Source organism: Curtobacterium sp. ER1/6 (assembly GCF_001742745.1).
GTDB lineage: Bacteria > Actinomycetota > Actinomycetes > Actinomycetales > Microbacteriaceae > Curtobacterium > Curtobacterium citri.
This window is the reverse complement of the sequence record NZ_MJAK01000008.1, coordinates 112,726-159,665: the sequence shown is the minus strand read 5'-3', so window position 1 is coordinate 159,665 and position 46,940 is coordinate 112,726. Positions and strand designations below refer to the sequence as shown.

Below are 46,940 nucleotides of genomic sequence, written 5' to 3'. Positions count from 1 at the left end.
GGACGGCGGGTTCGTCCGCCGCGAGGACGACCGCTCCACGAGCGGGTACCGCGGCCGCGACGACCGCGGCCGCGACGACCGCAGGGGCAGCGGCCGTGACCGCGACGACCGCGGCGGGTACCGCGGGCGTGACGACCGCGCTGCCGGAGCTTCCCGTGGGCGGGACGACCGCCGTGACGACCGCCGTGACGACCGGCGCGACGACCGGCGTGACGACCGCCGCCGCGACCCCGCGCGCGAGGACCGCCGGACCCCGGACGGCCGACCGAGCACCGTCTGGCACAACGGCCGCCGCTACGTCGGTGGCACGACGACCGCGCGCAACGGCGACCGCCCCGGTGGCGCGGGTGCGCGGGGAGCAGCAGGTGCTCGGGCAGCCGGACCCCGCGGCGCCGACGCCCGCACGACGCCGCGCCCTGCGGGCGCGCGCGACGAGCACGGCGCACCGCTGGAGGGCACCCCGGAGCGTCCGATCATCCCGGACTGGGACGCGACGGAGGGGAGCGCGCCCACCGGGGGCGAGCCGAGCCTCCAGGCCGACGGTGAGCGCCTGCAGAAGGTCATCGCCGCTGCGGGCGTGGCGTCCCGGCGGGTGGCGGAGAACCTGATCGTCGAGGGTCGCGTGACCGTCAACGGCGAGGTCGTCGACGCCCTCGGGCGTCGAGTCGACCCGGAGTCCGACGCGATCGCGGTGGACGGCGTGCCGGTGCAGGTCGACACCTCGCGGCGGTACGTGCTCCTCAACAAGCCGACCGGGATCGTGTCGAGCCTGCAGGACGAGCGGGGCCGACGCGACCTGTCCGAGTTCGTCGACCGGTACGAGGAACGGCTGTTCAACGTCGGCCGGCTCGACGCGGAGACGTCGGGGCTCCTGCTCCTGACGAACGACGGCGACCTGGCGCACGTGCTTGCACACCCGTCGTTCGGCGTCGCGAAGACGTACATCGCGAAGGTCGCGGGCAACGTCAACCCGGGCACCGTGCAGCGACTCCTCGACGGGGTCGAGCTCGAGGACGGACCGATCGCCGCGGACAAGGTGCGGTTGCTCGAGTCGGCGCGCGGCGAATCGCTCGTCGAGGTCACCCTGCACTCGGGGCGCAACCGCATCGTGCGCCGCATGCTCGAGGCCGTGGAGCACCCGGTGCTCGAACTCGTACGGCGTTCCTTCGGACCGCTGCAGCTCGGCTCGCTGCCGGTCGGCCGGGTCCGTGAGCTGTCGACGGTCGAGCTCGGTGCGCTCCTGCGCATCGCCCGCGAGGCGCAGGTCGCTTCACAGGGCACCGGGGACGAGGAGACCACCGACTGAGGCGTCGGTAGGCTGACCGCGTGACCGACCCCCCCGCCCCGCTCGCCGAACCGGACATCGACCGGCGGCTCCGCGGACCCGTGCGGGTCGTCGGGGCCGGTCTCCTCGGGGCCTCCATCGGGCTCGCCCTGCGCGAGAAGGGCGTCGACGTGGTCCTCGACGACGTGTCGCCGGCCGCGCTGGCGCTCGCCGTGGACTACGGCGCCGGTCGTCGTCCCGCAGCGGGCGACGAGCCGGAGCTCGTGGTCGTGGCGGTGCCGCCGGACGTCGTGGCGACGGTCGTCGAGCGGGAGCTCGCCGCCTTCCCGCACGCCGTCGTCACCGACGTGGCCAGCGTGAAGACCGGGCCGCTCGAGCGCCTGCGCGCCGCCGGTGCGGACGTCGCGCGCTACATCGGGTCGCACCCGATGGCCGGTCGCGAGCGCAGCGGTCCGACCGCGGCACGGGCCGACCTGTTCGTCGGGCGCCCGTGGGTCATCGCGGGGCACGACGGCATCACCTACCAGCGGGCGGCGGTGGTCGAGGACCTCGCCCTCGACGTCGGGGCGACGGTGGTGCCGATGGAGCCGAGCGCGCACGACCTCGCGGTCGCCTACGTCTCGCACGCGCCCCAGCTCGTCTCCACCCTCATGGCCGCGCGGCTGCAGGAGGCACCGGACGGGTCGCTCGACCTGGCGGGCGGCGGCGTCCGCGACGTCACCCGCATCGCCGCGAGCGACCCGGGGCTCTGGGTGCAGATCATCGGTGCGAACGCCGCGAACATCCGGCCCGTGCTCGCCGACCTGCGCGACGACCTCGACCGGGTGCTCCGAGCACTCGACGACCCGGACGGCCAGGGTTCGCCCCGCACCATCGCGGAGACGATCGCCGCCGGCAACCGCGGTGTCGAGCGCCTGCCCGGCAAGCACGGCACGACCAAGCGCTTCGCCCAGGTCGTCGTCCTCGTCGACGACACCCCGGGCCAGATCGCCGCGCTCCTCGCGTTCATCGGGGAGATCGGCATCAACCTCGAGGACATGCGCCTCGAGCACTCACCGGGCGCACCGATCGGCATCGTCGAGGTGTCGGTCGTGCCCGAGCAGGAACAGCGACTCGTCGAAGAGCTCGAGGGTCGCGGATGGAGGATCGCAGCAGCATGGGCCTGAACGACGACACGCACACCGCGCTCGACCAGTCCGGCGTCACCGGCGGACCGGACGGACCCGACTCCGGGCTGCCGACCCCGGGCGGCCAGCCCGGACCCATCGGGGGCGGCGACATCGCCGGCGGCCTCGACGGCCAGGGCGGTGGCGAGCCCGGTTCGACGAGCGCGCCCGTCCCGTCCGGGCTGCCCCAGGGCGCCTTCGTGGCGAAGACCGTCATCGCGGTGGACGGACCGGCCGGCAGCGGCAAGTCCAGCGTCTCGCGTGCCGCAGCCCGCGCACTGGGCTTCGGGTACCAGGACACCGGCGCCGCCTACCGTGCCCTCGCGTGGCACGCGCTGCAGCAGGGCGTCGACCTCGACGACCCGTCGGCGGTCCTCGCCAGCTGGGACACCTTCGACTACGCGATCGGCACCGACCCCGACGAGTACTTCGTCCGGGTCGGGGACACCGACGTGACCGAGGCCATCCGGACGCCGGACGTCACGGCCGCGGTGGCGCACATCGCGAAGCTGCCCGAGGTGCGCGAGCGGCTCGTCCAGCTCTTCCGCCAGGTCATGCGGAAGGCGGACGGGCAGGGCATCATCACCGAGGGGCGCGACATCACGACCGTCGTCGCCCCCGACGCCGAGGTCCGGATCCTGCTGACGGCCGACGAGTCGGTTAGGATGGCTCGGCGATCTGCTGAGGTCACGACCCAGTCGGCCGCCGAGACCTCCGCCGCACTCGCCCGCCGGGATGCAGCGGACGCGAAGGTCGTCGACTTCATGAACGCCGCAGACGGTGTCACGACGCTCGACTCCACCGACCTCGACTTCGACCAGACCGTCCAGGCGGTCGTCGACCTGGCCCGAGCGGCCACGCACTGACGCAGACCGGGCGCCGTCCGGTCACACGACCGGGTCGCCCGGTCACCACGGCCGGGTGACCGGCCCGGCCGGGAACGGCCACCGACACCGCGACTCCGGTCGCACACGAGGAACCCCACCATGGCCCAGCAGGACAGCCACGACAACGACGACTTCCCGGAGTACGACGACGCCCTCGGTGAGCGGCTCGCCGGACTCGACGAGGCCGAGGCGGAGCAGCGCGCGAACGCGCTCCGCGTCGGCCTCGACGAGTACGAGCTCGACGAGGAGGACGTCGCGCTCCTCGACGCCGGTGCCCTCGGCGAGGACGGCGTGCACTACCTGCCCGCCTACCCGGTGCTCGCGATCGTCGGTCGCCCGAACGTCGGCAAGTCGGCGCTCGTCAACCGCATCATCGGTCGGCGCGAAGCCGTCGTGCAGGACGTCCCCGGCGTCACGCGCGACCGGGTGAGCTACAAGGCCGAGTGGAACGACAAGCGCTTCACGCTCGTCGACACCGGCGGGTGGGAGCCCGACGCCCGCGGCATCAACGCCTCGGTCGCCGCGCAGGCCGAGGTGGCGGTCGACCTCGCCGACGCCGTGCTCTTCGTCGTCGACGTCACCGTCGGCATCACCGCCACGGACGAGCACGTCGTGAAGATGCTCCGCGGCACCGACCGTCCGGTCATCGTCGTCGCGAACAAGGCCGACGACGAGCGCCGCGACCTCGACGCCTTCGAGCTCTGGAACCTCGGCCTCGGCGAGCCGCACCCGGTCTCGGCGCTGCACGGCCGCGGCGTCGCGGACCTGATGGACCTCATCATCGCGACGCTCCCCGACACGTCGGCCGTCGCCAAGCAGGAGGTCGGCGGTCCCCGTCGCGTCGCGATCCTCGGTCGCCCGAACGTCGGCAAGAGCTCGCTGCTCAACAAGGCCGCGGGTGAGGAGCGCGTGGTCGTCAACGACCTCGCCGGCACCACGCGTGACCCCGTGGACGAGCAGATCGAGCTCGGCGGCCGGGTCTGGCGCTTCGTCGACACGGCGGGCATCCGGAAGCGCGTGCACCTGCAGCAGGGCGCCGACTTCTACGCGTCGCTCCGCACCACCGCGGCCCTCGAGAAGGCCGAGGTCGCGGTCGTCGTGCTCGACGTCACCGAGACGATCTCGACGCAGGACCTCCGCATCATCGACCTGGTGCTCGAGTCCGGTCGCGCGCTCGTCCTCGCCTACAACAAGTGGGACCTGCTCGACGACGACCGCCGCCGCTACCTCGAGCGCGAGATCGAGCAGGACCTGGCCCACGTGGCCTGGGCCCCGCGCGTCAACATCTCCGCCCGCACCGGTCGGCACCTCGAGAAGCTCGTGCCCGCGCTCGAGACCGCGCTCGAGTCGTGGGACACCCGCATCCCGACCGGCAAGGTCAACGCCTTCATCGCCGAGCTCGTGCAGGAGCACCCGCACCCCGTCCGCGGCGGGAAGCAGCCCCGCATCCTGTTCGGCACCCAGGCGTCGAGCCAGCCGCCGACGTTCGTGCTCTTCACCTCGGCCTTCCTCGACCCGCAGTACCGACGCTTCATCACGCGCCGGCTCCGCGAGGTCTGGGGCTTCGAGGGGACCCCGATCAACGTCAACATGCGGGTGCGCGAGCGCCGGAAGCGCACGTAGTCGGTCCGCGGGGGACGACGTGCGACGGCGAGCACCACGGGGACCGGCGACGGTCCTGGTGGTGCTCGCCGTCGTCGTGGGCGGTGTCGGGGTCGCGTGGACGGTCAGCACGCCCCGCGGGGGTGATGCCGTCGTCGACCGACACGCCGGTGTCGACCGCGACCGAGCGCTGACGCGACCGCAGCCGTCGGCGCCGATCGGGGTGTCGAACGCCCTCGGGGCGCCGATCCCGGAGACGCCGGTCCAGGCCACGCCACGAGACGTCGAGGACTGGGTCACACGCACGCTGCCGGTCGCCGGGCCAATCGTCCCGGTCGGAGACGACGTCGGCGGGACCGTGCGCATCGAGCGGGTGGGGGACGCGTCGGTGGCCGTCCGACTGCAGGGCCTCAGCGTGCCGCCCGGGCACCGTTCGCTGCGGATCGTGCTGTCCCGCCAGGTCGCCCTCGACACGGCGGCGCTCGCAGCCGCGCACACGCTCACGACCGTGCCCGCCGTCGCCGGGGACACGACGATCGTCACCGATCCGACGTCGCTCGAGGCGGACGTCCGGACCGTGGCGGTGCTGGACGACGACTCCGGCGAGGTGCTCGGTGTCGCCCTGCTGGTCCCCGTCGACTGACGTCGCGGTGCTGGTCTGCGTCGACTGACGTCGCCCGGGCAGCGCCCGGATGCGGCACGATTGACGGGTGAGTCTCCCCGCCCTCGCCGACCGTGTGTGGTGCCGGCTGCACCTCGACCGCCTGGCCGGCGGTCGGCAGGCCGGCTACGTCATCCGCGAGGACATGCTCGCGCACCCCGACACCGTGCGCTCCTTCCGGTGGATCCGGTGGCTGCTCGTCGCCGAGACGGCCGTCGGCCTCGCCGCGATCGTCGTCGCCGTGCTGCTCACCCGTGCCGGGGAGACGGTGGCGTGGGCCGTGTGGTTCCGGGCGACGGTCGTGCTGCTCATCACCCTGACGCTCTACGTGTTCGCGTGGCGAGCGCAGCTCGGCTACTACTGGGCGTACCAGCGACTCCGCCTGTTCAGCAGGATCTTCCCGGTCGTGACGCTCGTCGTCGCGGCGATCCCCGGGCTCTACCCCTTCTGGATGGTGATCGAGCAGATCCTGTTCTCGCTGCTCATGATCGGCATCGGCGACGTCCTGACGAGCGACCACATGCGGGCGACGTTCCCGAAGCCCCGCACGACCGGCTGAGGCCGCGGCACCAGGCCGGCCCCAGGGCGGCACCAGGGGACGCCCACGGCCAGGCACCCCGGAGCGAACGGGTGCATCGTCGACGCATGACGACGAACACCCTCCCCGGCGGCACCTACGACCTCGGTGACCTCGAGGTCACCCGCTTCGGCTTCGGCGCGATGCAGCTCGCGGGTCCGCAGGTGTTCGGTCCGCCGGCCGACCGGGACGAGGCCGTCCGGGTCCTCCGCACGGCCGTCGAGCTCGGCATCACCCACATCGACACCGCGGACTTCTACGGCCCGCACGTCACGAACGAGATCATCCGCGAGGCCCTGCACCCGTACCCGGAACAGGTCCACATCGTGACCAAGGTCGGGTCCCGACGCAACGACAAGGGGCAGTGGCCGCCGGCCCGGAAGCCGGAGCAGCTCGTCGAGGACGTGCACGCGAACCTGGAGCGGCTCGGCCTCGAGCAGCTCGATGTCGTCAACCTGCGCGTCGGCGGGTTCGACGCCCCGGAACCGGGGAGCATCGCCCCGCAGTTCGAGGCACTGGCCGGTCTGCAGCAGCAGGGGCTCGTCCGTCACCTCGGCCTGTCGACGGTCACGGGCGCGCAGCTCGTCGAGGCGCTGCGGATCGCGCCGGTGGTGTGCGTCCAGAACATGTACAACGTCGCGCAACGTGCCGACGACGACCTCGTGGACCTCACCGCGGCCGAGGGCATCGCCTACGTGCCGTACTTCCCGCTCGGCGGGTTCTCACCGATCCAGTCGGCGGCGCTGGACGCGGTCGCGGAGCGGCTGGGGGAGTCACGCCTGTCGGTGGCGCTCGCCTGGCTGCTGCAGCGGTCCGACAACATCCTGCTCATCCCCGGGACGTCGTCGGTGGACCACCTGAGCCAGAACGTCGCCGGTGCCGGGCTCACCCTGCCGGCGGACGCGGTCCGGGAGCTCGACGCCGTCGGCGGCTGAGGCGGCTGAGGCGGCTGAGGCGGCGAGGCTCCCGAGGAGCGCGAGGGCGCGCGCCGAGGGCGAGCCCGGTTCGGCGTGGTGCACCACGAGGAGCTGCCCGTCGGTGCCCCCGACGCCGAGCTTCTCGCGCCGGAGCTCCAGGTCGCCGACCTCGGGGTGCCACATCCGGACGGTCCCGCCGGCGAGCGGACGGACGTCGTGGCGGGCCCACAGCCGGCGGAAGTCCTCGCTGCCGAGGGACAGCTCGCCGACGAGCGACGTGACGCCGGGGTCGTCGACGTCGGTGCCGATGGAGGCCCGGAAGGCCGCGACCATGCCGGCCATCTGGTGTTCCCAGTCGGGGTAGCGCTCCTGCTCGGCGCCGTCGAGGAACATCGTCCGCAGACGGTTCTCGCCCGCTCGCATACCCGGCGCGAGCTCCGTCGCGAGGGCGTTCGCGGCGAGGACGTCGAACGCGCGGCCCTCGACGAACGCCGGCAGACCGATCACGTCGAGCAGCTGCAGGGTGCCGGACGGGACGCGCTCCCCGGTGGTGTGTGCGGAGGCCCGTCCGGAGCCGCCCCGACGGGGTCGAGCGACACCGGCCTCGTGCGCGGCGAGCGAGTGCAGGTAGCGGGTGGCGGTCGGGTCGAGACCGAGCACCCGTGCCAGTGCGTCGAGCACCTGACCCGACGGGTTCCGGTCGCGACCCTGCTCGAGCCGGAGGTAGTAGTCGGCACTGATGCCCGCGAGCGTCGCGACCTCCTCGCGGCGGAGCCCCGGAGTACGACGCACCCCGGTCACGCGGATGCCGGCGTCCTCCGGTCGGACCAGGCTGCGCCGAGCCCGCAGGTACGCGCCGAGGCTGTTGTCGCTCACACCGCGATGCTACGGACCGCCTGCGTTCCGTTCCTGGTCCCCGTGGTCCCAGGGACGCGGGGGACCTGTCCCGTCGCGCCCGGCGGACGCATCGTGGTGGGCATGAGCACGACGACCCTCCCCGGCGGCACCTTCCGCCTCGCTGACGACCTCCACCTGACCCGGATCGGCTACGGCGCCATGCAGCTCGCCGGCCCCGGCGTGTTCGGCCCGCCCGCCGACCGTGACGGGGCCGTCCGGGTCCTCCGCACCGCGGTGGAACTCGGCATCACCCACATCGACACGTCCGACTTCTACGGCCCGCACGTCACCAACGAGATCATCCGCGAGGCCCTGCACCCGTACCCGGACGAGCTGCACGTCGTGACGAAGGTCGGCGCCCGACGCGACGCCGCGGGGAACTGGCCGCACGCCCGCGAGCCGCACGAGCTCGTCGAGCAGGTGCACGACAACCTGCGCACCCTCGGTCTCGAACGGCTCGACGTGGTGAACCTGCGCATGGGTGGCGTCGACGCTCCCGAACCGGGCAGCATCGCGCCGCAGGTGGAGGCGCTCGCCGCACTCCAGCAGCAGGGCCTCATCGGGCACCTCGGCCTGTCGACGGTGGACGCCGAGCAGCTCGCTGAGGCGCGGACCATCGCGCCGATCGTGTGCGTGCAGAACTCCTACAACGTCGCCCGACGCGAGGACGACGCCATGGTGGACCACACCGCGGCCGAGGGCATCGCCTACGTGCCGTACTTCCCGCTCGGCGGGTTCTCGCCGATCCAGTCCGGCGCACTCGACGCCGTCGCCGAGCGTCTGGGGGAGTCGCGGCTGTCGGTGGCGCTCGCGTGGCTGCTGCAGCGCTCGCCGAACATCCTGCTCATCCCCGGGACGTCCTCGGTGGAGCACCTCCGCGCGAACGTCGCCGGCGCGGGCATCGCCCTGCCGTCGGACGCACTCGCCGAACTCGACGCGATCGCCGCCGCCTGACCGGCGGAGCCCGACCGACGGGGCCTGACGCCGGAGCTCGGTGTCAGGCGACCGTGGCGAGCGCGAACGGCAGCACGGCCGCCGCCCCCGCACGGCGGAGCTCCCGCCCGGCGACGGTCATCGTCCACCTGCTGTCCACCAGGTCGTCCACGAGCAGCACCGGCCCCTGGTGCGACCCCAGCGCCGCCGCCAGCGCCGGGTCGACCACGAACGTGTCCCACACCCCGGCCAACCGGTAGGCGCTGTTCGTCGCGCCGTCCCCTCGGGGCTCCCCGCCGTTCCGCCCGAGCGTCCCGAGGAACTGCAGGCGCCCGATCGACGACAGTGCCTGCGCCAGCGACCCGACGAGCTCCGGCCGAGACCGCGACGACATCGCCACGACCCCGGTCGGCCGCTCCGCCCACGGCCAGTCCTTGAGCGCCCGGATGCACCCGTCGACGAGCTCGCGCGAGACGGGGCCGTCCGGCGTCGACGCGGCGAACAGCGCGCGTAGGGGACCGCCCCAGCCGAGGTCGGTGAGCCGGGCGACGGCGCGGCCCGGCTCGACGAGCTCGCCCGCGGGGATCCGGCCCTTCACGGCCACGCCGAGCGACGACATGCCCGAGGGCCACTGCGCGCGCGGCGCGATCTCGACGCCGACCCGGTCGAGCGCGGCGGCCGCACCGGAGGTGTCCGAGTCCGAGATCGAGATCGGGTACCAGACGCCGGCGCAGTTGTCGCAGCGGCCGCAGGGCTCGGCGGACGGGTCGTCGAGGTCCTGCTGCAGGAGCTGCATCCGGCACGCTGAGGTCGACTCGTAGGTGAGCATCGAGGACGCCTCGGCCTCACGCGCCGCGGCGACCCGCTCGTACCGCGCGGCGTCGTACTGCCACGGCTGCCCGGTCGACACCCATCCGCCGGCCACCCGGTGGACGGCACCGTCGACGTCGAGGACCTTGAGGAGCAGTTCGAGCGTCGACCGCTTGATGTCGACGAGCCCCTCGAGCGCGACGGTCGACATCGCCGTGTCGGTGGACAGGGCCGACAGCACGGCCGACGCCCGCGCCTCGGTCGGCATGGAGGCACTGGCGAAGTACTGCCAGATCTCGCGGTCCTCGCGCCCGGGCAGGAGCAGGACGTCGGCGTTGTCGGTGGCACGGCCGGCGCGACCGATCTGCTGGTAGTACGCGACCGGCGACGAGGGCGCACCGACGTGCACGACGAACCCGAGGTCCGGCTTGTCGAAGCCCATGCCGAGCGCGCTCGTGGCGACGAGCGCCTTGAGCTCGTTGCCCTTGAGCTGCTGCTCGAGCTGCTCGCGTTCCTCGGTGTCGGTCCGCCCCGTGTACGCGCGCACGGCGTACCCGTTCTCGCGCAGGAGCCGGGCGATGTCCTCGGCCCCGGACACCGTGAGCGTGTAGATGATGCCGCTGCCGGGCAGGTCGCCGAGGTGCGCGAGCAGCCACCCGAGGCGCTGCCGGGCGTCCGGCAGCGTCAGGACGCCGAGCCGCAGCGACGCCCGGGCCAGCGATCCGCGGATGGTGAAGACCGGGGCGTCCGAACCGGCCGTGAGCTGCTCGGCGACGTCCTCGACCACCCGCTCGTTCGCCGTCGCGGTCGTCGCGAGGACGGGGACCCCGTGCGGGAGCGACCGGATGAGCTCGGCGAGCCGGCGGTAGTCCGGCCGGAAGTCGTGGCCCCAGTCCGAGATGCAGTGCGCCTCGTCGACGACGAGCATCCCCATCCGCGCGATCAGCGTCGGCAGCTGCTCGTCGCGGAACCGCGGGTTGTTGAGCCGCTCCGGGGAGACGAGGAGCACGTCGACCTCGTCGCGCGCGAGGGCGGCCTGCGTGTCCGACCACTCGTGCGCGTTCGCGGAGTTGATCGACACCGCCCGTACGCCCGCTCGCGCCGCCGCCGCCACCTGGTCGCGCATGAGGGCGAGCAGCGGGGAGACGAGCACCGTCGGACCGCCCCCTCGGCGCCGGAGGAGCAGCGTCGCGAGGAAGTACACCGCCGACTTGCCCCACCCGGTCCGCTGCACGACGAGCGCGCGCTGCCGGTGCTCGACGAGCGCCGAGATCGCCTCGAGCTGGCCGGGGTGGAAGACCGCGTCCGGCCGCCCGGTCAGGGCGGCGAGGGCCTCCTGCGCCTCCGCGGCGATCTCGGCGGACGGCGGAGCCGTCGCGGGAACAGGCGAGCCGACGGACGAACCGACACCGAGACCAGACATGCCCCCATGCTGTCAGCACCCGCCGACGCGACACGCCCCGTCCCTCCCGGCTGTGGAGGAGAAGACCGCTACTGGTACGTGATCAACGACGGCGTCGGCTGCACCTGGTCCATCGTCTGCTCGGGCGACAGCATGGGCGTGTCCTCGTCGTAGAAGTTCTTCCAGCCCCAGTGCACGCCCGCCGGGGCGTCCTGGTGCAGCGCCTCCCACGTCGCCTGCTTGTCGGGCTGCGACCCCTGGCCGTCCACGTGGACGAGCAGGTCGAGCTCCGGGTGGGACGCCAGCGAGGCCCGGTCCTGGATCATCGACAGCCGGAACTGGTGCAGCACGAGCGCCTTCGGCGGCAGCCCCTCGCTCCGCACGAGGTCGGCGAGCCACGACGACACGGCGTTCACCTCGGACGCCGACACGCTCCCGATCTGCCGCAGCGGCACCTGGTCCGCGGTCAACCGCCACTCCGGGTCGAGCGCGAGCCACACGCCCGGCTTCCTGAGCAGCGACTCGTACCGCTTCGCCTGCGACAGGAAGTCGGACCGGCCGGGCTGCAGGTCGAGGATCACCGGCATCCCCGCGTCGTGCGCCGCGTCGACGTACGGTTCGAGCGTCGACACCGGGAGTTCGGTCGAGTAGTCGCCGTCCGCTCCGGCGTCGCCGGCCGCGACGGTCGCGATGACCTCCATCGCGGGCGTGACGGGTTCGTCGCCGAGGCCGTCGTACTGCTCCGCCGTGGCCTCCGCGCGACGGACCGTGGCCGCGGGGTCCTGCTCGCCGAGGACGCCGAGCACCGGCGCTCCGGGCGCGCCGTACAGCGCGACGTACCGGTGCCCGTCGAAGGGCCGCTGTCCGCCGTGCGGCAGCTGCCACCCGCTCGCCGCGGCGCGCACCGTCCACCCCGGGTCCGGCAGGTCGCCGAACGCGGTCCCGACCAGGACCGTCGGGTGCCCGGCTCGCTCGTGCAGGGCCGTCACGACGTCGGGCGCCGCGGCGGGGTCCGTGACACCGTCCGGCATCACGACCACGCGGGCACCGGCCGCCTGCGCCGTCGCCACGGCAGCCGCGTCCGGGGCGCGGTCCGCCACCACCACGGTCGCCGGCCGGGAGGCACCACCCGTCTCCGGCGCGTCACCCTGGTCCGGCGCGTCCCGCTCCGGGACGTCGGTGTCGACCGTCACGTCGCCCTCGGCCTGGTACCAGTCCGCGCCGAGCCGGCGCAGCTCACGGGCGACGTCGCCACCGTCGCCGTCCGTGAGCAGGACGGGCACGTGGGCGGTGCGGGCGGCGCTCGCCGCCTGCCGCACCGCACCGGCGTCGTCAGGAGGCGCGACGACCGCCCCCGGAGCCGACGCGAACAGCGCGCGGCTGGTCGCCACCGACCGCGCGGACGGGTCGCGCTGCGCGGCGACGGACACCGATCCGGCCGGCTGCTCCGCGAGTTCCGCCACGGTCGGCGCGGGCTCCGAGGACGTGCACCCGGCGGCACCGAGCAGCAGCCCGGAGACCGAGAGCGCAAGCAGGACACGGGTGGGAGGGCCGGAACGCATCGGGCCACCCTACGGACCCGCCGGACGAGTCCCTGTGAACGCGACGGGTGTCGTCTCGTAGACAGGAGCCATGCCAGCAGCACCGGACGACGACCGCCCGATCATCGGGGGCGTGGTCGCACCCGAGGTGCACTGCACGACCCTCAATCTCAGACGTCGCGTTCCGCGTCCCGCCGGTCACCCGGACGCGTGGGAGCGTCGACGCGACGCCGTGGCCGCGCTCGTCACCTCCGAGGGACCCACCGTGCTCGCCGTCCAGGAGGCCCTGCCCACCCAGACCGCGGACCTCACCGCCGCCGTGGGGTCGCGTTGGGAGCCCGTGGTCGTCGGCCGCGGGGCACGCGGCGGTGGCGAGGCGGTCGGGCTGTTCCTCGACCGCGAGCGGCTCGACGTGGTCGAGCGGCGGACCTGGGCGTTGTCCCGGACGCCCTCCCGGCCCGGCTCGCGGTCGTGGGCGACCGCGTTCCCCCGGCACGCCGTCGGTGCCGTCGTGCACGACCGCGCCACCGGCCGGGACTTCACCGCGATCGCCACGCACCTCGACGTCGCCTCACCCTGGGCGCGGGTGCGCGGCGCAGAGCTGCTCGGACGGATCGTCCGCGAGCGGGGGCTGCCCGCCGTCGTCATGGCCGACTGGAACTGCCCGGCCGGGTCGGCGCCCTGGCGAGCACTGGCGGAGGCGGGTGTCGTCGACAGCTGGGACCGTGCCTCCCGGCAGGTGGGGGAGCCGTACGGGACGTACCCGCACTACGGGCGTCCGCGTGTCGGGGGCCGGCGCATCGACGGCGTGCTCGTGACCACCGACGCGGTGGTGGACCGGGTCGCGGTGTCGGTCCGGCGGCCCGGCGGTGTCTGGCCGTCCGACCACGCCGCCGTCCACGCCGTCGTGCGGTGGGCCTCGTGATCGCGACCCTGGGGACCACGTTCCTCCGTCGGCGGTTCCTGGCCGCCGACGTCGTCCGGCTGCTCACGCTCGTGAGCGTGCCCGTCGCCACCGTCGGGTGGGGCGCGACCTCGTTCGCGGTGATGTCGCTCGCGCTGTTCGGCGTCGTGCTGCCGCGGATGCTCGGACTCCGACCCGTGTTCGACGTGGCCGTCTGCGTGCTCGTGCTCGTCGCCGGGTGGTCGAGCGCGCTCGAGTGGTACACCTCGGTGTTCCTCTGGGACAAGCTGATCCACGTCGTGCTGACCGGTCTGCTCGCGGCGTTGCTCGCGGTCGTCGCCGCCGACATGCGACTCGTGCCGCACGCACCCGACGCCGGTCGGGTGTCGGTCGCCGTCTTGGTGTTCTGCGCCGGCCTGGCCATCGGCTCGGTGTGGGAGATGGGGGAGTGGCTCGGGCACGAGTTCGTCGACTCGCGGATCTACGTCGGGTACGACGACACGATCGGCGACCTGGCGGCGGACGGCCTCGGCGGGCTGCTCGTCGGGTTCGCACTGCCCTGGCTGGCGAAGGACCGCGAGGTCGTGCGGCCGCCGCGGCGCTGAGTCGAGTGGCGACGCGCCGTGGCACGAGCACGGTCCCGGGTCCGCTATGCTTGACGGGCTGCTCACGCTCCGGTCGGACGCGGGTGGTGGAGCTCCGGTGACGAGGTTCCGAGCCCCTCGGGGCTCACGGGCTGTGGCGCAGCTTGGTAGCGCACTTGACTGGGGGTCAAGGGGTCGCAGGTTCAAATCCTGTCAGCCCGACCGAAGGGGCGTCTTAAGAACTGTCTTAAGAACTCAACAACGAGGAGAGGCCCGCAGCCTTATGGCTGCGGGCTTCTCCTCGTTGTCCTGGGCCTCCGGGTCCAGGCGATGTCGGCTCCCGCCTTCGCTCGCTTGAATCGACTGCTCTTCGTGGCGGCCGCTCTCGCGGCGGCTACCACCGCCGCCTTCTCCCGTCGTGCTTTGGCTCGTGCCTGGCGGACCTCGATGTCCGGCGCTCCACCCGGGAGAGTGCCGGTGTACTCGTTGAAGAACTCGCGGTCTCTGCGACGCAGGATCGGCGGTTTGCGAGGGGGACGGTTCTCGGCTGCTCGGCGGTCTTCGATCTCCTTCGCCTTCAAGAAGTCGCAGATCTGCTTGATGTTGAGCGCGACGAGCAGGAACGTCAGGAACACGTAGCCGGATGCGAAGCCGCGAGACTGCCTGTTGAGGTGGTCGTGCAGGGACCCGTACTTCGGAGCCTTGAGCATCGAGTTTCCGTTCTCGATGAGGTTGCGCGCGTAGCCGTGGAAATCGCTCCACTCGCGGGACTTGTACCGGAGAGCTTGGGTGAGCGGCGGGAGGTTCTCCTTCGGGAACTTGACGGAGTCCTGGCAGCAGATGAGCGGAAGGTCGTCGCCGACCGGGTAACCGGGCTCGCTCGGGTCCACCTCGTCCATCGTCAGGAGCTTTTCCTCGGGTACCCGTGCTCGAATCTTCTTGAGCGGGCACTTGATGCGGGGGCTGTCGCCGGAAGCCGGGCACATCATGGTGATGCTGCCGTCGGCGTTTGGACGTGCTTTCGGCCGCACCTCCCACTTTTCCCGTTCGTCGATGCGCGCACGGTACGTGATCTCATCGATCTCGCCGTCCTTGACGTGCTTACTGGCCATCTGGAGCGACATGAGCATTGCAGGGCAGTAGGCAGCGCTTTCGATGAAGATCGCGCCGGCGTACCCGCCTCGAGGCCCGAGACGGTCGTCGCGCCACTCAGTGCTTGCTTCCCAGCCGAGTGCTCGAACCGGGTCGTAGAGCCGCTCCGGTGTGGCGTTGGCGAAGTACTCCATGTCGGCGTCCGCGATGCCAGGCAGGTGCCCCGCGCGAACGACCTGTTCGAGGACGAAAGCAGCGGCTTCGACGTTGCCACTGCCCGGGATGCTCAAGGTAGCTCCGAGGATGAGCTGCGGAGCCTTGCATCGGTCGTCCGGCCTGAGGAATACGCGTCGGGCGAGCGTGGCGTTCCACCCCCAGAGGTAGTCCTCCTCAGTCTCGTACTGCGCCATCTGACCCGGGGAGCGTCGATGCGCTTCGAGGTCTCGGTGACCTTCCATGCCGCGAACGGGGACACCGGGCCGGAGCGGGGCTTACCGGCGGCTGCCAATACACGGTCCTTCTCAACGCGCTTGGCGATCTTGTCCTTGTTGTGCGACATGCCCGTCGTCAGAGGGGAAGTCATGTGGGTTCCGTCGAAGCTGACGTCAACCTCTTTACGCTTGGGTGCGTTGCGGATGGCGCGGGGCTGGAGGTAGAACGACATGGTGAGGAACCGGGTCATGAACTCAGCGAGGCGCGCCTTGCCGATAGCTTCCCGCTCCTTGTCGAGGTTCTCCATCGTCGCGGCGTTCTCCTCGACTGTCTTTGCCGTGTAGCGGTCTTCTCCGAGGTGGGGGTCGACGATGGCGATGAAGCGCCGGTGAGCGTTGCCGACGTTCTGCTGCCAGTTCTCGACCTTCATGAGGGACTTCTTGCTGTTCGGCTTGGGGAGGCCGAGCCCTTCGCGAGCTCCGTCGGTGAGCATGCCGTAGAAGACGGAACCGATCTGGAGGATCAGTTGCGGCTGACCGGCAGTGGTCACGAGCATCCATCCGATGAGCAAGTTTTCGACGGAGATGAGCGCGGGTGCGCCACCGTTTGACTTCCGGAAACCCTCCTCATGGCGCCAAATGGCGTAGGCGTCCATGACTCCGGTGGCTTTGAGTCGAGCCTTGGCGAGCTTGACGGTCTTTCGGTTGAAGACGGAGAAACCAGAGCGGGTATCTGCGATCTCGTTCTCGCGGAGGCGGATCTTCGAGAAGGTCTTCTCCTTCGCGATGTCTTAGACCGAGCTTTCCTGCACCGACGGGTTCTTGCGGCCGTCTGTCTCGAAGAACCGCATCGCCTCACCGTTGCTGATGCCGTGGCCGCTCATCGGGAAGCTCCCGAGATGCCCGTGATGGCGTCGAGGTAGTCGTCGATGTTCGTCGAGGATGCGTGGGCGTAGTAGTCGGCGATCGAGGTAAGTGAGGTGAAGCCGGCGACTTCCGCGATGACGTCGAGCGGAACGTTCGCGTTGAGGAGGCCGACGATCCATCCGAAGCGGAGACGCGTCGGGGTCAGTCGAACTGGTCCCGGGTGCGCGCTGATGAATGACTGGATCGGGCGCGGTGCGTACTCCTCGAACTCGTAGCCGTGGAAGAGGAACTCCTCGTCAGTCGTAAGCGCCTGGTCGAGCGTGCGGATCCACTTCGCACTCACCGGGACGCTGCGCTCAGAAGCGCCGCGCACGGTGACCCAACGCCGATCACCGTCGACGACGATGTCGCTGGCGCGCACAGCGATGATCTCGGCCGGAGTGAGACCGGCCCCGGCACCGAGCGCGAGGAGGGTCGCGCCGTTGCGTCGCGCCTGCGCGGTGGAGAGGGCGATCTGCCACGAGTGCAGCTGGGCCATCTCCGCGCTCGTGTAGGGCGCCAATCGCATAGCGGCGGGCGGCGTGAGGCGGCTCGTGCGCTCTCCCGTGAGGCGGTTCGTGACGGCGCCGAGGTGTCGGGTGGTATCGAATCGGTATACGGCAGAATGGCCCTTGAGGACGGTGTTGACGTACAGCGAGATCGTGGAGTCGCGGAAGACACGCTCCGGGGTCAGTTCGCAGCCGGTGTGCATCCAACGCCACGAGACCAGTCCCGCCACCATCGACAGCAGCCGACGTGTGTTCGCGTACGTGGTCGGCGCCACGGTACGGACCACCTCGCGGACGAGCGGTCCTGTGGTCGCGTAGGCGGCGCGGTTGATGATGGGCATGTAATTCTCGATGGCGTCGTCGATCTTCTTCGCCACAGCAACGTCGGTCGGGGCGATGGGCGGCTGCAGTCGGGGCGAGCGCGGGGCCGGGAACTTGGTCGTGTTCTTGATCACGAGGGCCCCTATGCGGGCCGGTCCAAGCCAGCTGGGACTTCCGGACCTGGGCCATCGGAAGGGCCCAGTTCCCGCTAGTGCAGAGGAAGGAACATCCGGTAGCGGTCGAGCGAGGCGTACGTCTGAACACCTGACTCCAAGAGCAGCGTGTCGACGGGCGTGTTCTTGGCGAGTCGTCCGCACAGCCACGTGGAGCGCATCCGTGCGGGCCGGATGTCGAGGTCTGTGGCGGTCCGGCGGACGAAGTCAGCGACTTGGCCAGATGCCGCCGAGTGACGTCCGGCTCGGAACACCCAGTCATCGTGGTCGAGAGTCTCGATGGCTCGACGGAGGACCGGCTGCCAATCGTCCACGATGGGGACTGTCCGCCGGCGGGAGTCCCGCACTCGAACGGCGCTGCCATCGAGCGTGACGTCTTGACGTCGCACCGCCAGCAGTTCACGTGTCGGAAGTCCAGCGCCGAACCCAAGAGCGAGCAGAACGTCTGCGTCTCGGCGAGCAGTAGCGGTCCCGCGGGTCCTGGCCCAGGAGTACAGCTCCGCCCGCTGCTTGGCGTCGTAGGGAGGGGTCGGCGTCGACCTGCCGATGCCGCGTAGTGGCGACGTCGGTACCTCGGTGATGACGACTTCGCTGACGCGGAGCAGCTTGCCCCGCACCGTGTTCTTCGTTCCTCGGCTCATCCCCGGCATGCCATTGATGACGAAGCTCTCGATACGGCTTCGCCGGAACATCTTCTGCCGGTCCAGGTCGAGCCCCTTGGTCTGCCAACACCACAACACGAACGGTGTCAGGGACGGGTACAGCGACCGAGGCTCGACCCCTAGCTCCGCGGTGACGTCCTCTACGAGCGCGGTGAGAAACGGCCCGATCCGATCCCACCACGGCAACGCGAGCAACGGTGTGTAGGTCGAGGACGAGGTCGAGGACGAGGAGGAGTCCGAGGTCACGAAGTGCAGCCCTTCCGTAGTGAGACCTCCGGAACGGTAGTGATCTCGACGACGGAAGTCGTCCTGTTTCTGGCCTCCGTTCCGTCTGCAGCGGGGTGTCGACACGAACCGCGATCCGTCCGCGCATAGGGCCCCCGAGGCCGACATCCGGCCTCGGGAAGGAACCCGTGCCGGAACACAACAGCGCGCTCGAGCAACTGCACGCCCGATGGAGAGCCCTCGCCGCTCTACCCGCAGCCGAACTCACGACAGCCCAGCGGCGAAGCGTGGACTTCTACCTCGCCGACGTGCAGCAGGGTGACAGTGCTGAACCGCATGTTCGCCGTTGGATCACGATGCTTCACGAGCTGGACGGTTTCATCGATTCGAACGGCCGACTTCCGCTGGCCAGTGCCCTACGGCCTCGCCCTCGGACATCGGAGCAGCGACTCGTCGATCAACTCGCGTACCATCGCCGCCCGACCACGCGTGCGGCGATGGTCGAATACCAACGCGCACGCCTGGAAGTCCTCCCGGGCTTTCTCTGGGAGCCGCAGAACGATCGCTGGGATGCACGGCTCGAGCAGCATCAGGCGTTCTGGAACCGAGAACAGCGGCCTCCTCGTCGACGAGCGACCGACACTCAGGAGGCGAGCATCGCACGCTGGGTCGCACACCAGCGCGCATCGGAGCGAGCAGGCACCCTGCCCGAAGAGCGGCGCGCGCGCCTCCTATCAGCACAATTCAGAGTGCTGTGAGTCGCCTCCGTAGGGGAGTGTGGACGAGGTCAATGCTTGCCCGGCAAGAGCCAAGAACGACCGCACACTGTGCCGGGCCGCCTGTCCGTATAGGGCCCGGTCAGCGCGACGATCAGCGGACTAGGTATGTGAGACGACTCTCCTACCGCGTCTCCCGCTGTACGAAGTGCCCGATGTGTAGTCCGGTCGGCGACCGGTTAACGGACACCTTCGTCATGAGCATCATTCGACCTTTGCCTCAGAATGTCGGCCGCCTCTGCCATGATGTCCCCCAAAGCGAGGACTTACTGCATCCTTGGGAGGGAGAACGTCAATGGCGAAGTTCGACGCCAACAAGTTCAAGCGCGACCTGCAGGCCGCCCAGCGGAAGGCCGAGGCTCAGGTGAAGCGCCAGGTCGACGAGATCAACCGCAAGAATCAACGCGCAGTCGACGACCATAACCGGAAGGTTCGCGCCCACAATCAGAAAGTGGTCGACCAGTTCAACCGGCAGGTGAACTCGCACAACCAGGAGGTCCGCCGGGTGAACGTGCACAACGCTCGCGTGGTGGGAGACCTGCAGAAGCAACTCCGGTCAACAGGATCTGGGCCGCGATACACGCCGTCCGAGCAGGCGCTCGCTGATCGTGTCCAGGAATCGCTGGTCTCGCGCGACGAGCGTGAGTGGGACGTCTTCCTCAGTTACGCGCGGATCGATGGCGCTGACGCCGCCGAAGCGTTGCGCTCATCACTCGAAGTACTAGGAGTGCGGGTCTGGTTCGACGAGGTCGCGATCGTTCCCGGCAAGAGCCAGTCTCTTCAGATGGATCAGGGGCTCCGAAAGGCGCGAGCTGGGATCGTGCTACTCACTCCTGCGTACCTCGTCGGTCGGTTCTGGACCGAGCGCGAGCTCGGTGCTCTCCTTCGAAAATCGACACTGATCCCCGTGCTGCACGGAGTCGACTTCAAGGCGGTCGAGGAGTACAGCGGGATCCTGCCGGATCTTGCTGGATTCGAGACGGCGCGGGACGACATCTCCTCGATTGCGGAGAAGATCGCTGCGGCGATTCTACCGGCTGATGCAACCATCGAGGCAGGTTCCGGCTCCGATGAGTGACGTGGCGACCTTGCAAGGAATCGAGGAAGCGCTCCGACCGCTGGCTCTTCGCGAAGCTGACTTCGCCGCAGGCGATGCGGTGGTTGCGCAGATCGCGAAGCTGAGGAGCGCTATCGACGCCACCGACGCCCGTGACGAACCGTGGTTGATCAGCTGGCTTTCCGACGAGCATTACAAGGGTGCTGTCTTGTACGCGGCAGCGAAGACCAACTGGAAGCACGAACAGGCAGGCAGGGGTTCGCGGGCGGACCGCCAAATACGCAACCAAGTGGTGTTGAGGTTCAATCGGTGGGTAGAGCAGCTCAGGGCTCGTCTCGGTGAGTATCGCAGTGGATCCCGCTCAGCAGCAGCAGTGGCTGCGTGGCGCGCCGAGATTGCCCGCTTCAAGGAAGACCCCGTAAGGAACATTTAGGCACCCGAAGACGCCATCGCCGCCCAGGGATCTCTCGGAGCTCGTGTGAGCGCACCAGAGGTGCCGAGCCACCGGCTCAGCCGAGTTCAGCGGCTCGGCACCTGCTCGCCGGGAGGTTCGTATGCCGATCCTTCAGCGAGACACCCTTGGTGCCATGCAGTGCCGCTTTATTCGCGCTAGCCAGAGACGGCGCTTTGCGTGATTGAGCCTGAGGGCCGCCAGTTAGGCTCGACGCGGATCGAAGGACGGGACCCAGGATGGCTTCTGACGAAGAACGGCCTCACGTGCCACTGCGCGACCTCGTCGGTGAGCTGACGGCGGCGCCCCTGCCGGAAGGAACGAGGGCGGAATCGATCTTCATGATGATCAAGCTCGATGACGGTTCCTGGTGCGCGCGGTCCATCGGTGACAGCTACAACAGCTCGGAGTTCCTGGGTGAGCTCATTGGATACACGCACGCCGCCACGCTGAGCGCCGCGAACGAATGGCTCGACGACCCGGAGTGGGAGTCCTAGCGCTTCGGGGTTCCCTTCTACGGGAACGAACGGCAGGTTGATGTGCGCCCCGCCCCAAGTTCAAGCGAATTCGTCTTAATAACCGATGGTCGTCCAATACGTGGATGCGACGTCGAGGTCAGAGCTGACCGACCCTGAGTACCGCTGTTGGATGCTCCAGCTCTTTGACTCAATCGCGATCTCGAGCTCGGCCGATCAGCGCGTCGACCCACAGGCCCACGCCGGCGGCTAGAAGGCCGACGCCGAGGATCCATGTCGGAAAGCCGTGGGTCGTGATCGCGGCCCGCATCGGCGTCAGTAGGCACACCAGACCCAGCACGAGGAATGCGGTTGCAACGCTCGCCGGACGCCAGAACTTGGACTTCCTCATGAGACGAACTTAGCCAGCATCAGACGGCGAGGTCTTGATTCCAGCCCGTCCGCTAGCCGATCGTCTATCGATACGGCACTGGTGCTGGTGGGTGAGGCTGATTCTTCTGTGTCGTGCAGACCAGAATGTCTCTGAGCGGCGTCAGTGGGCAGTATCGAGTGTGCGGAAGGCCCGATGCAGCAGATCGGCCGGGTCGGCATCGGCGGAGTCGTCCCTGGCCCAGGTGCTGACGGCGACGTCGAAGCAGCCCAGCGCCGCCTGCACGAGCGTCTGGGCTCGGAGCTCGGCGTCGTCGCCGGGGAGTCGTTCGACGACGAGGGGCACGAGGGCATCGGCCCAGGTCATGTGCTTCTCGAGGTTACGTGCGCGGAGCGCGGGCGTCCGCAGCATCACCCGAACTGAACGACGGCCGGCGTCGGAGTCACCGCCCCGCTCGAGCATCGTCACGAACGCGTTGCGGAGCGCCTGCCATACCGGTTCGTCAGCCGGGCGAGAGCGCAAGGCGTCGGTGAGGTCGTCCCGGTGGCGAGCCGGGTCACCGATGACGGCGTCCTCCTTACCGGGGAAGTAACGGTGGAACGTCCGCGCGGAGATGCCGACCTCCGTCGCGATCTGCTCGACGGTCACCTCGTCGAAGCCGTCGGCATCGAACCGGGCCACCGCGACGGCCGCGATCCGGGAGCGCACCGCGTCGCGCGTGATGTCGCGGAGGCTCGTCCCGCTCGTCGTCTCGACCACGGCAACAGTCTACCGTTCTGGCACCCTACGCCGTACTTGACAGACACTGACAAAAATGGCGTATTGTGCCAGTATCGCTCCACGACGGAAGGAACCACCATGCAGCAGCGCTCTCTCGGTGACCAGGGACTGGTCGTGAGCGCCATCGGCTACGGCGCGATGGGCACCGCGTTTGCCTACGGGCCGAGTGACGACATGGAATCGACCGCGGCGATCCGGCAGGCGCACGAACTCGGTGTCACGCACTTCGACACCGCCGAGCTCTACGGCTGGGGCGTCGGCGAACGGCTGCTCGGCAGCGCGCTCGCCCCGATCCGCGACGAGGTCACCATCGCGACGAAGTTCGGCTTCGCCCACGGTGCGTACACGCCGGATTCACGTCCGGAGCACGTCCGCGAAGTGGTCGAGGCGAGCCTGCGGAACCTCGGCACCGACTCCATCGACCTGCTCTACCAGCACGTGCACGACCCGGCGGTGCCGATCGAGGACGTCGTCGGCGTCATGCAGGAGTTCGTCGATGCCGGCAAGGTCCGGTACCTCGGCCTCTCGAACACCGACGCCGAGCAGCTCCGTCGGGCGAATGTTGTCCACCCGATCTCGGCGTTCCAGACCGAGTACTCCGTGTTCGCGCGCGAGTCCGAGGCGCTGTTCCCGGTCGTGGACGAACTCGGCATCGGCGTCGTCGCCTACTCACCGCTGGCGCGCGGCTTCCTGAGCGGGGCGGTCCGACCGCGCTCCGCGTACCCGGCCGACGACCTCCGGCACATGCTGGACTGGTGGGCGCCGGAGCACTTCGACGCCAACGTCGCCGTCGTGGACGGGCTGGCCGCGATCGCTGCGGACATGGGCGTGCCGCTCTCGCAACTCGCGCTGGCGTGGGTCATGGCGAAGCGCGGCGACCTCGTCCCGATCCCTGGATCGCGCAATCCGGCCCGGGTGGCCGAGAACGTGGCGGCCGCCGACCTCGAGCTCACCGCCGACGTGGTGGCCCGGATCGACGCGCTTTCCGAGCGTGTGCAGGGACAGCCCGCGGCCGCGACCGTCTGACACGGGTTCTGCGCGGAAGGAGGGCCGCGGCACCACTTGTCGTGATCCTCAGGAACAATCGGTCGGACCGCCCGCTAGCCGATCGGTCATTGGACAGCGTCGCGCATCACCTGTTCGATCCACTCGTGATGATCCAGCTCACTGAGCTCGGCGAGTGTCACCCACTGAGTCTCGAGCACTTCATCTTCGTCGAGGGCGAAGGCCGCGGCATCAAGTGAGCAGAGGTATGCCACCGTCACGTACCCAACGTGGTCTCCATTGGGGTAAACGTTCTCGAGAAGGATGCCGCCGTAGGCGCCGACGATCCGGATGATGTTGCTGTCGACGCCGAGCTCTTCTCGCACTTCGCGCTGCAGAGCGGCGCGCGGCTCTTCGCCGGGTTCAACGCCGCCACCGATCAGGCTCCACCGTCCGGAGTCGCGCTGGCGGGCTACCAGGAAGCGATTGCCGTCTCGGACGACCGCGGTCACGCCGGGAAGGAGGAGGTAGCTGCTGCCCACCTGCTCTCGCAGCGATCGCACGTACTCAGAAACCGGCATGTCCCGAAGCTATCGCCCGCCCTGCGATCGAGGATCGGCTTGTGAGGTAGTTCGATCAGGAACCGAACAGGCCAAGTCCTGCCGAGATGGCTACCCCGAGACCCATGACTATCGTCACCGTGCTCCCGACGACCACTGCCAGCCGTTGATCCTTGTTCATCCCCATAGCCCGAGCCTAGGTGTGCCCAGTGGGCGATCGGCTACCCGACGCGCGCCATCAAATTCGACGGTTCAGCCAGGGGTCGGAAGCCGTACTGCGCGTAGAGGCCGTGCGCATCCCCGGTCGACAGGAGTGTTCGCTTCAAACCGAGAGGTTCAAGGTCGTCGATGACGGCAGCGATGAGCATTTTGCCCACGCCTCGCCTACGTACTTCCGGCGCGACGAAGACGTCGCAAAGCCACGCGAAGGTCACGCCGTCAGTCACCACTCGGGCGTATGCGACCTGCTCACCGGTGTCCTCGTTGTAGACGCCGTAGTTCCGCGATCCTTTGATGGCAGCGTCTTGTGTCTCACGGGAACGTCCTTGCGCCCAGTACGACTGCTGACTCAGCCAGGCGTGCACCCGCGCTCGATCCACGCGCGCCGTCTGGGCAGAGGTGCCGTACCGCTCGGTCATGTCCTCACCGTAGTGACACGTCCGCTCGCAATCTACTAGCGGTCGCTGCTGGTGATTGACCATCACCTCGCGCACGTCCGTGAATGCTTGCGTTCGTCGCGGGAAGTTGCAGTAGCGTCCTTCCGTGCGCTTGCCCTACGAACTTGGCGATGAATACCGCCTTGCTCTCCGTGACGGTTCAACGGTGGAGGCGATGCACGCACTGACTGTCAGCGAGTTGCCACGCCTGCGCGCTTGGGAGCCCTGGGCTGCTGCGGATCAAACCCTTGCGTCCGCGCAGTCGTACGCCGCGTTCACTGCAGCGTCGTACGAGCAGGGAGCGAGCCTGCCCACGGTGATCATGCACGGACGCGACGCCGTCGGGAGTGCATCGCTGCGCCTCGACCGGTACGCCGGCATCGGAGAGTTGGGCTTCTGGATCGCTGCTGCGCACGAAGGGCGTGGAGTGGTGACCCGAGCATGCGAAGCCCTCATCAAGGAAGCACACTCGGAGGGCTTGGCGCGGATCGAGATCCGAACTGCGGTCATGAACACTCGGAGTCGTGCGGTGGCTGAGCGTCTGGGCTTCCTGCACGAGGGAACCCTCCGCTCCGCGCTTCCGCTCAACCCGCGACGGGCTGACGTGGCCCTCTACGGATTGGTGCTTGCTGTGGGAGATGGTGCCCACCACCCCTGATTGGCTACGGGAGTGGCTCTTGATCTTGCTCCTCGCACCACGACGCCCGTCCCGCTGACCGCGAGCCGACCGCCCGCTAGCCGATGGGGAATCGAAGGGGTGATAGCTTGTTGGCAACGAAGCCTCCGCCGACCACGGCGGAGGTTTTCTCGTATGAGCACTCCCACGCCCCTGACCATCACCGCATCTGACGAACGACACCGCCCAGAGCTCGAACAGCTCTGGACCATGTTCCGGCACGAGATGACCGCCTTCACCGGCACGCTCCCCGACAAGCACGGCCGCTTCCGCCAAGAACGACTCGATGCAGGCCTCTCCAAACCGGGATGGTCGGCGCAGATTCTCCACCTCGGACCGCACCCGGTCGGGTTCGCGGTCATCCGCGGACTCGACACGAAGGAGCACGTGATCAGTAGCTTCTTCATCGTGCATGGGGCGCGACGCTCTCAAATTGGACGAGCAGCCGTGACAGAGCTGACCGCCGCGCACCCCGGTTGGTGGGCTGTTGCCTTCCATGACCGCAACGAGGTCGCAGCGAACTTCTGGCGCACGGTTGCTACTGAACTCGACCGGTCATGCACGTTCGAGCAGCGAGACGTCCCCGGTCGACCGGAACTGCCCTCCGACTCCTGGGTCCGATTCTGTGTCCGATAGCCGATCGGCTATCGGACATTGCTGCTGTGGTGGCTATGCGCTGTTGCTTGGCGAAGTGAACGACGAGACAAGAAGGGCCGGTCGGGATCACGTCCCGGCCGGCCCCTCGCACACACCAATTCAGGGGTTCAGGACGACCTTGGTCCAGCCATCGTCGCGGGCGTCGAAGTGCTGGTAAGCGTTCGGGGCGTCCTCGAGCGAGAGGTTGTGGCTGACGATGAACGACGGCTCCGCCTTACCCGCGGCGATCAGGTCGCGCAGCTGACGGTTGTACCGCTTCACGGGCGCCTGCCCGGTACCCATGTGCTGGCCCTTGAAGAAGAACGTGCCGTAGTCCAGCGCGATCTGCCCCTTCTTCGCAAGCTCGTCCGACGCCCCCGGGTCCTCCGGCAGGTAGACGCCGACGACGCCAATCCCGCCCGTGAACCGCACCGACGCGATGAGGCGATTGAGCACGAGGTTCGGCTGCTCATTGCCCTGGTCATCGTGGGCCTGGTAACCGACAGCCTCGATGCCGCAATCGGCTCCGAGGCCGAGGGTCGCATCGAGGACCGCCTGCACCGGGTCGACCTTGGAGTCGTCCACCGCGATCGCACCGATCGACTCGGCGAGCCGCAGCCGGTCCGCCTGACGATCAACGACGAAGATCCGCGCGGCACCCTTGATTGACGCCGACAGCGCTGCCATCAGCCCGACGGGGCCGGCGCCGTAGACGACGACCGTGTCACCTGGCTTCACGCCGGCGAGCTCGGCTCCGTGCCAGCCGGTCGGGAAGATGTCGGAGAGCATCGTGTAGTCGTTCTCCTTCTCAACGGAGTCCTCGCCGAGCCGGAGGGCGTTGTAGTCGCCGAACGGCACGCGGAGCAACTCGGCCTGGCCGCCGCGGTAGGGGCCCATGTCGGCGTAGCCGTACGCGGCTCCGGCAGCGGCCTCGTTCGGCTGCATGGTCAGGCAGAAGCTCGACCACCCGCGCTCGCAGTTCTTGCAGAAGCCGCACGCGACGTTGAACGGCAGGACCACCCGGTCGCCGATCCGGACCTTCTGCACGCCGTCGCCGACCTCGATCACGGTGCCGAGGTTCTCGTGTCCGAACACACTGCCGGTCTCGATGTCGGTCCGGCCCTCGTACATGTGCAGATCGGACCCGCAGATGTTCGTCGCGGTGATCTTGACCAGGATGTCGGTCGGCTGTTCGACCTTGGCATCCGGGACATCCTGGACACTGACGTCGTGGGGGCCGTTGTAGACAACTGCGCGCATGGTTGCTCCGTTCGGGTCGTCGGCGCCGTCGTCAGCACCGGACTCAGCAGACGGTACGCGCGCGGTACGAACGCTCCCTGCGGAGTACGCAGAGGGGACGATCGATGCGAAGACGAATCGAGGTACACCCGTTGAGGTCACGGGGCAGTTGGTCGGAACCCAGACACGGACTCAGCCCTCCAGCTTGCCCGGCGGGTCCGCTGTCAACCAGACATCAGGCCGGGAGGGGTGCACGGAACCCTTCGCTCACGGATCAGGCACGCTGAAGAGCTCGAAGGCTTGCCAACCACCCTTAAGCATCTCGATAGCCGATCGGCTACCGAGACAGCGGCCAGCCTTCGCTGACCGAGCTCAGGATGAGAATCGGCGGGCTCACCGGCACGTCCTAGGACTCCCGCCCGGCGACGTTCGTTTCCCAGTGTGCGAACACGATTGAGTCGCCCAGACCCAGTTCCCGAGCAATCGCCCCGGCCAGACGCTCACCCTTGAGTCGCTGCTCATCGCGGGTCCTTGTATCGGGCCAGCCAGTCTCGTAGGAGTACAGCGAATTGAACGTGGCAGCCCATTGGCGGATGTCTGCCTCGAGCCACGCCGGTAGCTGCGGCTCCCCATCCGGCGCTCCGCCGTCGTCCCGCCAGAGCGGCCAGTCGGCGCTGTAGTCGTTCATGAGTCGATAGCGCACCTTCACAGGATCGCACGAGCGCCTGCAACATGTTCCGATGGCGAATCGATCCCTGAACCTGACTCTTGCGAGGATGACGGGGTGCGCACTTCTCCGTGGCCCGCTCAGAGCGGGGCTCTCCTCCTCCGCGACCCTCAACCCGAGGACGCAGACCAGCTCGTCACACTGCGGAACGACCCGGTCGTCAACCGGTTCATGCTCCGCACCCACGTCGATCCGGACGCCTACGCCGCAGAGTGGGCGAGCATCCCCGACAGCGACACCGACTTTTCGTGCATCGCGGAGCTGGACGGCCAGCTCGCCGGCTTGGGGTTCCTCGACGTTGTCGACGGCCTCGGACAACCAGGGATGCCCGAAGGCACGCAAGGGGTCATCGGCTACATGCTGCAACCCGACCTCGCCGGACGGGGACTGGGAACAGACCTGGCACACGGTCTCCTGACCGCAGCGTTCGACGTCCTCCGGCTTCGACGCGTCACCGCGAGCTGCAACGCCGACAACGTCGCCTCAGCCCGCGTCCTCGAGAAGACCAGCATGCGACGCGAGCAGCACGGCATCGAGGACTCCTGGCACGCCGACCTGGGCTGGGTCGACGGCTACCAGTACGCCATGCTCGATCGCGAGTGGGCCCCCGCTCGGACCGTCCGATAGCCGATCGGTCACCGGTCACACGATCGCGACGTTGTGGGCACGGAAGAAGTAGCCGTCCTGCCCCGGCGGATACGGCTCTACTTCGAACCGGACACGTTGTCCGGCTCTCAGCGAGTGGTAGCCGGTCATGTCGACGTTGGAGAAGTGAACGAAGACCTCCGACTCGACCTCGTTTGAACGGAGAGCGCCCCAACCGTCCTCGTCACTCCACCAGACACACACGCCATCGACCATCTGCACCAGCGCACGCTACCGCGCTATCGTCCGATAGCCGATCGGTTTCTGAGACGGCCGATTAACAGTTGCCAGCCTGGCGCGCGACGACATAACGGCGCAGACCTCTCGGTCGTGCGACGATCGCTTTCGTGAACGACGCAGACCTCTCTCCTTACGGGGACCGAAGCCCGGCACCGGGCGCTTCACCCGTTCGGGCCGAGTGGAACGGACGAGCGGTCGGTCTCGCCGTCCTGACTATCGTCGCTTCGGTGGGTGCGCTGGCTGGCGCCTTCTACTGCATTTGGATCGTCGTAGCGGCTCCCGAGGGTGGAGGGGTGAACTTCGCTCTCGGATACATCGGCCTCGCGGTCGTCTGTCTCGCCGTCATCGCGGGATGCGTGACGGCGAGTGCCCGCGCTGCAGGACGCCGCTAGTGGCGCCGTCCGGTCCTCCATCTACTGCCGGTCGTACACCGGGTCGGTGCTCGGTTCATCCGAGCATTAGTCCGAAGCCGAGCAGGAAGGCAAACGGCGACAGGACGAAGAGGAACACGACGAGGGCGATGATGGCAGCCGTCACCGCGGCAACGCTCGTGGTCACGACGGACAGGAGGCTCACGAGACCCAATGCTCGCCTCACGTCGCCGCCGGTTGCGTTGGTGGTAGTTGCCTCCTCGAGGAAGGCACGCATCGGGTCGTCGGTCACTGCGCCAGGGTACGAAGAAGATGACGCACGGTAGAAGTCGTGCGGAGGCGAATGTGTCGAAGGGCGTGGTGGTCGCTCGCGTGCCGGGGGTGTGAGCACAACCCCACACCTTCATCTACTCCGGACCCTGACCACAGCGCCCAAATTCGGCGTGACAGCATCCCTAGCATCCGTCTCGATAGCCAATCCCATATCGAACTGGTTGGTCAGTCGAGGGCCGACAGCTTGTTCTTCAAAGCCTTGATGTAGATCCATACGGCCGGGTCTTCAAACCCTTCCCTGTTCCCGAGCGCCTCAGCATCGGCGACAAGAGATTCTCCACGGACGCGGACCACCGATTCGGGAAGCGTGTAGCAGTCCTCCCGCAGAGCGTCGATCGCCTCGGACAGGTCTGCGTCGAGCGGGCGCACACCCTCCTGTAGATCACCAAACGCGGACTTCAACCGCAGATTTTCACGAACATCACTCATGTCTGAGATCATTGCACGAATCAGACGGGGTCTCGATAGCCGATGCCCTCAGAGCGCCGACGAGCACGCCGCCGAGGCAGACGCCCGGCAGCAGCTCGCAGCGGCCAGGACCCGCCGTCTACAGCGTCTCCGCCGTCTCCTCATCGGCACACCCGCGTGGGCGGCCGCGATGCTCCTCACGGTCACCCCCGCCCACGGATGGTGGTCCGCCGGCGCTGTCGCTGCCGCCATCGACGTCGAGGCCGCCGAGCTGACCTTCCGGGGCCCGCTCACGGACGCTTTGCTCCTCGCCGCCGCGATGCTCCTGCCGCAGATGCTCACGTGGGTGCGCGGGCTCAGGCTTTGGCGAGTTCTTAAGACAGCCCACCGAAGCGGGTGCTCGAGCACCCCGTGACGAAGCGAGGCCCGCAACCGGACGGTTGCGGGCCTCGCTTCGTCGTGCCCGGACGGTCCGGTCGGGACGGTCCGGTCAGGACGGACCCACCGCCACCGGAGTCGCCCGTGGGGATCCTCCGGCTGTCCGGCCGCCCTCCGCCGTCGTCCGACGGCGGTAGTGGAGCGGCGACTGTCCGACCTCGCGCTTGAACGCGTTGCTGAACGCGCTCTCCGAGCCGTAGCCGAGCTCGGCAGCCAACGCCTTCACCCGGACCTCGGGGTCGCGGAGCGCGCGCTGGGCCAGGACCATCCGCCAGCGAGCCAAGTAGGTCAGGGGCGGACTCCCGGACACGTTGCGGAAGCGTTCTGCGAAGCCGGTGCGGGACATGCCGGCGATGCGCGCGAGGTCCGACAGCGCCCACTGCTCACCGGGCCGGTCGTGCATCACCCGCAGCGCGGGAGCGAGCGTCTCGTCGGCGAGGAGGCGCAGCCAACCGACGGGTGGGTCGTCCTGGTCGAGGTACCCACGCAGCAGCTCCAGGAGCATCAGTTGCGCGTTCTGCCGGATCGCGAAGGCGGAGCCGAGGCGGCCGCTGGACGCCTCACGGAACAGCTGCGCGACGAGTGCGGCCAGGCGGGAGGCCGTCGCGGTCTGCGCGCGGACGTGGACCAGCCCGGGCAGGGCCGTGCGGAAGAGCTCCTGCCCCGTCGGGCTGACCTGGATCCAGCCGCCGCGACGACGGGGCGACCGTGATCGACCCGGAGGTGGGCAAGAAGACCGTCGAGCAGGGCGCCGCGACCATCGTCTTCACCGCGTCGAGCCCGCTGCTCGACGGTGTGGGTGGCGTCTACCTCAAGGACAACGACGTCGCGCCGATCGACGACGCCGTCCGACCGATGACCGCCGACAGCATCCCCGCCGACGCGAACTCGGCGATGCTCGACCCGGAGGACGCCGCCCGGCTCTGGGACCTCAGTGAGCGGCTCCTGCGTGACCGCGCCCGGTGACCGCTCTGCGCTGCTCCTAGGATGGCCGGGTGGTCGCCGGGATCGAGTTCTACGCCTCGGACGACGACGTCGACGCCTTCCTCGACCACGTCGGTGAAGGGCGGACGAGCACCATCTGGCCGTGGCCCGTCGTGCAGTCGGACCCCGTCAGCCTCACGCGCGAGGAGGCCTGTGCCGAGCGAGCCGTCATGGTGCTGTCCGGAGCGTTCGGTCCGTCGGTCGTCCTGCACCGCGACGACCCTGCGGTGCAGGACGGGTCGCTGACGGCGGTGCCGGCGGCGATCACCTTCGAACGACTGGCCCCGGAGCCCGGCCTGGGGATCGTGGACCCCGACCGCTCTCCGGTGCTCCTCTGGCAACCGGGTCAGGTGCACGATCGGGCGTTGCGGCCGCACAGCATCGGTTCCCAGGCGCGGGCGATGCACGCCGTTGCGCCGGCCTACGAGCAGTGGGTCCGGCGGGCGACGAGCTGGATCCGGCGACACGGGACGAAGGTCTGGGGGCTCGAGCAGCAGGCGGTCCGACCGGACCTCGACATCAGGCTCGGCACGGTGAGCGCCGTCTACGCCCTCCCCGGCGCGCTCCGGCTCCTCGAGGCCGGTGCGACGGGTCTCGACACGTCGGCCTGACCGCCGTCGGGAGTCAGCTCCGGTCGATCGGTGGGCGGTCCGGGAAGAACGCGCCGTGCAGCGCGTCCGCCTGGGCGCGCCAGAACGCTCGTGATACGGGCTTGCGCGGCATGATCGCGTCGAACCCGTGGAACGCCCCCTCGACCACCTCGAGCGCGCAGGGGACCCCCGCGGCCCGCAGCGCAGCCGCGTAGCGCAGGTCCTCGTCGTGGAACAGGTCGAGCGTCCCGACCCCGATCCACGCGGGCGGCAACCCGGTGTGGTCGATTCGGCGAGCCGGCGCCGCGTACTCCGAGACGCCCGCACCGCCGGGCGGGCGACCGAGGTACGACGTCCACCCGTAGCGGTTGCTCGCGCGGGTCCACACCCGCACGCCCTCGAGCGTGTGGTCGGTCCGCACCACGGTGCGGTCGTCGATCATCGGGTAGACGAGCAGCTGGAACGCCACCGCGACCTCGGCCCGGTCGTGTTCCATCAGGACGAGCCCCGCGGCGAGGCCGCCGCCGGCACTGGCACCACCGACGGCGATGCGCTCGACGTCGACGCCCAGGGCGTCCGCCTGGGCCACGAGCCACCGGAGCGCGGCTGAGCAGTCGTCGAGCTGCGCGGGGGCGTGCGCGGCCGGTGCGAGGCGGTAGTCGACGCTGACGACGACGATGCCGAGGGTCCGGGCGAAGTCGATGTTCGAGCGCTCGTCGATGAGCGCCGTGCCCGACACCATCCCGCCGCCGTGGATCCAGAGCAGGGCGGGGACCCGGCCGACGGCCGATCGGGGGCGGTACACCCGGACGGGGACCGCTGGCTGCCCGTCGACTCCGGGGATGGTCCGGTCCTCGACGACCAGGTCCTCCGCACCGCGGGTGCCCCTGGGACGGACGCGGTTGAGCAGCGCGGTCGACACCGGGCCGAACCGGATCGGCGGGATGAACCGCCCGGCTGCCAGGTCGGGGTGGAAGTGGACCACGGGGCGCTCCTGTCCCTGGTGCGGAGTCAGCGCCGGGCTGCACCCGGGCTGCGGTCGCGGCGATCGTAGCCCGCGGAGCCGGGTCCGGTGTCAGACCGGCAACCGCGGCACCGCGTCCAGCAGTGCCCGCGTGTACGCCGACTCCGGCTCCGCCAGCACCCGCCCGGTCGCTCCCGACTCGACGACCCGGCCGCCGCGCAGCACCACCGTGCTCGCGCACAGCCGCGCCACGACCGCCAGGTCGTGCGACACGAGCACGATCGTCATCCCGTGCTCCGCCGCGAGGCGCTCGAACAGCTCGAGGACCGCGACCCGAGTCGTCAGGTCGAGCGCGCTCACCGGCTCGTCGGCGACGAGCACCCGCGGCCCGGACACGACGGCCCGGGCGATCGCGATGCGCTGCCGCTGTCCGCCGGAGAACTCGTGCGGGTAGCGCCGTCCGGCGTCCCCGTCGAGCCCGACGTCGCGGAGCGCGGCCTCGATCCGGTCGGACGCCTCGGCACCGGACGCCACGGCGAGCGACCGGAGCGGCTCGCCGACGATGCGGTCCACGCGCTGCCGGGGGTCGAGCGACGAGTACGGGTCCTGGAAGACGGGCTGCACGGCCGCACGGAACCGACGCATGCCGACCCGGTCGCGCAGGTCGAGCGGTGCGCCGTCGAAGGACACCGTCCCGGTGTGCGGCGCGTCCAGTCCGAGCAGGAGCCGGAGGACGGTCGACTTGCCCGCCCCGGACTCACCGACGATACCGACGTGGCCGCCGGGCTGCACGGCGAACGACACGTCGTCGAGTGCGAGGCCGGTGTTCCTGCCCGGGTACCGGTACGAGACCGCGTCGAGTGCGAGCAACGGGTCCATCAGGCACCCCTCCGTCCGGCGTCGAGCGCGTCCTGCAGTGCCCGGGCGCTCCCGACGAGCCGCTGCGTGTACGGCTGGGCGGGGGACCGGACGACGTCCTGCACGGGGCCCTCCTCGACGGTCCGACCGTGCTCGAGCACGAGGACCCGGTCGACGGTCCGCGCGACGACCGGCAGGTCGTGGCTGATGAAGAGCAGTCCCATGCCACGGTCGGCGACGGCACGGTCGAGCAGGTCGAGCACCTGCGCCTGCACGGTCACGTCGAGGGCGGTGGTCGGCTCGTCGGCGATGAGCACGCGGGGCCGGCAGGCGAGCGCCATGGCGATCGCGACCCGCTGCCGCTGCCCGCCGGACAGCTCCCACGGGTACGACCGGACCACGCGGTCCGGGTCGGGCAGGGCGACGTCGGTGACGGCCGCCCGGACGGCGGCGCGGAGCTCCGCGCCGCGGAGGCCCCGGTGCCGACGCAGCGGTTCGGCGATCTGGTCGCCGGCGCGCATGAGCGGGTCGAGGGCGGTCATCGGCTCCTGGAAGACCGGTGCGACGGCCGTGCCGCGCACGCCGCGCAGCGTGCGCTCGGACGCGCCGACCACCTCGACGTCGCCGACGCGGACGGACCCGGTCGCGGTGAGACCGGCGGGGAGCAGGCCCTGCACCGCCAGGGCGGTCAGCGATTTGCCGCTGCCGGACTCGCCGACGATGCCGAGGCGCTCGCCGTCGCCGACGGCGAAGGTGACGCCGTCCACGAGGACCGCGCCGTCGGCGGTGGTGATGCGCAGGTCGGTGACCTGGACTGCCGGGGTCATGCGGGCCTCCCGTCCGTCGCTCCGGTCTCGGTGGCCGCGGCCACCGGTCCGGCCTGGAGGCGCGACCCGCGTCCCCGGGTCGCGCCGCGTCCGCGACGGGTCGGGTCGGCGACGTCGCGCAGCCCGTCCGCCAGCAGGTTCGCGCCGATCACGAGCACCACCAGGGCGATGCCGGGGGCGAGGACGCCAGCGGGGGCCTCGAACGCGGTCTGCTGCGCGTCCTGCAGCATGCGTCCCCAGGAGGCGTTCGGCGGCGGGGCACCGAGGCCGAGGTACGACAGGCTCGCCTCGGCGAGGACGGCGAGCCCGAACTGCAGCGCGAGGTTCACGGCGAGGGTCGGCCAGGCGTTCGGCAGCACGTGCTGCACGACGATGCCGGCCCACGACGTGCCGGAGGTACGGGCCGCGGTGACGTAGTCCTGCCGCAGCACGCGACGGGCGAGGATGCGGACGATGCGCGCGACGACGGCGGACATCACGAGTCCGATCGCGACGATCGCGGTGCCGAGCGATGCGCCCCGGGCGGCCACGAGCAGCATCGCGACGAGCAGCGTCGGGAACGCGATGACGATGTCGAGCACGGCGGACAGGGTGTCGTCGAGCCACGGGCGGGCGAAGGCGGCGACCAGGCCGATCGCCGTGCCGAGCAGCCCGCCGAGCAGGACCGCGCCGAGGCCGGTCGCGAGGGCGATCCGCGCGCCCACCAGGAGCTGTGACGCGAGGTCGCGGCCGAGGGTGTCCGTGCCGAGCCAGTGCGCTGCGCCCGGTGGGGTCAGTCGACCGCCGGTCGTGTCGTACAGCGAGTACGGCAGCCAGAACAGGGACACCACGGCGGTGACGAGGACGATGCCGACGAAGACGGCGCCGACGACGAGCGACACGGAGCGGCGGGCGGGCCGGGCGGCGGGGCGGGCGCTCATCGGTTCCCCGAGACGGTCGCGCGCAGGCGCGGATCGACGATCCGCTGCACGACGTCGGCGGCGAAGCCGATGACGAGCACCGCGACGGTGGAGACGAGGAGCACGCCCTGGATGCTCGGGTAGTCGTGCTGCTCGATGCCGGTGATGAGCATGCTGCCGAGGCCGGGCAGCGCGAACACGCTCTCGACGACGACGGCGCCGAGGAAGGTCGACGCGAGCTCGATGCCGAGCACGGCGATCACGGGGACGACCGCGGACCGGACGCCGTGCCGGAGGAACGCCGACGCGGTCGACGCCCCGAGGGCCCGGGCCGTGCGGATGTGGTCGGCGCCGAGGACGTCGAGCACGGCGCTCCGGACGTAGCGGGCGATGGACGCGGTCATGACGACCGCGACGGTGATGATCGGCAGGGCGAGGGACTCGAGTGCGTCACCCGGGTACGCCCAGTCGTCGCGGGGGAACCCGCTCGACGGCAGGAGTCCCCACTGCAGCGACACGACCTGCACGAGCAGGATGCCGATCCAGAACACCGGGACGGCGACGCCGAGCTGCGTGATGCCGGACAGCAGCACGCCGTACCAGCGATCCGCCCGCGCCGCGGCGACGAACCCGACCACGCTCGCCAGCACGACCGCGACGACGAACGCGATGAGTGTCAGCGGCACGGTGACGACGAGCCGCTGCGCCAGGTCCGGCAGCACCGGCAGGCCGCTCGTGAACGAAGTGCCGAGGTCGAACCGCAGCATCTGCCCGAACCACGTGGCGAACTGCTGCGCCAGCGGGAGGTCGGAGCCGACCGCCCGCCGGGCCGCCTCGACCTGGTCCGGGGTCGCGTTGGCGGCGAGCAGCGCGTTCGCCGGGTCGCCCGGCAGGATCCGGAGGAGCGCGAACACCACCACGAGTGCCACGAGCAGGGACACCACGAGGATGCCGAGGCGGCGGAGGACGTAGCGGGTCATGCGGGGGAGCGGGATCCTGTCGGGCTGGCGGTGCTGTCGGTTCTGTTCGGGTGGGCGGGGACTACCCGACGGTGATGCCGGAGACGGGGAACTGCGAGTTCAGCCCGTTCTTCCAGTATCCCGTGACGTCCTTGTCGGACACGACGATCTGCGGGTAGAGGTACAGCCAGTCGCTGGCCGCGTCCCGCACGATCTGCTCGTTCGCCTGCTTCAGGAGCGCCGTCTGCTGGTCCTCCGAGGACGCCTGCTCGGCGTCGCTGATGTCCTTCTGCACGTCGGCGTTGTCGTACCCGAAGTAGAAGTCCGGGTTGCCGTAGAACACGACGTCACGGTCGTTGACGTGCTCCTGCAGCGTCGCCTCGAAGTCGTGCTGCTGGTACACCTTCGTGTACCACTCGTCGGCGCTGATCGAGTTGACCTTGACGGTGACACCGACCTTCCGCAGCGCGCTCTGCAGGTACTGCGCGACGGCGGGGTGCGGGTCGTACGTCGGGGTGTCGAGCGTGAAGGTGAAGCCGTCCGCCTTGCCGGCCTCGGCGAGGAGCTCCTTCGCCTTCGCCGGGTCGTACGCGTTGACGCTCGTCAGGTCCTCGTACCAGGGGTCGGTCGGCGGGACCATCGAGCCGTTGACCGTGCCGTAGTCGCCCCAGATCGCCTTGAGCAGGGCCTTGCGGTCGACGGCGGCCGAGATCGCCTGGCGGAGCTTCACGTCGGTGAAGGGGCCCTCGGCGTCGTTGAAGGCGAGGAGCTCCTTGGTCGTGGACTTCCCCTCGCTGACGGTGTACTTGCTCGTGTCCGCGGTGAAGCGGGACAGGGCGTCCGGCGACTGGATGCTCGTGACGACGTCGACGCTGCCGCTGGCCAGGGCGTTCGACAGGGTCGAGGCGCTCGTGAAGTACTGGAACTCGACGCCGCCGTTCTTCGGCTTCGCGCCCCAGTAGCCGGAGAACGGGTCGAGGGTCAGGGAGGACCCGCGCTTCCGGTCGGCGAGCTCGTACGGGCCGGTGCCGTCCTCCTCGGTCTTGAGCGACTTCTCGGCCGAGGGGACGATCCACACGTACGACAGGTTGTAGACGAACGAGATCGACCGCTGCGACAGGTGCACCACGACGGTGTCGTCGTCCGGGGTGTCGATCGCCTTGATGACGGCGAGGCTCGACTTGCGCGAGGACTGCGAGTCCTCGGCGGTGACGCGCTCGATGCTGCTCTTGACGTCGGCGCTCGTCATGGTGCCGCCGCCGTGGTAGCGGACGCCCTTGCGGAGCGTGAAGGTGTAGGTCAGTCCGTCCTCGGAGGTGTCGTACGACGAGGCGAGCAGCGGCGTGACGTCGCCGTCGTCGCCGAGGCGGAACAGCCCCTCGTACACGTTGTCCTGGAAGGCCTCGTTGACGCCCTGGCCGCCGCCGTCGACGTTCGACAGGTTCGTCGGCTCGTAGAGCGAGCCCACGACGACGGTCGCGTCGGCGCCCGACGACGACCCGCCGTTCGCGGACGAGCAGCCCGCGAGGGCGAGGGCGAGGGCGACGCCGGTGGCGACGATGGGGAGGGTGCGGGACTTCACGGGACTCCTGGTGGGGAAGCGGGGGGTCGGGGAGGGTGGGACGGGCTCAGCCGCGGTGTGCGACGTACCGCTCGCCGGCGTGCACGGGCACGTGCAGTCGGTTCTGCGCGGGCGGGAGCGGGCAGTTGTACTGGTCGCTGAAGCCGCACGGCGGGACGAAGGCGTGGTTGAAGTCGAGGACGACCGCGGACTCCTCGCCGGTCGACGACCCCTCGGGCCGCTCGACGAACAGGAAGCGTCCGGTGCCGTAGGTGCGCTCGGCCTCGTCGGTGCTGCGGTTGGTCGGGTCGCCGAACACGAGCAGCAGCGTGCCGTCGTCGTCGAACGCGCTGAGGCGGTACTCGCGGCCGTCGATCGTCGCGGTGATGTCACCCGGGACGACGAGGTCGCGCGTGCTGCCGGCGGCGTCGCGGAGGTGCTCGTAGGGGATCGTGCGACCGGGCTCGGCCGGGGTGAAGCGGGCCTCGATGCGCCACGCGGGGTCGTAGGGGAAGACCGGGGTGCCGTCGTAGGAGCGGTTCGCGGGCGACTCGGCGTCCCACAGGCGGTACCCGTGCTCGGGTGCGCCCGTGTCGATGTCCTTCCGGTGCACGGCCGTGGCGGTCACCGAGGCCGGCTGGCCGACGAGGGCCTGCTCGAGGTCCGGCTCGGCGCCGTCCGGCAGCCACGTGGTCTGCACCAGGGCCAGGTCGCCCTGCGGTCCGGTGACGCGCTGCCGACGGGCCTCGCGCCAGGCGTGCCAGGAGGCGGGCTCGGGGGCGAACGTGGGGGAGGGCTCGACGGTGCTCACGGGTCCGTACAATCGCACATCACCTGTCGGGCATTCCCGCTCGGCGTCATCCGGGGCAACACGCACGCCCGCGGACGGGCTCGATCGCGTTCTCCGGACTCGCCGCGGAACGCCAGGCGGTTCCCCAGGTCGCGACCCTACGGTTCTCGGAAGCGCGGATGCGTGAACTCCTCGGACCGGTCGAAGGATCGCTCACCACGGAAGGTCGGTCCCCGATGACCACGACCCCCCTCGCCCCCGGCTTCACCCGCACCCGACCCGGCCCCGGCAGCCGCAACGGCACCTCGACCTACTCGGCGTTGCTGGCACAGGTGAAGGAACAGGGACTGCTCCGTCGCCGCACCGGGTTCTACTGGTCGCTGTTCGGCAGCCTCGTCGTCGGCCTCGCGCTGGCGTGGGTCGCGTTCGCGTTCCTCGGCGACTCCTGGTTCCAGCTCATCGTCGCCGGCGCGCTCGGCGTGATCTTCACCCAGTTCGCCTTCCTGTCGCACGAGGCCTCCCACCGTCAGGTGTTCGCCTCGCAGAAGTGGAACGACCACGCGGGTCGGTGGCTCGGCACGTTCATGGTGGGCTTGAGCTACTCGTGGTGGATGAACAAGCACACCCGCCACCACGGCAACCCGAACACCGTGGGCAAGGACCCGGACATCAGTCCGGACGGCATCCGCTTCCTGCCCGAGGACGCCGCCGCCGTCCGCGGGCCGCTCCTGCGGACCTTCATGCGCTTCCAGGGCTGGCTGTTCTTCCCGCTCCTCACCCTCGAGGGCCTCAACCTGCACCGGTACGCGGTCGTCTCGATCGTCACCGGCAACGGGACCAAGGCGGACCGCAAGCACCGCTGGCTCGAGGCCGCGATGCTCGTCGCCCGCTTCGGCATCTACCTGACGGTCGTCTTCTGGTTCCTGCCGTTCGGCATGGCCTGCGCGTTCCTCGGTGTGCAGCTCGCCGTGTTCGGCGTGATGATGGGCGCCTCGTTCGCCCCGAACCACAAGGGCATGCCGACGATCGCGCACGACGCGAAGGTCGACTTCTTCTCGCGCCAGGTCCGTACCTCCCGCAACATCCGCGGGGGCTGGTGGGTGTCCTTCCTGATGGGCGGCCTGAACTACCAGGTCGAGCACCACCTGTTCCCGTCGATGCCGCGGCCCGCGCTCAAGCAGGCCCGACTGCTCGTCCGCGACCACTGCGACACCCTCGACGTGCCCTACACGGAGACGACGCTGCTGCGCTCCTACGGCATCGTCGTCCGCTACCTCAACCGCGTCGGACTCGCCGCCCGCGACCCCTTCGCCTGCCCGATGGTGACGCAGCTCCGCATCCACTGACGCGCCCGCGTCGGAGCCCGCCCTCACCGGTGGAGCGGTCGGCGCAACGCGTCGGCGAACAACGACGAGCACGTCGCACCACGTGACCACGTGGTGCGACGTGCTCTTCGTCGTGCAGGGCTCCCGACTCCGGTGCGGGAACCCGCGGCACCGCGCACCCCGCAGCCCCACCCCGCTGCGGGAAGTCGCAGGTCTCCGCGGGTTCCCGCACAGCCCGTCCGCAGGAGCACGGCGCCGGGTTAGCGTCAGCCGACCACAGTCCGCAGCACGGTGAACAGGGGCCCGCATGCTCATCTCGACCGACACCACGGGGGCGGCATCGGCGCCGCACCCCGACGACCGCACCACCCGGGTCGTGAGCGCCGGGAGCACCGCGCGCGACGTGTCGGCACCGGCAGGAACCGCGAGCAGCACGACCACCGCACCGGACACCGAGACCTCCGTCCTCGACGGCCTCGCCGCCGTCGCCGAGCGCGCACCGGACTCGCTCGCGCTGGTCGACGAGCACGGCGAGACCACGCACGGCGAGCTCGACCGCACCGCCCGTGCGCTCGGCCTGCTGCTCCACGAGCGCCTGACCCCCGACGACCGCTCCGGTCGCGGTGTCACCGTCGAGGCGGGCGGCGAGACCGTCCCCGTCGGCACGATGGTCGGGCACGGGGCCGCATCGGTCGTCGCGCTCCTCGGACTGCTCCACGCCGGTCGGGTCATCGTCGCGCTCGACCCGTTCCTGCCCGAGGCCCGACTGCAGCACGTGATGGCGCTCGCCGGGATCGTCGACGTCGTCGCGGACGTCGAGCACGCCGACCGCGCGGCCACGCTCGTGCCCGCGCACGGTCGGGTCCTGCCCTTCGAGGACCTGCTCGGCGAGGCCCGCGTGATCGCCGCGACCCCCGGCGACATCGCCGTCGTCCCCGGGGCCCGCGACCGCGGCGGGCGCGACCCGATGGACATCATCTTCACCTCCGGCTCGACCGGTGCGCCGAAGGGCGTCACGATGACGCACCGGCAGATCGTCGTCGACACCGTCGCACAGCGCACGTCCTTCCGGTTCGTGCCGGAGGACCGGATCGCGTCGGTCCTGCCGCACGGGTTCGCGGCCGGCTTCACGCTGGTCCTGTCCGCCCTGCTCGCCGGAGCGTCCTTGCACGTCGCCGACCCCCGGAAGACCGGTGTCGACCGCCTCGTCACGTGGGTGCACGACGCCGGCCTGACGACGCTGCACACCACACCGCACCTCGTCCGCTCGATGACCGGTGCCCTCGACCCGTCGGACGACCGCCTGCGCGGCCTGCGCCTCGTGGCGACCGTGGGCGAGGCGGTGACCGGCACGGACATCGCCGGCATCCGCCCGCTGCTCGGACCGGAGACGTCGTTCTGCAACTGGACGGGATCGAGCGAGACCGCCGTCTACGCCGTGCACGAGATCCGCGCGAGCGACCCCGTCCCGGAGCGGAGCGTGCCCTCCGGCCGGATCGTCACCGGCAAGCGCATCGAGGTCCGCCGCCCCGACGGCAGCCTCGCCGACCCGGGCGAGAGCGGCGAGGTCGTCTGCATCTCCGACGCCATGACGAGCGGCTACTGGGGTGCGCCCGAGGTGACGGCGACCCGTGCGGGGACGTCCGCCGACGGCACCCCGACCTGGGCGATCGGCGACCTCGGACGCTTCGACGAGCACGGGGTGCTCACGCTGCTCGGTCGCGCCGACGACGCCGTGAAGGTCCGCGGGTACCTCGTGGAGCCGAGCGAGGTCGAGGCGGCGCTCCGGACGGTCGACGCCGTGCTCGAGGCCGTCGTGATCGCCGTCAAGGCACCGCCGGCCCCGACCCGGCTCGTCGCGTACGTGGTGAGCCGGCCCGGACGCCGCTCGCCGTCACCGGCGGCGATCCGCAAGGCCCTCCGCGAACTCCTGCCGGACTACATGGTGCCGACGTCGATCGTGCCGCTGCCCGCCCTGCCGCGGAACGAGCGCGGCAAGGTCGACCGGGCAGCACTGCCCGAGGCCCCGGCGCTCGGCACGACCGTCGGCGAGGACGGCGAGGAGCTCGGCGAGGACACCTACGACCAGTGGCAGCTCGCGGTCGGGCAGATCTGGGCCGAGGTCCTCGGCCTGCCCTCGGTCGGCCCGCTCGAGCTCCCCGCCGTCGGCCTCGACAACGACTTCTCGGCACTCGGCGGCGACTCGCTGTCCGCGGAGGAGATGCTCGCCGCCGTCGCCGACCGGCTCGGTGTCGACGTGCCGTCCTCGGAACTCCTCGAGCACCCGACGCTCCGCACCTTCACCGCGCGGATCCGCCTCGGCGCCGCGGCGGTCCCGAGCCACCCGGACATCGTGACGCTCACCGCACGAGGTGGCGACGGTGCCGAGCCGCTCTTCTGCGTGGCCGGCGCGGGGGCGCTCGCGCTGACGTACGTCCCGCTCGCCCGGCACCTGGGCGACCGCCCCCTCTTCGCGTTCCAGCAGCACGGGCTCGAGCGCCGCGCACTGCCCGACCGGAGCATCGCCGCGATGGCCCGCCGCTACATCGAGCTCATGCGCGTCGTGCAGCCGCAGGGTCCGTACACGCTCGTCGGTCACTCGTTCGGCGGCCTGGTCGCGCTCGAGATGGCCGCGGTGCTCACCGACGCCGGTCACGAGGTCCGTCGGGTCGTCCTCCTCGACACGTTCCTGCCCGAGCAGGCGTCCGAGCAGGCCGACGTCGTCGAGTTCGGCGAGCTCGACCTCGGGCGCCCGGCCAGGAGGGCGCTCCCCGGCGCGCTGCAACGGGTGGCGTCCGGGACGGCGTTGCTCCGGAGCAAACTCGACGCCCCGTTCGCGCGCATCGCCCGCCGGGCGCGCGGCCACGGCGCCGGAGTCTTCCGCTGGGAGGGGCAGCGGCACTTCCGCGCCTTCTTCGACCACGCGCTCCTCATCTCGCGCGGCTACGAGCCCCGCCCCTACGACGGCCCCGTCACGCTCGTCATCGCCGACGGCAACGAGTCGGGTCCGGCGCGGTGGGCCCGCTACCTCCGTGGCGAGGTCGACGAGGTCCGCGTGCACGCCGAGCACAGCTCGGTCCTCCGGGAACCGCACGTCGACCAGGTGGCGACGCTGATCACGGCGCAGCTCGCCACGCACTGAGCCCCCTGACGGACGGGAGGCGCTGCACCGGACCGGTGCGGCGCCTCCCGTCCGTCGTCGCGCGCCTCCCGTCCCGAACGCACCGAGGCTGTCCGGTTGCGCACCACAACGACGGGCACGAGACGGGATCGGGGGACAAGATCGAGCCCTGAGGCCTGTTTCCTGGGGAATCGCCGGACGCGGAACGGGGGACGTGACGAACCTCGGTGTCACCCCGTCTCATCCGTGAACAGCAACCGCTGGGAACGTGTCCCGGCGGGTCTCGAAGGGAGCAACCAATGGCTGACACCACCACCACCCCCGCGACCACCGCGGCCGCCACCCGTTCCACGGGCACCATCAGCACCACGAGCAGCAACGCCTCGGGCACTGCGGGCAAGACCACGATCGATGACACGGTCGTGTCGAAGGTCGCCGGGATCGCCGCGCGTGAGGTGAACGGTGTGCACTCGCTCGGTGGCGGTGCCGCTCGTGCGATCGGTGCGCTGCGTGACGCGATCGGGCAGCGTGACCACGGTCAGGGTGTCAAGGTCGAGGTCGGCGAGAAGCAGGTCGCCGCTGACATCACGATCGTCGCGGAGTACCCGGTGTCGCTGCAGCAGGTCGCGGACGGGGTGCGTTCCTCGGTCGCGCGTGCGCTGCAGCAGATCGTGGGCATGGAGGTCGCGGAGGTCAACGTGACCGTGCAGGACGTGTTCATCCCGGGCGATGACGACGACAACGACGACAAGAAGGAGTCCCGCGTTGAGTAACACGCTGATCGGTGCCCTGATCGGGGCGATCCTCGCGGTCGTGGCGTTGCAGTTCGGGTTCTGGGGCTTCGTCCTGGTGGTCGTGTTCGGTCTGGTCGGTGCGCTCGTGGCGGCGCTGGTGACCGGGAAGATCGACCGGGGTGCCCTGACCGACGTGCTGACCGGACGCCGGAGCTCCCGGTGACCGCCGGCCCGGCGAGCACCGGCTCGGGAAGCGTCCCGGCAGGCGCCGTCCCGGGCCGCGTGGAGATCACGGCCCGGGCCCTGACGGCCCTGGCCCGGGCCGCCGCCGCGGAGCGCCTCCGGGTGCCCGCGAAGCGGCTGCGCGTGGGGATCGACGACGAGCAGGGATCCCTCGCACTGGACGTGACCGGCCCCATCCGGGACCAGCCCGACATCGTCCAGGCAGCCGCGTCCGCCGCGGACGACATCAAGCAGCGCGTCAGCGAGCTCGCCGGCCGTCGGGTGGGTCGGACGCACATCGAACTGACCGGGCTCGTGCGTGAGCACGAGGGCCGAGTCCGGTAGGAGGAAGCACATGAGCACCGAACAGCTCGAGAAGCGGCTGCGTCGTCGGAGCATCCACCGGTCCCGGTCCACCGCCCTCGCCGTGACCCTGGTCGTGGTGATCCTGGTCGCGGCGTGGATCGGCACCGAAGCGGTCCTCAAGGCGATCGGGCAGGGGCCGCTGCTGGCGGACCCGCAGACCGTCGCCGACACCGCCCTCAAGCCCGACGCCGCGTTCACCACCATCGCCGAGGTCATCGCCGTAGCCCTCGTGGTCCTCGGCATCGTGCTGGTGGTCCTGGCCCTGGGGCCCGGCCGGCAGCCCCGGTCCGGGATCGACCACGACCGTGGTGCGGTGATCATCGACACCCGCATCCTCGCCTCCACCGCCGCGAACGCCGCCGCGCACGCAGCAGACGTCCCCGAGGCCAACACGTCCGCGTCGGCGCGTGGGCACCGCACCCAGGTGCACGTGGTGCCCCTGTCCGGCATCCCCGTCGACACCCACGTCGTCGAGCAAGCCGTCCAGGAACGCCTCGGCCGCCTCGGCGGCAAGCACGGCTCCAGCGTGCAGGTCACCGTGGAGCAGAAGGGAACCCTGGCATGACCACCACCAACCGCGGCTTCAACCGGGTCCTGCTGTTCCTGATCGGTCTGATCGGCATCGTCGCCGGGGTCGTGATCGGCGCCGGGGTGCTGCAACCCGTCCGCGACGCGGTGCAGCAGTACGTGACCCTGCCGCAGCAGGTCACCGTGCCGGGCGCGGCGCTGTGGATCATCGCCGGCGTCTGCGCCGTCGTGATCGTCCTCGCGTTGGTCGTGGTGTTCACCCGTGGTGGTGGCGGCACGTCCGTCGCGGTCCGGGAACGCACCGGTGACGACCAGGTCACCGTGAACGTCGCCCTCGTCCGCGACGTCATCGACCACGAACTCGCCGACGTCCACGACATCGTCACGACCAAGGTCGACACGTACCTGGTGAAGAAGCAGCGGGCGGCCCGGATCCGGGTCCACGTCCGCCGCGGTGGTGACGCGGTCACCGTCCTCGACGCCGTCGATCACGCCGTCACCACCCTCGACCGCACCCTCGGCCGAGAAGTACCGGTCCTGGTCCACCTCACCGGCGGCACCCGCACCGCACTCGCACGCACCACCCGCGTCCACTGACGCACACCACCACACCACCACCGCCGGGGACGACCCCGGCCCACGAGAGAGAGGAACCCACCATGGGACTCGACGACAAGATCAAGAACGCCGCCCAGGACATCGCGGGCAAGGCCAAGGAGGCCTTCGGCAACGCCACGAACGACGACTCGAAGGTCGCCGAGGGCAAGAAGGACCAGACCGCTGCGAGCGCGAAGCAGACCGGCGAGGACATCAAGGACGTCTTCAAGAACTAGCGGGCCACGGCCGTCGCTCCCCCTGCGGGAGCGACGGCCCTGCTGTCCCGAGGAGGAAGCCATGCAGCACGATCCGAACGCACGGACCCAGGTGACCGAGGTCGACCTGCCGTCCGAGCTGACCACCCCGCTCCCCGACGACGCCGGGCCCCTGGTGGTCGCCGCCCGCACCGCGGCGGAGACGGCGCTCGGCGTGCCGGGTGTCCACCACCTGGGCAGCCTCGCGGCCCGCGCCGCCGACCGCGTCCGCTCCCAGCTCGGGCGGTCCGCCGGAGCACCGGGGGTGCAGGTGGACGACGCCGAGGACACCCTCGACGTGACCGTGTCGGTCGTCGTCGAGTACCCGCTGAACGTGCGCGAGGTCGCCGCGGCGGTCCGCGACCAGGTGACCGCGGCGGTCTCGCAGCTGGGCGGCGGCAAGCCGACCACGGTCGACGTCCGCGTGCTCGACGTGCACGGGCCGTTCGACGACGAACCGTCGGCCATCGACCGCGCCACCGAGGCCGTCGGGGCCGCCGCGAGCCGCACGAAGGACGCCGTGGCCGGTGCCGCGAAGGACGTCCGCGCGAGCGCCGCCGACGTCGCCGAGCGTGCACGGGACGCAGCGCAGGACGCCGCCGCCGCCACGCGCGAGGCCGCCGGCAAGGCGAAGGACGCCGCCGGGGACGCCGTCGACGCCACCCGCGCCACGGCAGCCGACCTGGGCGACCGCGCCGCGGACGCGCTCGACACCGCACGCGCCGCGACCGCCGACGCCGTCGACGCCGCTCGGACCCGCACTGCCGACGCGGTCCAGGACGCCCGGGCAGCGGCTTCCGACGCCGCGGACCACGCGGCGCGGAAGTCCTCGGAGGCGGGTGACGCAGCGCAGGACGCCGTCAGCGCCGCGAAGGACGCCGCAGCCGACGCGACCGCCGAGGTGCGCGACCGCGCAGCAGGTGCCGCTGCCGCCGCGACCGACGCGGCGGCCGAGGCTGGGGCAGCTGCATCCGACGCCACCGACTCGGCGGTCACCGCGACGCAGGCCGCGACCGCCGACGCGAGCCCGGACGCGCCCTCGGGTGCACCCAC

The 46,940-nt window shown here is 70.4% G+C and carries 51 protein-coding genes, 1 tRNA gene and 1 pseudogene (1 of these 53 running past the window's edge); 30 read left to right on the top strand and 23 right to left on the bottom strand.

What is annotated here, in order from left to right; all coding sequences use genetic code 11:
* The first annotated feature begins 550 nt into the window (after nt 1-550).
* The 7 genes from Cus16_RS12770 (at nt 551) to Cus16_RS12740 (ending at nt 7,113) form a co-directional block, all read left to right on the top strand.
* Nucleotides 551-1,306 (top strand): pseudouridine synthase, encoded by a 756-nt coding sequence (locus Cus16_RS12770; protein WP_223246614.1) that lies wholly within the window; start codon nt 551-553, stop codon nt 1,304-1,306.
* Between the two features lie 20 nt (nt 1,307-1,326).
* Complete coding sequence (locus tag Cus16_RS12765) at nt 1,327-2,451, top strand: prephenate dehydrogenase (protein WP_069713022.1); 1,125 nt, start codon at nt 1,327-1,329, stop codon at nt 2,449-2,451.
* 200 nt (nt 2,452-2,651) lie between these two features.
* Entirely contained in the window at nt 2,652-3,317 is a 666-nt protein-coding gene (cmk, locus tag Cus16_RS12760) for a (d)CMP kinase (RefSeq protein ID WP_069713043.1), read from the top strand.
* Nucleotides 3,318-3,437: 120 nt separating this feature from the next.
* Nucleotides 3,438-4,961, top strand: a complete 1,524-nt coding sequence (gene der, locus Cus16_RS12755) for a ribosome biogenesis GTPase Der (protein ID WP_069713021.1) — start codon at nt 3,438-3,440, stop codon at nt 4,959-4,961.
* Nucleotides 4,962-5,022: 61 nt separating this feature from the next.
* Nucleotides 5,023-5,583 (top strand): hypothetical protein, encoded by a 561-nt coding sequence (locus Cus16_RS12750; RefSeq protein ID WP_141718979.1) that lies wholly within the window; start codon nt 5,023-5,025, stop codon nt 5,581-5,583.
* A gap of 67 nt (nt 5,584-5,650) precedes the next feature.
* Nucleotides 5,651-6,160, top strand: coding sequence for a hypothetical protein (locus tag Cus16_RS12745; RefSeq protein WP_069713019.1), 510 nt, complete (start codon nt 5,651-5,653; stop codon nt 6,158-6,160).
* Nucleotides 6,161-6,246: 86 nt separating this feature from the next.
* Nucleotides 6,247-7,113 (top strand): oxidoreductase, encoded by an 867-nt coding sequence (locus Cus16_RS12740; RefSeq protein ID WP_069713018.1) that lies wholly within the window; start codon nt 6,247-6,249, stop codon nt 7,111-7,113.
* A 45-nt stretch (nt 7,114-7,158) separates the two neighbouring features.
* On the opposite strand, the pseudogene Cus16_RS16075 reads toward Cus16_RS12740, so the two are convergent.
* Nucleotides 7,159-7,971 (bottom strand): annotated as a pseudogene (locus Cus16_RS16075) (helix-turn-helix domain-containing protein); the annotation flags it as partial.
* 102 nt (nt 7,972-8,073) lie between these two features.
* Here Cus16_RS16075 and Cus16_RS12735 point away from each other — a divergent pair.
* Nucleotides 8,074-8,946: an oxidoreductase gene (locus Cus16_RS12735; protein WP_069713017.1), complete on the top strand. Its 873-nt coding sequence runs from the start codon at nt 8,074-8,076 to the stop codon at nt 8,944-8,946.
* A gap of 43 nt (nt 8,947-8,989) precedes the next feature.
* Here Cus16_RS12735 and Cus16_RS12730 read toward each other — a convergent pair whose 3' ends face one another.
* Both Cus16_RS12730 and Cus16_RS12725 read right to left on the bottom strand, forming a co-directional pair.
* Nucleotides 8,990-11,158, bottom strand: a complete 2,169-nt coding sequence (locus Cus16_RS12730; RefSeq protein ID WP_223246613.1) for a RecQ family ATP-dependent DNA helicase — start codon at nt 11,156-11,158, stop codon at nt 8,990-8,992.
* A 68-nt stretch (nt 11,159-11,226) separates the two neighbouring features.
* The gene (locus Cus16_RS12725; protein ID WP_069713016.1) at nt 11,227-12,699 is read right to left on the bottom strand and encodes a hypothetical protein; all 1,473 of its coding nucleotides are present in this window, start codon (nt 12,697-12,699) and stop codon (nt 11,227-11,229) included.
* 70 nt (nt 12,700-12,769) lie between these two features.
* Here Cus16_RS12725 and Cus16_RS12720 point away from each other — a divergent pair, with 70 nt between their 5' ends.
* The 3 genes from Cus16_RS12720 to Cus16_RS12710 all read left to right on the top strand — a co-directional run bounded on the left by Cus16_RS12720 (nt 12,770) and on the right by Cus16_RS12710 (nt 14,388).
* Nucleotides 12,770-13,603 carry an endonuclease/exonuclease/phosphatase family protein gene (locus tag Cus16_RS12720; protein ID WP_069713015.1) on the top strand — a complete coding sequence of 278 codons (834 nt, stop codon included), beginning with the start codon at nt 12,770-12,772 and terminating at the stop codon, nt 13,601-13,603.
* A complete protein-coding gene (locus Cus16_RS12715) occupies nt 13,600-14,187 on the top strand; it encodes a hypothetical protein (protein ID WP_069713041.1) in 588 nt (195 codons plus the stop codon). The genes Cus16_RS12720 and Cus16_RS12715 overlap by 4 nt, the downstream gene beginning before the upstream one ends.
* A gap of 127 nt (nt 14,188-14,314) precedes the next feature.
* Nucleotides 14,315-14,388, top strand: a tRNA-Pro gene (locus Cus16_RS12710).
* Between the two features lie 59 nt (nt 14,389-14,447).
* Here Cus16_RS12710 and Cus16_RS12705 read toward each other — a convergent pair.
* The 3 genes from Cus16_RS12705 to Cus16_RS12690 all read right to left on the bottom strand — a co-directional run bounded on the left by Cus16_RS12705 (nt 14,448) and on the right by Cus16_RS12690 (nt 18,506).
* Nucleotides 14,448-15,668, bottom strand: a complete 1,221-nt coding sequence (locus Cus16_RS12705) for a hypothetical protein (protein WP_141718978.1) — start codon at nt 15,666-15,668, stop codon at nt 14,448-14,450.
* 901 nt (nt 15,669-16,569) lie between these two features.
* Nucleotides 16,570-17,559: a tyrosine-type recombinase/integrase gene (locus Cus16_RS12695; protein ID WP_141718977.1), complete on the bottom strand. Its 990-nt coding sequence runs from the start codon at nt 17,557-17,559 to the stop codon at nt 16,570-16,572.
* Nucleotides 17,560-17,633: 74 nt separating this feature from the next.
* Complete coding sequence (locus Cus16_RS12690; RefSeq protein ID WP_069713011.1) at nt 17,634-18,506, bottom strand: hypothetical protein; 873 nt, start codon at nt 18,504-18,506, stop codon at nt 17,634-17,636.
* Nucleotides 18,507-18,772: 266 nt separating this feature from the next.
* Here Cus16_RS12690 and Cus16_RS16430 point away from each other — a divergent pair, with 266 nt between their 5' ends.
* The 4 genes from Cus16_RS16430 (at nt 18,773) to Cus16_RS12680 (ending at nt 21,266) form a co-directional block, all read left to right on the top strand.
* On the top strand, nt 18,773-19,243 hold the full coding sequence (locus Cus16_RS16430) for a helicase associated domain-containing protein (RefSeq protein WP_141718976.1): 471 nt from the start codon (nt 18,773-18,775) through the stop codon (nt 19,241-19,243).
* Nucleotides 19,244-19,556: 313 nt separating this feature from the next.
* Nucleotides 19,557-20,339, top strand: coding sequence for a toll/interleukin-1 receptor domain-containing protein (locus Cus16_RS12685; protein WP_069713010.1), 783 nt, complete (start codon nt 19,557-19,559; stop codon nt 20,337-20,339).
* Between the two features lies 1 nt (nt 20,340).
* Entirely contained in the window at nt 20,341-20,751 is a 411-nt protein-coding gene (locus tag Cus16_RS16425) for a hypothetical protein (protein ID WP_141718975.1), read from the top strand.
* Between the two features lie 257 nt (nt 20,752-21,008).
* Nucleotides 21,009-21,266: a hypothetical protein gene (locus tag Cus16_RS12680; RefSeq protein WP_069713009.1), complete on the top strand. Its 258-nt coding sequence runs from the start codon at nt 21,009-21,011 to the stop codon at nt 21,264-21,266.
* 169 nt (nt 21,267-21,435) lie between these two features.
* Here Cus16_RS12680 and Cus16_RS16420 read toward each other — a convergent pair whose 3' ends face one another.
* Entirely contained in the window at nt 21,436-21,636 is a 201-nt protein-coding gene (locus Cus16_RS16420) for a hypothetical protein (RefSeq protein ID WP_141718974.1), read from the bottom strand.
* Between the two features lie 141 nt (nt 21,637-21,777).
* Nucleotides 21,778-22,374, bottom strand: a complete 597-nt coding sequence (locus tag Cus16_RS12675; protein ID WP_069713008.1) for a TetR family transcriptional regulator — start codon at nt 22,372-22,374, stop codon at nt 21,778-21,780.
* A gap of 99 nt (nt 22,375-22,473) precedes the next feature.
* On the opposite strand from Cus16_RS12675, the gene Cus16_RS12670 reads away from it, so the two are divergent.
* Entirely contained in the window at nt 22,474-23,421 is a 948-nt protein-coding gene (locus Cus16_RS12670; RefSeq protein WP_069713007.1) for an aldo/keto reductase, read from the top strand.
* Nucleotides 23,422-23,507: 86 nt separating this feature from the next.
* Here the strand turns inward: Cus16_RS12670 and Cus16_RS12665 are convergent, their stop codons facing one another.
* Together Cus16_RS12665 and Cus16_RS12660 are read right to left on the bottom strand one after the other, a co-directional pair.
* Entirely contained in the window at nt 23,508-23,960 is a 453-nt protein-coding gene (locus Cus16_RS12665; RefSeq protein ID WP_069713006.1) for an NUDIX domain-containing protein, read from the bottom strand.
* A 200-nt stretch (nt 23,961-24,160) separates the two neighbouring features.
* Entirely contained in the window at nt 24,161-24,577 is a 417-nt protein-coding gene (locus tag Cus16_RS12660) for a GNAT family N-acetyltransferase (RefSeq protein WP_069713005.1), read from the bottom strand.
* Nucleotides 24,578-24,701: 124 nt separating this feature from the next.
* Between Cus16_RS12660 and Cus16_RS12655 the strand changes: the two genes are divergently transcribed.
* Together Cus16_RS12655 and Cus16_RS16070 are read left to right on the top strand one after the other, a co-directional pair.
* Complete coding sequence (locus tag Cus16_RS12655) at nt 24,702-25,253, top strand: GNAT family N-acetyltransferase (RefSeq protein WP_141718973.1); 552 nt, start codon at nt 24,702-24,704, stop codon at nt 25,251-25,253.
* A gap of 153 nt (nt 25,254-25,406) precedes the next feature.
* The gene (locus Cus16_RS16070; protein ID WP_083263944.1) at nt 25,407-25,907 is read left to right on the top strand and encodes a GNAT family N-acetyltransferase; all 501 of its coding nucleotides are present in this window, start codon (nt 25,407-25,409) and stop codon (nt 25,905-25,907) included.
* Between the two features lie 120 nt (nt 25,908-26,027).
* On the opposite strand, the gene Cus16_RS12650 is transcribed toward Cus16_RS16070, so the two are convergent.
* Nucleotides 26,028-27,167, bottom strand: a complete 1,140-nt coding sequence (locus Cus16_RS12650; RefSeq protein WP_069713003.1) for a glutathione-independent formaldehyde dehydrogenase — start codon at nt 27,165-27,167, stop codon at nt 26,028-26,030.
* A gap of 385 nt (nt 27,168-27,552) precedes the next feature.
* A complete protein-coding gene (locus Cus16_RS12645) occupies nt 27,553-27,834 on the bottom strand; it encodes a hypothetical protein (protein ID WP_069713002.1) in 282 nt (93 codons plus the stop codon).
* A gap of 96 nt (nt 27,835-27,930) precedes the next feature.
* On the opposite strand from Cus16_RS12645, the gene Cus16_RS12640 reads away from it, so the two are divergent.
* Entirely contained in the window at nt 27,931-28,500 is a 570-nt protein-coding gene (locus tag Cus16_RS12640) for a GNAT family N-acetyltransferase (RefSeq protein ID WP_069713001.1), read from the top strand.
* A gap of 15 nt (nt 28,501-28,515) precedes the next feature.
* Here Cus16_RS12640 and Cus16_RS12635 read toward each other — a convergent pair whose 3' ends face one another.
* The 4 genes from Cus16_RS12635 to Cus16_RS12615 all read right to left on the bottom strand — a co-directional run bounded on the left by Cus16_RS12635 (nt 28,516) and on the right by Cus16_RS12615 (nt 30,990).
* Nucleotides 28,516-28,734: a cold-shock protein gene (locus Cus16_RS12635; protein WP_069713040.1), complete on the bottom strand. Its 219-nt coding sequence runs from the start codon at nt 28,732-28,734 to the stop codon at nt 28,516-28,518.
* Between the two features lie 471 nt (nt 28,735-29,205).
* A complete protein-coding gene (locus tag Cus16_RS12630) occupies nt 29,206-29,421 on the bottom strand; it encodes a hypothetical protein (protein WP_069713000.1) in 216 nt (71 codons plus the stop codon).
* 206 nt (nt 29,422-29,627) lie between these two features.
* Complete coding sequence (locus tag Cus16_RS12625) at nt 29,628-29,903, bottom strand: hypothetical protein (protein ID WP_189319596.1); 276 nt, start codon at nt 29,901-29,903, stop codon at nt 29,628-29,630.
* 457 nt (nt 29,904-30,360) lie between these two features.
* Nucleotides 30,361-30,990, bottom strand: a complete 630-nt coding sequence (locus Cus16_RS12615) for a helix-turn-helix transcriptional regulator (RefSeq protein ID WP_083263942.1) — start codon at nt 30,988-30,990, stop codon at nt 30,361-30,363.
* 26 nt (nt 30,991-31,016) lie between these two features.
* On the opposite strand from Cus16_RS12615, the gene Cus16_RS12610 reads away from it, so the two are divergent.
* Nucleotides 31,017-31,274, top strand: a complete 258-nt coding sequence (locus tag Cus16_RS12610; protein ID WP_069712997.1) for a hypothetical protein — start codon at nt 31,017-31,019, stop codon at nt 31,272-31,274.
* Nucleotides 31,275-31,303: 29 nt separating this feature from the next.
* A complete protein-coding gene (locus tag Cus16_RS12605; protein WP_069712996.1) occupies nt 31,304-31,903 on the top strand; it encodes a hypothetical protein in 600 nt (199 codons plus the stop codon).
* Nucleotides 31,904-31,916: 13 nt separating this feature from the next.
* Here Cus16_RS12605 and Cus16_RS12600 read toward each other — a convergent pair whose 3' ends face one another.
* The 7 genes from Cus16_RS12600 to Cus16_RS12570 all read right to left on the bottom strand — a co-directional run bounded on the left by Cus16_RS12600 (nt 31,917) and on the right by Cus16_RS12570 (nt 38,761).
* Nucleotides 31,917-32,867 (bottom strand): alpha/beta hydrolase fold domain-containing protein, encoded by a 951-nt coding sequence (locus Cus16_RS12600; RefSeq protein WP_141718971.1) that lies wholly within the window; start codon nt 32,865-32,867, stop codon nt 31,917-31,919.
* A gap of 90 nt (nt 32,868-32,957) precedes the next feature.
* Complete coding sequence (locus Cus16_RS12595) at nt 32,958-33,725, bottom strand: ABC transporter ATP-binding protein (RefSeq protein ID WP_069712994.1); 768 nt, start codon at nt 33,723-33,725, stop codon at nt 32,958-32,960.
* Nucleotides 33,725-34,531 (bottom strand): ATP-binding cassette domain-containing protein, encoded by an 807-nt coding sequence (locus Cus16_RS12590; RefSeq protein WP_069712993.1) that lies wholly within the window; start codon nt 34,529-34,531, stop codon nt 33,725-33,727. Before Cus16_RS12590 ends, Cus16_RS12595 begins: the two co-directional genes overlap by 1 nt.
* The gene (locus Cus16_RS12585) at nt 34,528-35,451 is read right to left on the bottom strand and encodes an ABC transporter permease (RefSeq protein ID WP_083263941.1); all 924 of its coding nucleotides are present in this window, start codon (nt 35,449-35,451) and stop codon (nt 34,528-34,530) included. The genes Cus16_RS12590 and Cus16_RS12585 overlap by 4 nt, the downstream gene beginning before the upstream one ends.
* Nucleotides 35,448-36,410 (bottom strand): ABC transporter permease, encoded by a 963-nt coding sequence (locus tag Cus16_RS12580; protein ID WP_069712992.1) that lies wholly within the window; start codon nt 36,408-36,410, stop codon nt 35,448-35,450. The genes Cus16_RS12585 and Cus16_RS12580 overlap by 4 nt, the downstream gene beginning before the upstream one ends.
* A gap of 61 nt (nt 36,411-36,471) precedes the next feature.
* Nucleotides 36,472-37,971 carry an ABC transporter substrate-binding protein gene (locus Cus16_RS12575; protein WP_069712991.1) on the bottom strand — a complete coding sequence of 500 codons (1,500 nt, stop codon included), beginning with the start codon at nt 37,969-37,971 and terminating at the stop codon, nt 36,472-36,474.
* A gap of 46 nt (nt 37,972-38,017) precedes the next feature.
* Nucleotides 38,018-38,761, bottom strand: a complete 744-nt coding sequence (locus Cus16_RS12570; RefSeq protein WP_141718970.1) for a DUF1684 domain-containing protein — start codon at nt 38,759-38,761, stop codon at nt 38,018-38,020.
* Nucleotides 38,762-38,976: 215 nt separating this feature from the next.
* Here Cus16_RS12570 and Cus16_RS12565 point away from each other — a divergent pair, with 215 nt between their 5' ends.
* From Cus16_RS12565 to Cus16_RS12525, 9 genes are all read left to right on the top strand, one after another.
* Nucleotides 38,977-40,086, top strand: coding sequence for a fatty acid desaturase family protein (locus tag Cus16_RS12565; protein ID WP_069712989.1), 1,110 nt, complete (start codon nt 38,977-38,979; stop codon nt 40,084-40,086).
* Between the two features lie 286 nt (nt 40,087-40,372).
* Nucleotides 40,373-43,207, top strand: a complete 2,835-nt coding sequence (locus tag Cus16_RS12560) for an AMP-binding protein (protein ID WP_069712988.1) — start codon at nt 40,373-40,375, stop codon at nt 43,205-43,207.
* 278 nt (nt 43,208-43,485) lie between these two features.
* On the top strand, nt 43,486-43,959 hold the full coding sequence (locus tag Cus16_RS12555; protein ID WP_069712987.1) for an Asp23/Gls24 family envelope stress response protein: 474 nt from the start codon (nt 43,486-43,488) through the stop codon (nt 43,957-43,959).
* Nucleotides 43,952-44,143 (top strand): DUF2273 domain-containing protein, encoded by a 192-nt coding sequence (locus Cus16_RS12550; protein ID WP_069712986.1) that lies wholly within the window; start codon nt 43,952-43,954, stop codon nt 44,141-44,143. Before Cus16_RS12555 ends, Cus16_RS12550 begins: the two co-directional genes overlap by 8 nt.
* Nucleotides 44,140-44,487 (top strand): hypothetical protein, encoded by a 348-nt coding sequence (locus Cus16_RS12545; protein ID WP_069712985.1) that lies wholly within the window; start codon nt 44,140-44,142, stop codon nt 44,485-44,487. The genes Cus16_RS12550 and Cus16_RS12545 overlap by 4 nt, the downstream gene beginning before the upstream one ends.
* A 10-nt stretch (nt 44,488-44,497) precedes the next feature.
* Nucleotides 44,498-45,073, top strand: a complete 576-nt coding sequence (locus Cus16_RS12540; protein WP_069712984.1) for a DUF6286 domain-containing protein — start codon at nt 44,498-44,500, stop codon at nt 45,071-45,073.
* A complete protein-coding gene (locus Cus16_RS12535; RefSeq protein ID WP_069712983.1) occupies nt 45,070-45,633 on the top strand; it encodes a hypothetical protein in 564 nt (187 codons plus the stop codon). Before Cus16_RS12540 ends, Cus16_RS12535 begins: the two co-directional genes overlap by 4 nt.
* Before the next feature lie 62 nt (nt 45,634-45,695).
* Entirely contained in the window at nt 45,696-45,869 is a 174-nt protein-coding gene (locus Cus16_RS12530) for a CsbD family protein (RefSeq protein ID WP_069712982.1), read from the top strand.
* 61 nt (nt 45,870-45,930) lie between these two features.
* On the top strand, nt 45,931-46,940 hold the 5' portion of the coding sequence (locus Cus16_RS12525; protein WP_069712981.1) for an Asp23/Gls24 family envelope stress response protein. Its footprint extends 178 nt past the window's final position; the window shows 1,010 of its 1,188 coding nt (coding positions 1-1,010); its start codon is at nt 45,931-45,933; its stop codon lies beyond the right edge, outside the window.

Bases quoted from the DNA above. Each gene is read 5' to 3' on its own strand.
- Cus16_RS12735 (WP_069713017.1), top strand. From the start codon at position 8,074: ATGAGCACGACGACCCTCCCCGGCGGCACCTTCCGCCTCGCTGACGAC.
- Cus16_RS12590 (WP_069712993.1), bottom strand. From the start codon at position 34,531: ATGACCCCGGCAGTCCAGGTCACCGACCTGCGCATCACCACCGCCGAC.
- Cus16_RS12535 (WP_069712983.1), top strand. From the start codon at position 45,070: ATGACCACCACCAACCGCGGCTTCAACCGGGTCCTGCTGTTCCTGATC.
- Cus16_RS12720 (WP_069713015.1), top strand. From the start codon at position 12,770: ATGCCAGCAGCACCGGACGACGACCGCCCGATCATCGGGGGCGTGGTC.
- Cus16_RS12705 (WP_141718978.1), bottom strand. From the start codon at position 15,668: ATGGCGCAGTACGAGACTGAGGAGGACTACCTCTGGGGGTGGAACGCC.
- Cus16_RS16070 (WP_083263944.1), top strand. From the start codon at position 25,407: ATGAGCACTCCCACGCCCCTGACCATCACCGCATCTGACGAACGACAC.
- Cus16_RS12670 (WP_069713007.1), top strand. From the start codon at position 22,474: ATGCAGCAGCGCTCTCTCGGTGACCAGGGACTGGTCGTGAGCGCCATC.
- Cus16_RS12730 (WP_223246613.1), bottom strand. From the start codon at position 11,158: ATGTCTGGTCTCGGTGTCGGTTCGTCCGTCGGCTCGCCTGTTCCCGCG.
- Cus16_RS12645 (WP_069713002.1), bottom strand. From the start codon at position 27,834: ATGAACGACTACAGCGCCGACTGGCCGCTCTGGCGGGACGACGGCGGA.
- Cus16_RS12660 (WP_069713005.1), bottom strand. From the start codon at position 24,577: ATGACCGAGCGGTACGGCACCTCTGCCCAGACGGCGCGCGTGGATCGA.
- Cus16_RS12595 (WP_069712994.1), bottom strand. From the start codon at position 33,725: ATGGACCCGTTGCTCGCACTCGACGCGGTCTCGTACCGGTACCCGGGC.
- Cus16_RS12740 (WP_069713018.1), top strand. From the start codon at position 6,247: ATGACGACGAACACCCTCCCCGGCGGCACCTACGACCTCGGTGACCTC.
- Cus16_RS12665 (WP_069713006.1), bottom strand. From the start codon at position 23,960: ATGCCGGTTTCTGAGTACGTGCGATCGCTGCGAGAGCAGGTGGGCAGC.
- Cus16_RS16420 (WP_141718974.1), bottom strand. From the start codon at position 21,636: ATGAGGAAGTCCAAGTTCTGGCGTCCGGCGAGCGTTGCAACCGCATTC.
- Cus16_RS12555 (WP_069712987.1), top strand. From the start codon at position 43,486: ATGGCTGACACCACCACCACCCCCGCGACCACCGCGGCCGCCACCCGT.
- Cus16_RS12725 (WP_069713016.1), bottom strand. From the start codon at position 12,699: ATGCGTTCCGGCCCTCCCACCCGTGTCCTGCTTGCGCTCTCGGTCTCC.
- Cus16_RS12685 (WP_069713010.1), top strand. From the start codon at position 19,557: ATGGCGAAGTTCGACGCCAACAAGTTCAAGCGCGACCTGCAGGCCGCC.
- Cus16_RS12540 (WP_069712984.1), top strand. From the start codon at position 44,498: ATGAGCACCGAACAGCTCGAGAAGCGGCTGCGTCGTCGGAGCATCCAC.
- Cus16_RS12530 (WP_069712982.1), top strand. From the start codon at position 45,696: ATGGGACTCGACGACAAGATCAAGAACGCCGCCCAGGACATCGCGGGC.
- Cus16_RS12580 (WP_069712992.1), bottom strand. From the start codon at position 36,410: ATGACCCGCTACGTCCTCCGCCGCCTCGGCATCCTCGTGGTGTCCCTG.
- Cus16_RS12650 (WP_069713003.1), bottom strand. From the start codon at position 27,167: ATGCGCGCAGTTGTCTACAACGGCCCCCACGACGTCAGTGTCCAGGAT.
- Cus16_RS12635 (WP_069713040.1), bottom strand. From the start codon at position 28,734: ATGGTCGATGGCGTGTGTGTCTGGTGGAGTGACGAGGACGGTTGGGGC.
- Cus16_RS12585 (WP_083263941.1), bottom strand. From the start codon at position 35,451: ATGAGCGCCCGCCCCGCCGCCCGGCCCGCCCGCCGCTCCGTGTCGCTC.
- der (WP_069713021.1), top strand. From the start codon at position 3,438: ATGGCCCAGCAGGACAGCCACGACAACGACGACTTCCCGGAGTACGAC.
- Cus16_RS12680 (WP_069713009.1), top strand. From the start codon at position 21,009: ATGGCTTCTGACGAAGAACGGCCTCACGTGCCACTGCGCGACCTCGTC.
- Cus16_RS12565 (WP_069712989.1), top strand. From the start codon at position 38,977: ATGACCACGACCCCCCTCGCCCCCGGCTTCACCCGCACCCGACCCGGC.
- Cus16_RS12625 (WP_189319596.1), bottom strand. From the start codon at position 29,903: ATGATCTCAGACATGAGTGATGTTCGTGAAAATCTGCGGTTGAAGTCC.
- Cus16_RS12560 (WP_069712988.1), top strand. From the start codon at position 40,373: ATGCTCATCTCGACCGACACCACGGGGGCGGCATCGGCGCCGCACCCC.